This window comes from Bacteriovorax sp. BSW11_IV, from assembly GCF_000447755.1.
Classification (GTDB): Bacteria; Bdellovibrionota; Bacteriovoracia; order Bacteriovoracales; family Bacteriovoracaceae; genus BSW11-IV.
Genome location: NZ_AUNE01000050.1, coordinates 115,343 through 160,076, shown reverse-complemented (window position 1 = coordinate 160,076; position 44,734 = coordinate 115,343). Strand labels below are relative to the sequence as shown.

Here is a 44,734-nt window from a genome sequence, read left to right as displayed (position 1 = left end):
ACAATACGCCAAAAAAAGAACAAACAATATGGCCTAAAAAGTAAGGGTCCCAACAGGGACCCTTTTTTCTAATTAAGCTGAAGTTCATTTGTAAAATACGTGCCGCGAACAATTTCTAGCCACGGATTCATATTAGCATCTAACCTCCTTACATTTAGTGCCACAATCCCTGACGAACTTGTCTGAACTTCAATTCCCTTATATGTAAAAGTTAATCTTCCCTGATCAAGCCTTTCTACTTCACCAATTGCAATCGCTCTAAGCATTTCACTAATTGAAATATTATTGTCCCTCGCTTCACCTAAACACTTGCTTGAAAAAGTAACATCGAGATCAAAAATCATATTTTCCATTAGGTCCCCCTTGCCTTGTTAAAATCAGTTTGCCAGAAAAAAAGAATTGAGTGTGTATAAAAACTTAAAATATACACATACGTACACATTTCAATAAGTTGATACATATTATAGACACAACAAACAGGAATCCCTGCACCTATAGAATTGCCTACTTTATTCATCAACCTAAGTATTTTCAATAATTTAAAAAAGCTAAATTAACATCTACACACGACCGATAATAATATACACACTGGAGATCTTATGAGTCGTGATACCGAGATGAAGAGAGTCAATATTATTATTTCTAAAGAACAACATGAAAAAGTTCATGCCAAAGGCCTAAATCTAAGTGCCATAGTTCGAGAGGCATTAGAAGATGAACTCAATGCCCACACCATCACTCTATCTGTGACTGAGCAGACGAAGAAAATCTATATGCAACTTTTTGAAGAAACACAATTTTCAGATTCAGACTTTGAACCTTATTTAAAAGAAGCTCTGAATAAATTTGTAGAGGAATTGATTCAAAAAAAACAAAGTGCACTTAAAGACATACAAAAAAGACTAAAAAAGAAATAAAAAAGGCCAAGTAAAACTTGGCCTCTTTTTTATACGATATAGGAAGAAATTCTTATAGGCTTCTTAGCAATTCGTAAGCATCAACACGTCCTTCTGTAATAGAAGTTCTATCAAGAAGACCATTTTTAACAGTTGATCTCATAAGAACTTCTCTAGCTTCAGCTGGAGACATGTTTGGAGCTTCTGTCTTTAATAGACCCATTAGACCTGAAACATAAGGAGCTGCCATAGAAGTTCCACTCATTTTTTGGTATCTATTGTTAGTTACAGTTGAAAGAATATTTACACCTGGAGCAAATACGTGAACAGAAGATGCACCGTAGTTAGAGAAGCTTGCCTTCTTTCCATTACCGCCCATAGCTCCTACAGAAATTACATTTGGAACATCGTAGTTTGCTGGGAATGATGCTGTTCTGTCATTATTAGCAGAAGAGTTTCCAGCTGCAGCAACAAAGATAATTCCTGCTTCATTAGCTTTTTCAATGGCCTCTTTTAGAGCTTGAGATTCTTCTCCTCCACCCCATGAGTTACTCATAACATCAGCACCCATTTGGATTGCGTACTCAATTGAGCGAATAGCATCAATAGTTTCACCGCTCCCACTTTTTGAAAGAAACTTTAGACCCATGATTTTAACATTGGCCATTACACCCATGATCCCTTGACCATCGTGAGAAGCACCGATAACACCTGCACAGTGAGTTCCGTGAGCGTGATCATCCATTGGGTCGCCATCATTATTTACAAAGTCATATCCGTAGATATCATCAACAAATCCGTTTCCATCATCATCAACGCCTGGTTGACCATTTAATTCCGCGTCATTTGTCCACATTTGGTTTTTAAGATCATTGTGAGAGTGATCAACACCCGTATCAATTACAGCAACAACTACGTCGCGTGACCCTTTAGAGATTTCCCATGCTTTTTCTGCGTTAACATCTTCTCCGGCCTTACCTGAAGAGAACCAACCACCAGAGTTTTTCCCCGTATTTTTAAGGGCCCACTGGTCTCCATACTTTGCATCAGTTGCAAGACTTGCGACTTCGTCAGCAGAAACAGGACTAATTTTATAGATGTAATTTGGTTCGATATACTCTACATCTGGGTGATTTTTAAGTTCACCAAATGACTTATTGCTAAGATCAAGATCTGATTTAATGACTGCGAAATGACCAGTCTTTCCTGAAAATTCTTGAACTTTTTCAAAACCAAGTGAAGATTTTTCAGAAAGAAGTGAGCTGCCTTTTTTTAATTTAACAATATAACCGTTAAACTCTGCTGCAGATACTGAGCTTAGAACGCAAAGTGACATTAATAGACTTGTAATTTTCATTTTATCTTCCTTGATAACAATTTCCTAACAGATTCCTAATAGAATGACCGTCGGGACAGTCTCTGACAATTAATTGTAAGAATTTGTTATATGCTTTACTTTCAAAACCTAGAGGTTTATTTTTTTTAAATGGAAAAATCACAAGAAAAAAAGAAAGAAAATGGACTCGTTAATATTCTTATTAACGTTATTATCCCCTCAGTAATCCTCACAAAATTTAGTACAGACAAGTATCTTGGCCAACAGCTAGGACTAGTCGTTGCACTGGCCTTTCCCCTAATTTATGGCGCTGTCGACTTTTACAAGAGAAAAAAAGTCAACTTTTTCTCGGGCCTTGGACTTGTGAGTGTTCTGCTTACGGGCGGAATAGGCTTGTTTAATTTAAACCGAAATTGGATGGTGGCAAAAGAAACAGGTGTCCCACTACTAATGGGTCTGGCCGTTCTTATTTCTCAGTATACGAAGTACCCTCTTGTTCGTACTTTCATGGGTCAAATTCTAGACCTCGAAAAAATCGATAAAGCATTTGAAGAAAAGGGGCACAGAGACGAATTTGAACAAAGCCTTGGTAAATCATCTTTCTATCTTGCAGGTACATTCTTTCTTTCTGCAGTTTTAAACTATGTGCTTGCTGTAAAAATACTCGTCGGAGAACCTGGAAGCGTTGAATTCAATGAATCCTTAGGAAAAATGACGGCACTAAGCTTTCCAGTTATTTCGGTGCCAACAACTATAATGGTTGGTTTTATTCTTTTTAAACTTCTAGGCTCCATCAAATCAGTTGCTGGACTGGAGTTTGAAGAAGTTATTAAAAACCCATAGGAACTTTTTGCCGGTTCTATATTAAGAAAAAATTCATCGCTCCTTCTTTGGTAAAATGTCGATAGGCCCTTTGCAACAAGGAAGGAACGATGACTCAATTTAAAGCACAAATCAATCCCATCGCTAAAAGAGATGAAAAATCTTATAAAGAAACTATTTTGGCGAGATATTTTCACGATCTAGAAGGCGAACCAGATTTTCCATTCACTATGGCCCTTCAATCATTTGATAACTTAGAGAAAACATGTCCTACGACAGAGGATCTTTTCAATTATCTTATTGAAGATTGTATTTTCATTTCACTCTATGCAACTTTCTTTGAAGAGCTTTTAGTTGTCATTAGAGAAAATCCAGAATATGCCCTGCCTCTAATTGATAAATTCTCATCAGAGGCCAGCGAACGAGAGCAAATCATTGCTGAACAAGCACACAATCATATGAGCTTTATTGAAAACAAAGGAATCTGTAAAGGATGTTCTTGTTGCGAAAACCATGAAGATGTAGCAGATCTCATCCGTTATTATCAACGACAAGATATGGCCTTCTTCTTAAATCTCTATGTCGGTATGCAAACAATTCAATATACTATGGAGCATATCCTCTACGATATCATTCCAAGTAATCCCGTGATGACAGATGAGCTTTCACGCTCAAATATTTTGGCCCTTCGCCAATATGTCATCGACTACGTTGAAGCAAGAATTTAAAAAAAAGGCCTTCGTAAGAAGGCCTTTTTTATTAGTAACGATAAATTGAAGACGCCCAAGTAAAACCAGAACCAAAGGCGGCCGAGGCCACAAGCATTCCACGCTTAAGAGCTCCTGCTTGAATAGCATCTCTCATTCCAAGAGGGATTGTTGCGGCCGTTGTATTTCCATACTTTTGAATTGTATTGAAAATTTTCTCTTCAGGGATTCCGAGAATTTCTGCAACCTTTGAATTGATTCTTAGATTTGCTTGGTGAAATAAGAATAAATCAATATCTGATAGCTCTACTCCCGCTTGCTTACAAGAATTAAGTAGTGTTTCTGCCATTCTTTTTGTGGCGTGAACAAATACTGTTTTACCGTTCATTTGTGGATAATGAGCGCCCTCATCAATCATCTTTTGAGAGATTCGCTCCATTTCATTAAAGCCCGTTCCAGGAGCAGGTAACCACAACTCTTTTGCATATTCTCCATCTGCATGAAGATTTGAAACGAGAATATGCCCATCTGTTTTCTCATTATTTACTTCAGTTCTTTGAAATACCACAGCACCAGCACCGTCACCAAAAAGAACTGAAACAGCTCTACCGTTTGGTGTTCTATCTAATCCTTTTGAGTGAACTTCTGCACCAACTACAAGAATATTTTTATAAGTACCCGTCTTAATATATTGATCAGCAATACTCATGGCATAGAGAAATCCTGAACACTGTTGACGAATATCAAGGACAGCAATACCAGGAAGATCTAATTTTGCTTGCAAGAAACAACCTGAACCAGGGAAGTCATGATCAGGGCTCAACGTTGCAAAAATAATCATTTCAATATCGGACTTATCAAGTCCGGCATCATTCAATGCTTCTTCAGTTGCTTTAAGAGCAAGATCACTTGTTGATTGATCCTCACTTACCCATCTACGCTCTTCGATTCCTGTTCTTTGAACAATCCAATCGTTGGTTGTATCCATCATTTTTTCGATATCATAGTTTGTGAATACATTCTCAGGAACGTAACCACCAACACCAGCAATACGAGATTTAAAACTCATAAAAATTCCTCTTATATTTAATGAATTCTTACATTTTACATCATCTCTTCCAAATCGCAAAAACAGATCGGCAACTAGGAATTAATTATTGGCCAAACTATAAAAACATGTTAACATTTTTAATATATTCCAAGGAAGGAAGTGTTTCATGTCTAGGCCTAGACTTTTATTTATCTTATTGGCCATGGTGCCAGCTAGTTACTCTCTTGCAAATCTGCAAGAGCAATCTTACTACCCTCAAAATTTTTTAGAGGCCTATCAGCAAGATGAATTAAGAGATGATAAACTCAAAGAAAGTTTATATGACATCTTAAGTTCGTATCATATCGAGAAAGAAGGCGAACAAGATAAAATTCAACGCAAATGCGAAGAAACTGAAGTATGCTTTATTCAAAGAAGTGATCTATCGTACAAAGAGGCCAGAACTTATCTTTTCGGTGAACTTCATCTAGAAAAGAAAAATGGTAAAAACATTGTTCGTGACGTTTATTGTAACCACGAATATGGCAAAGAATCTGGCGTTGGGGAATATAGAATTCCAAACCCGCAAGTTATGAATTGTGAGCACACTTGGCCACAGAGCAAATTCAACAAATCACAAAATATAAATACGCAAAAAACTGACCTTCACCACCTGTACCCAGTATATTCTCCGGCCAATTCGACGAGAAGTAATCACAACTTTGGAATGGTAAATGGTCGTGTGGTATCAAGCTCATGTACAGACTCTTCTAAAGGGACGATTCAAGGAACATCTATTGTCGGTTTCCAACCTCCTCCTGAGCACAGAGGAAATGTTGCAAGAGCTCTTTTTTATTTTTCAGTAAGATTCAAAATCGATATTCCTGAATACGAAGAGAAATTTCTTAGACAATGGAATACCGAAGATCCTGTTGATGAATTTGAACGCGCTCGCAACGAGGCCATTTTCAAAATTCAAAAAAATCGTAATCCATTTATTGATGACCAATCACTTGTGAGCAAGATTAAAGATTTCTAATGAGAATATTTATTTGCCTCTCCCTCATTTTTCTTTACTCATGCTCACAACGCCAGATTATTAAAAGACAATCCACTGGCCCTACAAGTACGTTTTCAGATATTGAAAACTCAAATGACAACAATCTACTTTCCCCTGAAGAAAAAAGACGCATGGCCGTTTTAGAGTATTATAAGAAACTGCGTGAACAAGACAGTAAGAATGGTGGTAGACCAAAAAGTAGCTACAATGCACCTGTAAAAAAAGCCCCAGTCAAAAAGCAAGAAATAAAAACGGTAGATACTAAGGATCAATTTGTTGAAATTGAGCAACATTCAATTTTCTATTGTATGGACAAAAAGACATCCGGCCAATTTAACACTGATGATGAATGCAAAACATATACAGATAACTTGATTTTAAAATGTCAAAATGAGTTTGATCAAGGGGACTCCAGACTCACAAGCTGTGTGAAATCTGGACTCCGCTAAAAGATTTATTGAACTTTTATTTTTGATTCTTCTTCTGTGTGTGCAATCTCAGCACTTTCTTCTTTAACTGCACTTTCTTTAACCGGTAGTCTTGAACCAGATAATAATGCATTTGTTTCAATCTCTTCTAATCTGAGTCTTTCTTTTAAGCTCATCATACCCTCCTGAATATTCAATTGTCTGCGGCGATCATGCCCGAGTTCGAAAAGTCTTAGTTGTCAGCATCTTATTGTGCAACCCTCGCGACCAAATCAAACTTATTTACTTTACCATCTTATAGTCTACTCTGTCAAACTACGGCCAAATAATACCTATTTTAACATTCTGAAATTATTAAGATTGATTTCATTTTGATTTTTTTGTACAAGACGTCATGGAGAAAAAAAAGAGAGAGCTTTGCCCAAAGTGTGATCGTCCATTACCGACATGTTTATGCGAATCCATAAGGGCAATCCCTAACAAATTACACTTTCTCATTCTAAGACATAAGAGTGAGTCCAAGCATGCCCTTGGAACAGTAAAAATTTGTGAACTCTCATTAAGTAATATTACCGTACTCGATGGTGAAAATTTTGATCATTGCGAAATCCTTGATCACTTTTGTTCGCAGAATGCTTATCTTGTATTTCCCACTGAAAGAAGTGAAGAAATCTCTTCAATTACAAAAATAAATCCTGAGTCTATGTACTTCATCATTCTTGATGGAACATGGAACAAGGCCAAAAAAATATTCTTTGAAACTAAAAAGCTACATTCTTTAAATGCTATAAAGCTTACTCCAGAGCATGCTTCCAATTATCGAATTCGAAAGAGTAATGTCAAAGGTGGTATTTCCACATTAGAGTGTGTCAACGTTCTAGGTGAAAACTTTGATGACGTTTCTTACTCTCCTCTATTGAGTGCTTTTGAGTTTATGATTAATAAACAAATTGAGCTCATGGGTGAAGAGGTTTTTAAGAAAAACTATTGTTAGATTTCTGTGCTCGCTTGAAAGTTGTTCGGCGACAGAAGCCCTGCGGATGCCTGATTCTCGTTACGCTTCCAGCTCCACTCGAAGTTGTTCGGCGTCATCCGCTCCTGCGGATGCCGCCTCCAAAAAAAAAGGGAAACCAGGTTAGTGGTTTCCCTTCGGTGACGGAGTCAGTATAGATTTCTCTATACTTCGGAGAGATAAAAAGCTGCCATCTTTTTACCTACCTATAGAATAGTGAAAATTTCTTCACAATCAAGCCCTAAAACATAAAGATTTCCTAAGTTTATTTAGCAAAACTCAAGGGTCATTTTTAACCAATGGAATTCATTAGAATAAAGAAGGCCCCATGTAAGAAACGGGGCCCAGATGAAATAATTTTTTAGAAAAGAATTATGCTTTTTTTGCGTAAGATTTACACCATCCGCAGGCCGAAACATATTTGTTGGCCATCATCGGACATTTTCCATAACCCGGTGTTCCTGCATCGGCCTTATAGAACTTACAATTTGCACAGTTGTCACCTGCTTTATATTTAGCATTTCCCTTGGCATCATCAGCATTTACAACGTAATCCAATCTTTCTTTATTTTTTGCAACTTTTTTTCCAGCTGGCTCTGGCGATACAGCACAAGCAGCAGCAAAGGCCTTAGGAACTGCGATAAAAGTTGTTAGACCAAGCATTGCTGACTTAAAAAGTGATCTTCTATTTAATTTTGAATCCATATTAACTCCTCTACAATGTTTTACAAATCTCCCCCTCATGCTAACATTTCAAACAATTGTAAACCTTGATCTATATCAGGTAAGCTTAATTATTACAGACACTTACCCTACTTTTGTTTGACTATTCAAACATGTATAATTTCGATAATTTGCTATAATAAAAGTATGAAAATAATCCGCCCTCCAACAATCTCTGAAGAAGAAGAGTGTCCGTACATCAAAAACTTACAGGCAAGGCACCACTATTTCTTTGCAGTAGAACTAGAAGATGTTGAACTCGAGCACTTACTCTCTCACGGTTGGAGAAAGTTTGGTTGGTACTACTTCAGACCTGAATGTAACAATTGTCGCAAATGCATCCCGATTCGTGTTGTTGTCGATAAATTTACTCCTAATAAAAACCAGCGACGCATACTAAAAAAAAATCAAGATCTTACTATTGAAAAAAAACCTCTCCTCTATCGCAAAGAGCTTTATGATCTTTATGTAAAACACTCTAAAGGTAGGTTTGCCGGCAGTGAAATTTCATCAGAACAAATGTTCAAAGACATCCACTTTTCTCTCTCGACCAATACTTTCTTGCTGGAGTTTAAACTTGAGGGTCAACTTGTCGCTTGCGGTATTCTGGATGAATCGAGCGATGCTTTAAGTAGTGTTTATTTCACTTATGATCCTGCTTACTCAAAAAGATCACTAGGAATTTACGGCGCATTGAAAGAAATTGAACTCACTCAAAAAAAAGGCCTCTCCTACTACTACTTAGGTTATTGGGTAAAAGAGAATCACTTTATGAGCTATAAAGATGGGTTTAACAAAAGTGAAATCATGGACTGGCTGGATTTCTCTTGGAAAGAACTGGAAAAAAAGTGATGTAGCTCATTTTTTTTTAGCTGATATTTTTCCATACTGCGAGTATGGAAAATCTAATAAAAAAATACAATGTCGCTATCCCTCGCTACACTAGCTATCCAGCAACACCCGCATGGAATAAGGAACTCAACGAGTTTGATTGGTTCAGCTCTATTCGATCAGTATACAATACCAACAGTGGGCTCGATCTTTATATCCATATACCATTTTGCGAAAAGCTTTGTTACTACTGCGGTTGCCACCGCTTCATAACTAAAAATAAAGACAAAGGTCTTACATACGTTGAAGCATTGATTAAAGAGTGGAATCTTATAAAAAAAAGATTAGGTTTTCGACCAAAGATTCACACCATACACTTTGGCGGGGGAACACCTACATTTTTGCGACCAGAGGATCTTAACTTTCTACTAGAAAGTATTCTAGAAGGTGATCAGACTATTAGTATTAACTCCATTGAAATTGATCCTAGAACTTGCTTAAACGAACATCTAGATGTTCTAAGTAAATTCAATTTCAAAAGAGTTTCCATGGGGATTCAAGATTTTGATCCCAAAGTTCAAAAGGCCATAAATAGAGAACAACCATTTGAGCTTGTAAAAGACCTCGTTGATAAATTAAGAAAGAGAGGAATCCCTTCAATTAACTTTGATTTGATTTATGGACTTCCCTATCAAACAAAAGAAAGTATTGAAGATACTATCAGCAAGGTGATTGAACTTGGTGCTGATATGATCGCTTTTTACAGCTATGCTCACTTACCTTCGAAATTTTCAAACCAAAAACTTATTCCAAATGAGTCCCTCCCCTCTGGCCTTGAAAAGAGAGAGCTCTTTGAAGCTGGAAAAGAAATCTTTTTAAAAAATAGAATGATTGAAGTTGGGTTGGATCACTTTGCAAAAGAAGATAATTATCTTGCCAAGGCCAAGAATGAAAAAAGATTGGTTAGAAGCTTTATGGGCCACACTGATAAAAAGTCCGATGTTCTCTTGGGGCTTGGAGTTTCTAGTATTTCAGAATCTCCAGTGGGCTTTTATCAAAATACAAAAGATGTAAAAGATTATTATGAAATGATAGAGGCCAATAAAATACCTAATTCAGTCTCACATCTTCATACTAATGCTGATGTTAAAACAAAGGCGATTATAGAAAGTATCATGTGTAATGAGTTTTTTATGTCTCAGGATTTAAAAGAGCTACCTTACCAAAAAGATATTCTTACTCAATTGGAAGCGATGATAGAAGAAAAGTTAATTGAAAGAAATGAAGACTGTTGGAGTATAACAGCTTTAGGTAAAGTTTTTCTAAGGAATATAGCTCATATTTTCGATTATAGAATGCGTGAACAAGAGATAAAAACAACGTTTAGCCAATCATTGTAAGTCAAATAGACAAAAAAAAAGGAGCCTTATAGGCTCCCTTCTTCACACTCACCTTCATGGAGAAAAACTGCTCTTGCCGCGTACATTTCGCAATTATTGCCAAAAGTCACACTTCGCGGCATGCTTTTTTCGCACATAAAATCATCTTCACATTCTTGAACAACTGGAACACCACAAACAGGGCTGAAGATCTTTGGACAAGAATAAACATCCGCAGTCTCGTCTACCCATTTATTACAACGAACAACTTCGCGTAATTCAAAGTGACCTGCACCAATTTTTTTAATTTTAAATTCACCATCAACACAACTAGCAGTTTCAATATAGTCATTTGCTAATTTGATTGTTCTCTCTCTGTCTGTAACAATCATTTTTTTGATATTACCAACCATCTTTAAATCATCAATTAATCTACCGTTTACAGTTTGAAGCTCGCCAGCAAAAGAGCAGAAGATCATCATCATTGAAAAAATAGAAATCATAAGTGTTGCTTTAAACATGGAAATATCCTCATCAGATTCATTTAAAAAGTGAGGCATATCTATAATTCTTTTTTAATTAGTAAAAATTATATTATTTAATAGTGATTGATAAGTTTTACTTATGATGTGATATAATAACAAAATAAACCTTAACTGGTCGTAATTACAATGCTTATAGATCAAATATCCATCCCTTCACTAAGAGTTTTTGAAAGAGTCTACTCTGTAAAAAATATGTCCAAAGCAGCAACTGAGCTTTTCATGACTCAACCAGGGGTAAGCCAGCATATCCAAAACCTTGAAAGCGCACTTGGAGAGAAGCTCTTTGATCGCATCAATAAACAAATCATCCCAACTCCTTTTGCAAAAGAACTCTATGAAAATGTCACTCCTCTATTATTTGAATTAGAAGAAAAATTAAGACAATTAACGGATACAAAAACGACTCTTAAAGGAAAAATATCGATTGGCCTGCCCATAGAATTTGGAAATAACGTAATCCTACCTATCATTGCTTCTTGGTCAAAAGAATACAAGCATGTGAGTTTTGAAATTAAATATGGTCACGCGGCCCAATTCCAAGATGATTTAAATAATGGGACACTAGATTTTGCAATTGTAGATAGTTTCAACTTTGGCCCAAGAATTCTGACTGAAAATATTTCTCGCGAGCACCTTGTACTTTGTGCGAGTAGTGAATATTTAAAGACAAAAAATTTAAAAAAGAAATTAACGTACGCAACACTCTTAGAATTGGACTTTGTTGACTATATTGAAGGAGCACCAATTTTAAAGCAATGGTTCCAACACCATTACGACGGGAAAACTCCAAAGTTTAATCTTAAAGCGCACCTTATGGATGTTCAAGGAATGGCCCAAGTCATTCTCTCTGGTCTTGGCGCAGGTGTGCTACCAATGCACATGGTAAAAAAGCTTCTTGACCAAGGAAAGGACATAGAAGTCATAAAAGGACCAGGAGCACCCTTGTTTAACGAAATTAACATGGCCTACTTAGGTGGAAAAACTATGGGACTTGCCGCAAGCAATTTTACAAAGTTTCTGCTAGAATCATTACAAAAGCGCGTCATCTATTTGAGCTAAATAAAAAGGGAAACAATGGGATCACATCATCACGGACATAGTCATGGTCATAGTCACGGACACGGGCACAATCACCACCATGGCTCGAAAAATATTCTAATCGCTTTCTTTTTGAACTTTACCTTTGCAATCATCGAACTTATCGGAGGATTGTACACAGGTAGTATGGCGATCCTTTCAGATTCATTACACGATTTTGGCGATAGTATGGCCTTACTCATGAGTTTTTTCTTCGAAAAATATTCTAAAAAGGCCGCCGACAATAAATATACTTATGGCCATAGGAGATTTTCAGTTCTCTCTGCACTCATCAATGGGCTTATCCTCTTTCTAGGATCTGTCTTTGTAATCAAAGAGGCCATTGAAAGAGTTATGGCCCCTACACCTATTAAACACGAAGGAATGCTTATCTTGGCCATTCTCGGTATTGTGGTAAATGGTATTGCGGCGTATCGCCTTTCAAAAGATGATGGCCTTAACCAGCGAATGGTTATGTTCCATCTACTTGAAGACATTCTTGGGTGGTGTGCAGTTCTAATTGTAAGTATCGTTCTATTTTTTAAACCTTGGTTTATACTGGATTCCATTCTTTCAATTTTAATCTCTTTAATTATCTTAAGAGGTGTTTACAAAAATATGATTGGTATTGGTCAAATCCTCTTACAAAAATTTCCAGATGGTCTTGAAATGGAAGATATTATCAAAAGTATAAAGGCCATAGCCGAAGTGAAAGACGTCCATGCAGTAAAAGGATGGTCACTTGATGAGGCCCACCATGTACTAAACTTCCACGTAGCTGTTACGGACACGCTAACAGTCGTTAAACTGGATGAAATAAAACTAAAAATTAGAGAAATTCTAAAAGACCACCATGTTGGTGAGAGCACTGTAGAATTCGAATCAGAAAATTTTCATTGTGAAATGATCAAAGAATAATCTTTCTAAACGTTAGATTAATTCTAGGATCAACTTTCTTGGCCGTCTTATTTAATTGGTGTTTCCAATTGTGTTGAAGAGGGCCAAGCATAAGAATCAGACTTCGATCAGGAATATTGATTTCTATAGGCTCCACACCCTTATCAAATTTATGCTTTAATACAAACTTTCTTTGCTCTCCAAAACTCGCAGATGCGATCACAGGATTTCGACCAAGTTCAGGTTCATCATCAGAGTGCCAAGCGGCGTAATCTGCTCCATGGCGGTATAGATTGCAAAGGCAAGCATTAAAAAAGTATGTCGTCTTTTCTTCAATTTTTGATTTTATGGCCTCAAGTTCCGAAGTCCATGGATTCGCCTTGAGCCTAATGCCAGAATAAGAATATGAAATCCCCTCATCTCCATAGAACGACTGAAGTCTTGGAACATTATGGGTTTTACCATATAGAGTTATTTGATCTTGTTGCCACTTTAAAGATTCATGTAAAACTTTAAAAAAATCTTTATCAAAAAAATCGTGATAGATCCTTAATTCTCCGTCTCTATCACATAAAACTTGATAATCGTCATTTAAGAAGAAGTCGCGCATAGTTATTTTTTATTAATCACTTTATGGGCCGCTTCCTCTAACTTTAGCAGCTCTTCTTCAGTCATGGCCTCTAGTTTTTTATAGGCCTTCTGGGCACTTTCCTTATCTAAAATACCACTCTTTTCTAATTCAAGAATTTTGGCATGAATGGCCTTTTTCGATAGCTTTTGCGTAGCAAGTACTGGTGATATAAAAGAAAAAACTATTAAAAAAGTAAAAATCTTTTTCATAGAAACCTCAGTGTAAAATTTGTGATAAGAATTCTTTCGTTCTCTCGTGCTTTGGAGATGCAAAAAATTCTTCAGGACTATTTTCTTCAAGGATTTTTCCAGCATCCATAAAAATCACTCTATCCGCAACAAGTTTTGCAAACCCCATTTCGTGAGTTACGCAAATCATCGTCATTCCTTCCTTAGCAAGCTCTGTCATAACTTCTAATACTTCTTTAACCATCTCTGGATCTAGTGCAGAGGTTGGTTCATCAAAAAGCATAATTTTTGGTTCCATACAAAGACTGCGCGCAATAGCTACACGCTGTTTTTGACCACCTGAAAGTTGACCTGGATATTTGTGTGCCTGTGAGGCAATTTGAACGCGCTCAAGGTATTCCATCGCTTTTCTATTGGCCTCTTCTTTAGAATGATTTAAAACAAAACGAGGGGCCAGTGTTAAATTTTCAAGAATTGTAAGATGGGGAAATAAATTAAAATGTTGGAAAACCATTCCAACATCTTTTCTCACTTCCTCTATGTTTTTCAAGTTTTCAGTAAGTTTAGTACCTCCGACATAGATCTCACCTTTTTGGTGGGCCTCTAGACGGTTAATACATCTGATCATCGTCGACTTTCCAGAACCAGAAGGTCCACAAACAACGATCTTCTCACCTTTTTTCACTGTCAGATTTATATCTTTAAGCACATGGAAATCATCATACCATTTGTTGAGATTTTTGATTTCAATAATGTTCTCACTCATCTGTTGTATCCTGTGTTAAATTCTTTTTCTAAATTTTGTGAATATCGAGACATTGAATAGCAAAAAATAAAGTAAATTACGCCAGCAAAGAGATAGGCCTCAACACTGAAACCCAACCACTCTCCATCTTGAATAGAAGATTTGGCGCCACTCAATAGATCAAAAAGAGCTATTATCACAACAAGAGATGTATCTTTAAATAAACCAATCGAAGTGTTTACAGTCGGTGGGATTACGATTTTTAATGCCTGAGGTAAAATAATAAATCTCATTGTTTGAAAATAGTTTAATCCCAAAGAAGCTGCAGCTTCATATTGACCTTTATCTATGGCCTGTAAACCGGCCCTAATAACTTCTGCCATATAAGCTGAAACAAACATGATGATAGCGATCTGTGCACGAAGAAGCTTTTCAATTTGCAGCCCCTCAGGCAAAAACAAGGGGAACATCACCGAGCTCATAAAAAGAAGAGAAATCATTGGAACACCACGAATAAGCTCAATATAGCCTACGCACAGAGACTTAATAAGTGGCATATCAGATCTTCTTCCTAACGCCAAAATAATTCCCAGCGGATAGCTGGCAATTATCCCAACGACAGAGAGAATTAATGTTAGAGGCAGACCTCCCCATTTCGATGTATCAACGTGTTCAAGTCCAAAGAAACCACCACGAATTAGAACAAAGACGAATACAAAGTAGCAAGTCCATGTAATAAAAAGTTTTCGCGACCATCTTCTTGTTGGCATTGAATAGAAACTAAGTCCAATCAAAGAGAGAATCATGAGGATAGGACGCCATAGCTGATCATCTGGATAAAAACCAAAAAGAATAAAGCGTGCCTTATGGATTACAAAACTCATGCATGCCCCAGAGGCCTCTCGACAAGAATTGGCATCACCAAACCATACAGCATCAAAGAAAAGCCAATGTAATAGAGCTTCAAAAACTTTCCATATCAATGCGAGAACAAAAATTGATATAACGGAATTTACCGGGCCATTGAATAGGTTTTTCTTTGACCATTTTGTTAATTTTAGGATTGAGAAATTCTTCATCTATCTCTCCCTCAATGCTTTTGCCTTGTTATAAGAATTCATTACAAAGCTTGTTGATAAGCTAATAACTAAATAACAAAGCATAATAAGCGCCACGGCCTCAATGGCCTGACCAGTTTGATTCATTGTTGTATTGGCCACAGAAACAAAATCAGGAAAGCCAATGGCCACCGCCAATGAACTGTTCTTCGTTAAATTTAAAATCTGTGAAGTTAAAGGTGGTATAATGACTCGCATTGCCTGAGGTAAAATAACAAGCTTCATTGTTCTATACGGGCTTAAGGCCAAAGAAGCGGCCGCTTCCCATTGTCCGTGATCTACTGATTGAATTCCTGCACGAACAATTTCAGCATTAAAAGCACTTGTATAAAAGACTAGCCCTAAAAGTAGTGCTGAAAATTCAGGAGAAAAGCTCATTCCACCTCTGAAATTAAAACCGGCCAATTCAGGAAGATCAAATTGTAGACTCTCTCCAAAGAAAAAGTACAATAGCGTTGGAACAAGAATAAAAAGTGCGATGTTAATAGCAAGAACCGGATATTGCTGTCCTGTTCTTTCTTGCTTTTTCTTTGAAAAATAAGCACTCACAAATGAGCCCACTAGAGCAATAGCAAGTCCGATAAGAATCATAGTCAATCCACTGTTTCCAACAATTGAAGGAAAAAAGAAACCACGATTACAGATATAGATAAGATCAAAAAAATTATGGGCGGCCTTAACACTAGGAAAACTTTCTGTGATGATCGCATACCAAAGAAATAATTGTAATAGTAGAGGCGTATTTCTAATAATTTCAATATAAGATTTCGTAAACGACGAAATGAGGAAGTTTTTAGAAAGCCTAGCGATCCCGAGAATGATTCCAAGAAAAACCGCTAAGACATTTCCGATAACAGCAACTTTTAGTGTATTAATGAGCCCTACGATGAGGGCCTTTGCGTATGAATCACTGGGCAAATACTCAATTAAGGACTCTCCAATTTCAAAGCCAGCTTCTTTCTTTAGGAAATCAAAGCCACTCGCTATATTTTGTTTCTCCAAGTTCAATTGTGTTTCTTTAAAAAGTCCTACTCCCAGAATTAAAACTGTGAGGAAAATAACAACTTGAAAAAATAGCGATCTTACCTTTGGATCGTTGAGTACATTTTTCTTTTCCAATGAGACATCCTTATCTTAATGGTGGTGCGTACATTAATCCTTTATTTGTCCATAAATCGTTTAGACCACGGTCTAATTTCAATGAAGAATTTTGACCTAAGTTTCTTTCAAAAATTTCTCCGTAATTACCAACTTGCTTAATAATTGTCTCGGCCCAATTTTCATTTAAACCTAGTGCCTTACCGTTACCATCTTTAATTCCAAGAAAGCGTTGAACATTTAAGTCACTACTTTTTTTCATTTGGTCAACATTCGCCGTTTTGATCCCTAATTCTTCAGCTTCAATTAAAGCGTAAATACTCCAAGTCATAATATTATAGAGATCGTCATCACCAAGCTTAATGGCAGGAGCAAGAGGCTCTTTTGAAATTCTCTCAGGTAAGATAACGTGAGCTGAAATCCCTCCAGACTGAGCTCTTGCAGAAGCAAGGCCAGAGCTGTCGTTAGTATATCCATCACAACGACCCTTGAAGTAGGCCTGAATACTTTCATTATAGTTTTCAAAAACGATTGGCTTAAACTTCATCTTATGTGTTCTAAAAAAATCGGTCATATTAAGCTCTGAAGTTGTTCCTTGTTGGGTACAAATACTGGCCCCTTCAAGTTCTTTCGCACTTTTTAGATTTAGATTCTTTCTAACCATAAAAGTTTGACCATCATAAAAAACAACGGGTCCGAAACGTAGGCCAATTCCTGCATCACGAGTCAAAGTTTTACTAGTGACACGAGAGAGTATATCTACTGTTCCCGTTTGAACGGCAACAAATCTCTGTTGACCACTAAGGGGAACAAATTTAACTTTTCTAGCATCACCAAGAATTGCTGCGGCCACAGCACGACAAATATCAGCATCAAAACCGACCCAATTTCCTTTGCTATCTGGAGCAGAGAAACCTGCAAGACCAGTTGAAACCCCACAATTAAGATGATCGCGCTTTTTGATTTGATCTAGTTGAGATCCCGCAAAAGAGTTTGCACCCACAAAAGCACTCATAACTACTAAGGCCGACTTGGCCAACCATCTTCTGTTCATTTATTCTCCTTTCTGATAACCATTAAATTATAGGGCAAATAGCGGTAATTGTTTGAATATGGCAGGATATTCCGGCCCCATAAAATAAAAGTAATTGCCTACATAAATAGGCGGTCATTCACAACCCTTTTTTACTCCATCTATCTAAAATTACAATAGATTTAAGCTAAGTCTTTTCCCTAAGAGATCGATAAGTCACTATAGTACTTAAGACAAAAAGGAAATGGCCCCACAAATGAGACAATTTGTAAAAACACTCACCCATTTACTACTTATACAAGTATTGTTGATGAACCCAATATGGGCCCAATCAACAAGCACAATGAATTCAAATTTCTCTGAATTAAATTCTTGTCGTGAAGAAAAACGAGCACAAGTAGACAAATGTGAAGGGTCAAATGGTAGAAAGTGGAACTGTGTCATGGACACATGTACTACGAAAAAAGATAACGACCTTTTTAATCAGAAATATGAAAACTGTAACAATGCTCGCAATGTCGCAGACCAAACAAATTGTAAGGCCGAATTAAAATCAATTGGTCAAGAAATCAAATCTGATGAACATAAAATTAAAAGTGAAGAATTCAAAGTTACTGAAGGTGGCGAGGCCGTTAAAACTATTGCAGCTGGTTTAATAGGTGCCGTGGTTTTCTCAACGATCTGTCCTGCCCCATCTCCGAGTTCTCCAAGAGTTGCTTATATTGGCGCTGGTATTTCTGTTGTGGCCTCTATTTGGAACCACATGCAGGCAAAAAAGAAAATGGAGAAGCATCAAAAAGAATACAAAAAACTCGTTGCACAAATGGAAACGAATGGAATGAGCGTAGAGATTCAAATTCGAGTCTTTAGACTGATGATCCAAGCGCTGAAGGACATGGAAGAGATCGCTGATAATAAATATAAAAAACATATGATTGTCACAACTCTATACGCTACAGCAACGGCCATTGCAGCTGTTGAGGCCGCAACCTTTCCTTACACTTTCACAGCTTGTTCTATTCTAAATATTGGTGCACTTGCAGTGGGAACAGCGCTAGAAATGAATGAAATGATGAAAGCAAAAAAAATGAAAAGTGATTATGCCTCAAGAAGAAGTGCTGTCGAAAAAATACTTAAAAGATTTGAAGATGCTCTACTTAAAGGTGGCATGGCCATTCCTCCATCAGGTTCAGAACTTGCCAAAGGTAATGAAAATGAGGCCATCAAATATCAAAAATTAACACCTGAAAATAAGGCCCTAGAAGATAGAAAGGAACAAGTTGTTAATTCAGATGAAGACAAGAGTTCAGGGCGTGTTTGCTTATCTAAAAGTGGAAACGAAGACCTATCATGTACATGTAAAGAAACCAACTCATGTTTCAAAGTTGATCAAAGTGTCGTGAAGTCACTTGGACAAATGGGAACAGACTACTTAAAGTCATCAAATTTCTCAAGTGTTGTTAATAATGCTAATCAGCTGGCATCTGGTAACACAGACCTTTCAGAACTCAACACAGAGAAGCTAGAGGCCAATTTAGCTATGGCCATGGGGATGAAAAAATTTGTTTTGAAACAAGTTAATGAACAAAGAAAACTTAGAGGTGAAAGTGAAATTAGTGACGAGCCAGACTTCAAGCAATTTGAAAAGGCCGTCAATAGTATGTCACCACTTGAGCGCGCTATTGCTACTCGCTATGATGAGAGCAATATGGACGTAAATAATTTCTTACAAGATGGACTTGAAAAAACACTTGAATCAGCGAAGAAAACAGGTACTTCAGTGGCAAATAGTCAAAATCCCAAAGTACAAAATGCGATAGAGGCCATTGATATTGATGCTCTTAGAAAAAATCTACTGAGTACTACTGACCTAAAAACTGACAGTGATTCTCAATCCGATATGGCATCAAATACACTAAATGATTCGGAAAAATTAAACGAAGACGATATTGAGATTAAAAATGAAGATATTATCAGAAAGCCCGAGGCCTCAATCTTCAAAGTAATCTCTAATCGCTACAATTTAATCAGACTAGAAAAGAGAATTGGCTACTAACAGCAATTCTCTTTTTCATGATGCGCTCTTGGTGTAGACTCACCCACGATACGATCAAGTCTTCTTTTAAGTTCGGCCTTAAATTTAATCTCGTGATAATTAACGGCCACTGCACGTAGTTTTTTGCTATCAAAACGCTTCGGGTCTTTCAATAGATCTTTAATTAAAGAAAAGATTTTTGATTCATCTTTAGTTGTGAAGAAGACACCCTCTCCACTTAGGTACGAACGATTGCTCGCGCTATCTAGTGCAATAACAGGTCTTCCCGTTCCTAAACCCTTTAAAGAAGCTTCTGGAAAAAATCCATCGCTTAAATCTATAATAGCAGCACTTCCTGACAATAATGGCGCTAGCTCACCTGAACAGCGATCGCCAAAGAAATGAATATCTTCAGGTCCATTTTTAATCTGGGCCAAGTGTTCGTCATCACCAAAGAATTTAAACTTAATTGATTCAGACACAAGATAATCTTTCAGTTTTTTTGCCATGGCCACATCAAGGCCATTGGCATTGATACAGAAGTGGTCATAAGTAAAAACGGGAGACGGGATAATTTGCCAATCATTAATTTTAAATGGCGGTTCCAAGACTGTTGCATCTGCTCTAAAGCGCGAAACTTTCTCAAGAAGAGAGTCATTACTCACATAGAGAACATCTACGTTTTTCAGAGATTTTTTAAAATAAGATTTCAAATAACTTGAAAAGATTTTTTCTAACCAAGATTTTGGAGAATTTAAAAAAGCGTCGTTATAAAGATAAGTTACGACTTTCGTTTTTTCACAAGTCTTAATTCCCTGAGATAATCCACTTGAAATATTAATAACAAGATCCACAGAGCATGGAATAAAAAGATTCTTTGCTGCGGAAGGGATTAAGTATGAGAAGTTATGAAGGTCCGCACTACTTTTAACTTTATGTGATAAAAAAGTAGAGTGAATTTTTCTAAGTTCAATTGGTCCAAGAATCGCCTTTGGTCTATGAACTAGCGTATAGATTTCCGCTTCATCGTAGAGTTCGAGGACGGCCTCAACGACTTCTGTTAAATGATCACGTTTTAAAAGTTCATCACAACTAACTACTACTTTCACTAATAATCCATTCCGTGTTCTTGAAAATATTTTGCAGTTTTCTCAATACCATCTTTAAAAGAAACTTGAGGCTTATAATCTGAGATGGCCTGTAGCTTATCAAGTACAGGTCTTCTTCTTTTTGGGTCATCTTTTGGAAGTGGTAAATGAACAATCTTTGACTTACTTCCAAGAGCATCAATAATAAATCTGGCCGTATCAATCACAGTGTACTCATCAGGATTTCCAATATTAAATGGTGTTGGATCAAAACTGAATAGAACATTATGAATAGCGTTTACAAGGTCAGAAACAAAACAGAATGATCTAGTTTGAGTTCCATCGCCGTAAACAGTTAGGTCTTCATTTTTAAGGGCCTGATTAATGAAATTTGGAATAACCCTTCCATCATTTGGACGCATGCGTGGCCCATAAGTGTTAAAAATACGAATGATTCGCGTATCTACACCATATTTGCGGTGGTAGCTCATAGTCATGGCCTCTGCAAATCTCTTTGCTTCATCATAACAAGAGCGTGGGCCAATTGGATTTACGTGTCCAACATAATCTTCTTTTTGTGGGTGGATTTCTGGATCACCGTAGACTTCACTTGTTGAGGCTTCCAAAAAGCGTGCCCCTTTTTCTTTGGCCAATTCAAGAAGCTTCATTGTCCCCTCTGAATTTACTCTCATAATTTCAAGAGGAATCTTTGCAAAGTCAATTGGCGATGCTGGTGAAGCAAGAGAGAGAATATAATCAATTTTTGTATTAGAAAAATCTGGAAGCGATTCATAAACATTACACTCATGAAATTCAAACTTCTCGTACTTAGAAAGAAGAGTCACGTTAATGCGGCTTCCTGTAATGAAATTATCAAGACCAATAACTTTTGCTCCAAGCTTCAAATAAAACTCAGCAACGTTTGATGGTACAAAACCAGCAGCTCCAGCAATTAATACAGTCTTCCCTTCCATTGTTGCAGGTAGTTCAACTCTTCTTTTTGGATCAATAATTATTTCAGACATTTCATCCTCATTCTTTATTTTAGTAGTGTTTAATTTGTATCACAGTTGAGCCTAAAAGTAACAATGCACCACCGAGAAGTTGCATTAAAGTAAGCTCTTTACCTAAAAAAATCCAATTGATTGCGACAGCGCAAAAAGGAAAAAACATTTCCGCTAAAGCACAAAGCCTGGCAGGAATTTTTTTAAGCCCGTTATAATAAAAGTACATTCCAAGCAGACCTGAAATGACAACCATTGCCAAAATTTTACCCAAGACTTCCCCTTGCGGAATTTGACCACCTGTAACAGTTAGCCCAACGGGCAAAAGGCATAGGAACCCCATAAAGAAGCGACCGGCCATAATTTCAGTGGTATTGAAACCTTGAAGAGAGAGTTTTTTCCCAAATACAGTACTAGATCCCCAACTCACAACAGCGACTAATGTATAAAAATATCCTAAGACTGTTGAGCTTGTAACAAGTCCATGCCAGCTCCAATCCATACCAGAAAGTCCTGTAGCGATATCTTGGTATGAGATGAGTCCAGCACCGACTAAGCATAAAAAGGCCCAAGCAAAATATTCAGGCTTAAATTTTTCCTTCAAAAAGATGTAGGCAAAGACGATGGCGACGATAGGTTGGAATTTTTGTAAAAGTATGACGAGTGAAGGATTTAAAATACCAAAGGCCTTAGTAAAGGCCAACGTCCCCAAGGCAGACCCAAGTCCACCGATGACAAAGAAGTAAAAAACGCCCTTTAGTTTAAGTCCAAGAAATTTTCTACGAGAGTGGTAAAGAGCATAAGAGAAAATTAAAGTAAGAATTATATGTTCAGTGAATACGATACTCTCCGCACTTACTCCTCCCCAAAGAAGAGGATAGCGAATTAGGGTATCAATGGCCCATAAGATACAGGCCGTGAATATAAATATAACACCTTTCATATATTGAAGTTCTCGCTCTCGAATTGATCAAAAGATTCACGGGCCCTCGTTGCGGCCAGCTCTTTTTTGATCTTTTTCTTATCTTTTCTCATTTTTCTTTGCTCTTTTGTAAGAGCAACTGTGGGAAGTAGACCAAAGTTAATATTTGAAGGGCTTGGTCTATCTGCAGTCATTACATAATTTACAAGTGCACCCATTCCCGTTTCAACAGGAAATTCAACAGGGGCATGGCCAAGAATTTTTCTATAGACTTGGTAGGCCACATAAAGACCCATCGAAGCACTTTCAGTATAGCCTTCAACGCCACTGATCTGACCGGCAAAGTGAACACTTGGCAGCTCTTTTGAGCTCATATCAAAATTTAAAAGTTTCTTAGCGTGTAAGAAAGTATTTCTATGAACAGAACCCAAGTGAATGAAACTTGCATTTTCAAGTCCTGGAATCATTCTGAACACGCGAACTTGTTCTTTATAAGTTAGTCTCGTTTGGAAACCGACAAGATTAAAGGCCGACCCCATAAGGTTTTCACGACGAAGCTGAACACAGGCATATGGCATTTTACCATCGCGCATTTCTAAACCGATCGGCTTCATACAGCTAAAGCGAGCTGTCTCAATCCCTCTTTCGGCCATAATATCTACAGGTAAACAAGATTCAAAAAACTTATAATCTTCAAAATTTTTAGCTGGAACTTTTTCAGCTTCAACAAGCGCAGCAATAAAAGATTCATACTGTTCTTTATTCATTGGAGCATTGAGATAATCGGCCTCTATCCCCTCTTCTTCACTCACTTCTTTGTGGCGATCTTTAAAATAAAGTTTTGAATAATCCAAACTCTCAGCATCAACAACTGGTGCAATAGCATCATAGAAATAAAGATCATCTTTACTAAGATTGTTTAATATCCACTTTTCAAGAGTGTCGGTTGTTAAAGGTCCAGTGGCCACGATCGTATAATCACAACCATATTCGTTTTGAAGAGCAATAGGGTCGCTCCCCTCTTTTTCAATAAACTCAATATTTGGTTCATCTTTTAGGATTTGAGTTATACGTTCTGAAAATTTCTCTCTATCTACAGCAAGAGCATCCCCAGCAGGTACAGCAGTCTCTTCACCAACACCTAGAACAATTGATCCCATCTTTTTCATTTCATACTTCAAAAGACCGTGACCAGAATTAGGGTCCATAGACTTAAGTGAATTTGTACAAACAAGCTCCGCGCAAGTCTTCAGTTTTTGGGCCTCAGTTGGCTTAAAGCTTTTACACTCTAATAAAACGACTTGAACTCCTTTTTTCGCAAGGAATAATGCCGCTTCACTGCCCGCGAGTCCGGCGCCAATAACTAATACTTTTTTACTCATTTCACTGCCCTTATTTTGACAAATGCCAAATAGATTAATCTATGATAAATTACTCAAAAACTTATAGTGGAATCTACATTCTAGGACGCATTCATGCAAATATATATGCACCAAACCCACCATACAATGGCCGATTTTGAGGCGATTTATTCATACCTTGAAAACGCCGTTTCGATGGCCATTAAAGATCAAAAAGATCAACAAAATCAACAACTTCACACATTCCCAGAAACGTTCCTGACGGGTTACCCTTTGCAAGACCTCTGTCTGGAAAGAAGCTTTATTGAGCGCTACACAGAATTTATGGAAAAAGTAGCGGCCTTGGCCCAAGTTTTGGCCAATGATTCTGTCGTTTTTCTCATTGGTGGTCTTAAGTATAGTTTTGATGCACAAGGCCTCCCTTTGACCATTGAAAACGTCATTTATGAACTTAAAAAAGGAAGCTTCACAGATATCTATACTAAAAAGCTCCTCCCAAATTATGATATTTTTGATGAGAAAAAATACTATACGCCAGGTCAAAGAACTTCACTCTACAAGGCCTTTGATAAAAATATTGGTCTGCTTATTTGCGAGGATATGTGGTACTCAAGCCACCATAGTGTTAACCCACTAGATGAACTTGAAGAAGATTGTAACGATAATAAAATCGCACTCGATGTTATTATCAATCTAAGTTCTTCTCCGTTCAATCTTCAAAAAGAGGATTCTAGAGTCAAAAGAGCAAGCGATATTTCAAGTCGCTTTAAATGTCCTTTTGTCTATGTCAATAAAGTTGGGGCAGAGGATGAGATTCTCTTTGATGGCTCAAGCTTTGTTCTCATTGGTAACAATGTTCTTATTCGTGCAAAAATGTTTGAAAAAGACCTCTTATCTTTTGAGCTTGAAAATATCGCATGGAATGAAAAAAAGGCCGAAAGCAATAAAGAAATGAAAAACTCATGGGAAGAACTCTTTGCGCCTTCGCTGGACTTCTCAGGAGAATTACCAAAGTTAGTTTCTCTTAGTGATTTTGAATTAGAGAAAACTCTTCATGCTATTAAACTTGGAATTCAAGATTATGCAAGAAAATGTGGAATGAAGCATTTTCTTGTGGCCCTGTCTGGCGGAATTGATTCGGCCCTTGTTTTGGCCATTTTACGCCTTATCAAAGAAGAAGATCAAAATATCGAAGCTGTTTATATGCCAGGTTTTTTCTCTGCAACTCTCAGTTATGAACTCTCGAGAGATTTATGCAAAAACCTTGGGATAAAGCTTTATAATCTTCCAATAAAATTTCTCCATAGCAACACTCGAAATCTTTTTAAAGAAACATTTGGAACAGAAATGGTTGGTCTTGCTGATGAAAATATCCAGAGTCGTTTAAGAGGCAATCTGTTATATGCAAGATCTAATCAAACTGGGGCCATGGTTATAAATACGTCGAACAAATCTGAACTCTCAGTGGGTTACTCGACTTTATACGGAGACTCAGTTGGGGCGATTAGTATGCTCGGAGATCTGTATAAAACTGAAGTCTTTGCCCTTGCTCGTTTTATCAATAAGAAATTTGGAAATATCATTCCAGAGGGGATCATTGATAGGCCACCAAGTGCTGAGTTAAGAGAAAATCAAGAGGATGCTCATTCCCTACCTTCATATGAAAGATTGGATGCCATGCTTGAGGGACTACTTTCTTATCGTTTAGGTCCGAAAGATCTTATCCAAAAAGGTTTTTCAACCGATGAAGTGACAAAAGTCTATCGCCTTTACAACATTGCAGAATACAAGCGATATCAATTCTGCCCGATCATCAAGTTGAAAGCGAAGAGTTTTGGTTTTGGATACAGAAACCCAATTTGTAAAAAGTTCTAATAGGAGTACTTTATGAGTAAAGATTTAAAAGAGCTAATTAAAGGAATTCAAGGTCTAAAGAAACAAGCAGAAAAGGCCCTTAAAAACAATGACCTTAAAGACATTCAAAAAACTTTTAAGTCCTTTGTGGTTAAGACTGAAAAAGATATCAAACTCATGGTTGATAAAGATGTTGAACTCCTAAAACATAAAATCATCGATGAGAAAAAACACATTGAAGAACTTCTAGAAAAAACAATTCAAGAAGAAATTAAAAAGGCCAAAGAGTTTGTGAACAATCACCTTGAGGAGCTCACAAAACTTCAAGCAAAAGTAGAAGGAAGAATTTCAAAAGGTGCTCTTAAAAAAGGGGCCCAAAAGGCCAAGGCAACTGTTGAAAAATCTAGTGCGACTAAAACAGCTAAAAAGATCATTAAAAAAACGAATAAAGTGACTAAAAAAGTCACTAAAAAGATCTCGGCAAAAAAACCCCATAATACTATTCAAAAAGTTAATTCTAAGGGCGCTGCCAGAAAAAAATAGCACCTCTCCCCCTTCGCATTCATGTGAAGGGGAATAAAATCCTAGGTACTTCCTCAGTTAAATTAAATATTTCTTTAGAAATACGCAACATTTTCTCCCCTACAGTTAAAAAATATAGCTGGGAAATTAACTTGTGCTATTATTAATGGAAGTTAGTTTTTGCAGAAGGAAATTCAATGACAACAAAGAGGATTTTGATTGTAGATGATGAAGAGTCAATCAAACTTCTTTATGATAGGATGTTTCGCAGAGAAATATCATCAGAGCAATATGAGCTCTATTTTAGTTTATCTGGTGAAGATGCTCTCGAAAAAATAAAGAATGATGCCATCAAGGATATCACACTCGTTATTTCTGATATCAACATGCCTGGTCTTAGTGGATTTGAACTTTTAAAAGAATTAAAAGAGTTTAAACCAGATCTTCCTATATTTATGTCATCGGCCTATACAGATCAAGACAGACAAAACTTAGCAATGGAGCTAGGTGCTCTTGAGTATATTACAAAGCCAGTTGACTTTGCTTTGTTAAAAGAAAAAATCAAAAAGATCTATTCTATTTAATTTCAAGTAATTTCAAAATATCATTTGCAAGACTCTTTGGAGAAAACGGTTTACCTATCCAACCGAGTGCATCAGTTTTTGAAATTTCTTGCCCTTTAAAATCTTCTTCTCTAGCTGATATAAAAACAATTGGAACCTCTACTCCAAACTCTTTACGAATACCTTGATAAACATCTAGGCCACTTTCATTTCCAATCATCAAGTCTAGAACAACAAGCGATGGTTTACTCGCTCTCATTTTTTTGAAAAGTTCATCAGAACTATGGCATAAGGCTATTTTAAAATTATCCATTTTTGAAAAAGAAGTCTCGATTAAATTTAATGTATCCATATCATCATCGAGAAAGTAAATAGTGCAGTCTTTAAGTGGTTCAAACTTTGTTTCAAATAACACTTCAATATTTTCGACGATAGCATGGGAAAAGTTCTCATCTGTGAAGACAATTGAATCTGGTACACACGAAAGAGGTAGAGCTTGAAATTCTTCTGGACCAATAAGCATAGTCTTTGTGTATTTATCATGTTTACGCAGTGATTTAATGGCCCCAATAAGTGAGACTCCATCGAGATCTCCGACATTGATTCCTGTAATCACTAGGTCATAATATTTTTCTACGATTTTTTGGAAGGCATCTAATCCGTTATCACTTATTGTGACACTGATTTCACTTGAAGACAGTATCTTCTTCAAATGAAATGCTGTTATTTGATTTGACTCAACAATAAGAACTTGCAATTTGTGACCAATATCTAAAGATTTCAATGCCTCAACTAAATCCTTATGTTCATGGGGTAAATTTTTATAATAATCTTTTACCAAAGACAGAATTGGCATTATATGAGTCTTTTCATAGAAGCTATCTGTGATAATTTCCCTGACTCTTAAAGCGGCCTCATAAATAAATTGAAACCCCATACTACCTGACAAAGAAATAAGATCATCAAAGGCCGTTCTGAGTTCTCTTTTAGACTTCAAAGTATCTAAATCAAGAAGTTCCTCTATTCTCATCATTCTTTTAGGAAGGTTTTTTAAAAATTCTTCTTGAGTCTTAACCAGTTTATTGTTCACTTGATATTCCTTCAATGAGCTCTATGATCTGTTTTTTTAAAATCGGCTTTATAATATGACGGTCAAAACCAGCATTTAATATTTGTTCAACTTCCGAATCGACAGTTGTCCCAGTTAGTGCACAAGAGATCGCTCTTTTTTTATTGTGAGTTTCGCAAAAATCAAAATATTTCTTTATTAATTCTTTGCCATCCAATCCAGGCATTTGAATATCAACAAAGCATAAGTCTACTTCCAAATCTTTTAATGCCTGTAGACCTTCTTCTGGATTAGAAAAGAAATGGCATTCATGAGAAAGAGCTTTAGTATATATTTTAAAAAGTTTTAAATTATCAACAGCATCATCTATAAAAACTATCTGCATCTCATCCTCACTTCACATCATTAAAAATGACACTAAATACAGTTCCAACACCAACTTCACTTTTCACTTCGACTCTTGCACCGTGATTATCTGCAATTTCTTTGACGATACTCATCCCTATACCTGTACTCTTTTCACCTTCGGTCCCTTGTCTACCGATACCAGACATAGATTCAAAAATTTTGTCTAAAAATTCTTTGGGCATCCCAATTCCATTATCTTCAATATCAACTTGTACTTTTTCACCTTTCTTAAGAACTCTAATTACAATTTTCCCATCGCGACCAGTAAACTTATATGCATTACTGAGGAGATTTTGAAATAATCTCGTTAACAATGACTCATTTCCAAGGATAAAAATACTTTCTTCAATAGAATTCAATTTAATTTTAATATTTTTAGTATTCGTTACTTCATTCTTTTTTAGAATATCATTTAAAAGTAAACAAAGATTTACTTTAGTGACTCTCATCTTCTCTTTTTGCATTTGAACTTCACTCAAGTCGAGAAGATCATTTACCATATTTAATAATTGAGTGGATGATGTATAAATTTGGGAAGACATTTCTCTGACATCATCTGAATTATCTTCATCTTCACTCATAACGTTTGACAGACCAAGAACCACATTTAATGGTCCACGCAAGTCGTGAGAACAAACTGCAATGAGATGATCTTTTAACTTATCCATCTCTTCCAACTTTTTCACTTGTTCTTTAAGCATTAAGGCATACTTTCTCACGTTAACAATTTGACCAACTTTAACAAAGAACTCTTCTTTGATAATAGGCTTAGAAATATAGTCGTTTCCACCGGCCTTATAAAAACTTAAAATTTCCATTTCATCTTGAATTGAAGATATGAAAATAACTGAGACGTTTTTCATTCCTAATTCATTTCTAATTTTCTTAATGAAATCAATTCCTGTCATCGAAGGCATCATATGATCAGTTAAAATAAGATCAACATCCATATTTTCTTTTATATAAGAATAGGCCATGGCCCCATCAGAGAAAACTTCTACACTGGCCCCTTTGCTTTCGAGAAGATGGCGAATGAACTTCGAAGTCATCTTTTCATCCTCAACAACTAGGACTTTTAGTCCACGCCAAATCATACCAGGTCTTAGATGGGAATCTATTTTTAAGACAAGTTGTCCACTTAATGAAAGCTCAACAATCTCAGAAGCTCCGCTATTAAGCGCTCTAATGCGATTTTCTAACGATTCTTTTTTTGTGAGAAAAAAAATAGGTTTCTTATCAGCTTTCTTTCTACCCTTGCGGTAAAGTTCATTTATCTTAGCAATTAATTTAAAACACTGAGATGATGCTTCTTCATGAACTAGAATTAAGCTAATGTCATCGCTTGGATCTGAACTGAGAAAATCCGACTCTGTTTTTATAATCAGATTATAATCATGCGAACTCAGCTGCTCTCTGAGCATATTTGCTAAATTCAATTGATCACTGATTAAAAGTATATTCATCGTAATAGTTGGCCTTTATTTATTTTAAAAATATTCTCAATAAAAACTGTCAGAAATTAATAATATTTATTGTCTTTTCGGTTTTTCTCCAGAGAAATTGAGGAATTAAACTTAAATTAACCTCCAGATTTCAAATACTTAAAATATCTTTATCACTTGATAAAAAATTAAGATTAAAGCTTATAATCTTGAGGAAAAGTTGCCGATAAGCGTTTAAAGGATTTGTTAATTGGAAACTAAAAACCACAAAATTTTATTCATAGATGATGACATCTCAATTCTCGAATTGTTTGGAGTCATCATTGAAAATATGTATGGTCCAAACTCCATCGACAAGGCCCAGGGTCCAAAAGATGCGATCAATTTTTTAGAAGAAAATCAAAACAGTTATTCACTCATTATTTGCGATTACGATATGCCTCCTCAGGGTACAGGCCAAGAAGTCTACGAATATTTAATGAGTAAAAAAATTGATATACCTTTTGTTCTTTTCACTTCAAGAACACAAGAAGATATTCCATTTATTCAATATGTAAAATCTTCAAAATTCTACTATATGAATAAGATCACAAGGCCTAAGGATTGGCAGAAAAAAATACAAGAGATATGCCACTCCTATAATGATCTAGAAAATGAAAAGCAATCTCAATTTAAGGCCGTTCGTTTCTATCATTTTATGCGACACTCCCTTTCTCACTGCGATGTTCATATAAAATTAGCGGATGAAAAATTTGTCAAAATAATCAATGCCAATGAGCCTTATACAAAAAGTACAATAGAAAAGTATCACACAAAAGGTGTTTCCCATCTTTATATTAAAAACGAAGACTATGATAATTTTCTTGAAGAATTATCTGAAATATCTTTTTTGGCCATGCCTCATAAAGATGATGACTTTATAACTGCGGCCAAGAAAAACCATGAAATATTAGGCAGTATGATTAAGTCATTAGGCGTGACTAACTATACTTTAAATCTTGCTTCTCGAATGAGTGAACAGGTACTGAGTGAAGTCTCAAAAGATGAGGCCCTTAAACCTTTATTAGACAAGATTGTCCGCTCACATGACTATTCTTATGATCATACATTTTTGGCCACTTGTTTTACGACCGCTATTTGTAATGAACTCAATCTGGATAGTGGCATTATCAAAAAACTATCACTCATCTCACTACTTCATGATATTGCCATTACAGATCCAAAAATTTGTAAACTTCATGACCTGTATCCAGAAGAGCTTCAAACACTGAATAAAGATCAATTAAATGAATTAGAAAGTCATCATTATCTATTTGAAAAAATAAGTTTGAATAATGATGTCGTAAGTGATCTTGCCAATATTCAAAAGCATCATCACCTTGGTCAAGAAAAGTATCCCTTCCCTCCGGCCATTGGTTTAGAAAGAGCGAATATACTTCTTAGTATCTTCTGTGTTGCCCATACCTTTGTGGTTGAAATCTACAAGTCTGATTTTAACAATGAAGATATCCCTAAAATTTTGGCCAAAATTAAGGCAATCTACCATACCTCCAACTTTGAAAAGGCCACATGGGCCTTGGATCGCGTAACCCTAGTGAAGAAGAATACCTGATTGTAGCGGTTTGACTCTAAATAAATAAGAAATAATTAAATTAAGGTGAAAGCGTTTTTTGCACGATAATGGGTTATAATTATTTAGAATTAAAGAATTAAGGAGAAGCTCATATGGCCATTAAGATCGAAATAGATGTGGACCTACAAGATATCGTTCCTGGTTTTTTAGAAAATAGGTCTAAGGATTTAGTTGAACTTCATCGTGCAGTGGATGAATCTGATTTGAAAACAATCGAAAAAATTGGGCACAAAGTTGCTGGAAGTTCAGGTGGGTATGGTTTCGATGAGCTTGGTAAAATGGCAAAGGAATTAGAGCTAAAGGCCATGGATGGAAAATTTGAAGAATGTGTAGAGCTTATCAATAAGATTGAAACACATTTGAAAAACGTTGAGGTCGTATTCGTAGAAATGGAGTAACATGGCAACGAGTAAAAGTAAGTCTATTCTTATTGTAGATGACGATCCTGATTTAAGAGTCTTTTTTAGAAAGCTCCTAGAAAATATGGGCCACGAAGTTTTTGAGGCCACAAATACAACTGACGCTGCTAACCTTGTTGAAAAGGTTGTCCCTCACCTCATCCTTCTTGATATTAATCTAGACGAAGAAAAAGGTTTTGTTCTTCTCGAAAAATTAAAACAATTAGACCCCTATCAAAGAATAAAAGTTATCATGGTTAGTGCGAGTACTGCCAAAAAAGATATCGCTAATTCTAAAGCTTATGGCGTACATGGTTATCTTGTAAAACCTGTTACAAATAATCAGCTCGTAACTTTAATGAAGAAGTTACAAGCCCAACTTAATTTTCCAAATTATATCATCCCTGAAGGACAAGAAAATTTACATGTTAAGGCAAAATGCTTTGGTCAAATGTCTAAGGTGAATGAGCTTTCATTCAAATTTGTTTCAAAAATCAAATTCAATCTCCCTCACAAGTTAGAATGTAGTTCATCTTTCTTTGTAAAACATAACATTAAACACGCGCAGTTCACAATCTTTTTTCCTAGTGTTTCCATTACGCCAGGTTTGTATGAAACTAGAGTTCAGTTCATTGGTCTCAGTGATAAAGATATGGTGGCCATCAGAAAGGTCAAAACGAAAAAGGCATAAGGGCAATGTATCAAAAAAAGAAAGTACTTGTAATTGATGATGATGAAGATATCAATAAGTACCTTGAAACAAAGTTCAAGCTAAACAACTACGATATCCGTTGTACGGATAATACTGAGAGCTTTCTCAAAGAACTGGTGACCTTCAAACCGAATCTTATTCTAGTTGATCTTAACCTCAATGGTAAAAATGGTTTCGGTTATAAAATCATCGAAACAGTTCGCAAAAAGATGGGGCCAGAACTTATTATCATTATTATGTCCCGTAGAAATAACCATGAAGATATTATTAAAGGGCTTGAAGATGGTGCGAATGATTACATCACAAAACCTCTAGATGAAGTTATCCTCTTTTCTAAAATCAAACTCTTTCTTGGTCAGGAGATCAATCCAGAAGAGGAATTGGCCTTCTACTCTGTTCCTAAGGGCGATAATGACTTTGAATTTCATGTGCCTTTAAAAGTCAAAAGAATAAGTGAAACGGGTATGACTCTCTTTAGTAGCGCCCTAATGGCAAAAGAGACATTAATCATTCTAGAAGGCGCCCTCGCGAATATTATATCGCCTCAAGGAGCTGTTAAATTTGTCGTAAAAGACGTAACCATTGATAAAAGACAAAACGGCTTTCTTATAGAAATTGAATTTGATCCTGATGAGCACAGTGCTGTCATTAGAAATGTTAGAAAGCTACTTTTAAAAGTGGCCCCAATGACGGAAGAAGACCTCCATAAACTCTAGGCGGCCTTCGGGTCCATCATATTTTTCACAACACCTAAAAAAGTATTTTGATCAAAGGGCTTATTCATAAAATATGAATTGCGTTGATCTTGTTGATAAAACTCTTTCAAGCAATTATTGTGAGAAGATATATAGATAATGGGAACATTTACCTGTAGAAGATTTCTCAAGATTTTTCCAACCTGAAATCCAGTAATAGAATCTAAAAACACATCGATAATTACGAGATCAACCTTTTCTTTAACAAGATAATTGAGGGCATGATATTCGTTGCTAAAAAGCTGATATTCACCGATTTCGCCTTTTGTAAGGTAGTGGTTCATAAGATCAAGCATGTCTGAGGAATCATCTATAACGAGAATATTGGGCCTTTTATTTTCACTCATAATTCATCTCCCTTAATCTCAGTATAAAGCATTTAGAATTTGTATAAAGTTTTAAGATTGACCAAAAAGAGAGAATCTAATTGTCTGAAATATGGAATGTTAAAATGAACATTAGATAAGGCATTTGGCAACAAATGTTGCCGATAAGTACTATGAAGTCGCAATCTCTGATATATAGGGCTTCCACTTACCTTTCCAAACATTAATCGATGCCTCAATCAATGTTCCAGATTTCGGGTGAACTTCAATTGTACAATAACTTAATTGAACTGTATTCATATGCAGAGCTGCATCAATTGAAGGAATCGCATTCCATGTTCCTGTATTAAAGTAGAACTTTCCTTCGGGAAAGCGTCGCCATTCTTGAAGATGGGTATGCCCCATGATTACAGTATGAATAGAACTATTGCGCTTAAAAATCCTCTTCGCTTGTTTCTCATAACGAGGATATATAGTAATTTGCTTCAAGACTCGCAAAGTCGTTTTGAAGTTTCTGTTTTGCTTTGTATAGCTATCAAAACTAGTGGAGATTAAGTAGCGAAGAACAGTGATCACCAACTTCCAAAAAAAAGTAAAATCATGCAATAAGCACCACTTCACATAAGAGCTCATTGGACGAACCTTATCTATATAGGGGCGTTCTTTTTTCAACACTGGTAATACTGAAATACAAAATAAACTTCCCCACGGTAAATTTAAAATAGATTTACCATTTGGACCTTTCACAAAAAAGTCCTTAGGAGGAACTGTATTAATGGCCTCAAAGCGATGGCCATGTTCGATGTGAATTCCATCTTTGACAAATGTTTCAGTAAAATCTACATGATGTCCCACAAGATCACAAAAAACTTTCTGTGCCTCTGGAAACGCCATTCCTGCATCGTGGTTACCGATTACATATGTTACTTTCTTATTTGGAGTTGATAAGAATTCTTTTAATGCCGCAAAAAACTTTGGATGCCCCTTTCCTATACTCTTAAGGGAATCACTTGTGACTTCAGCATCGATGATATGTGTAAATATACCTTCATGATCAATTTGAATGAGATTTAGAATATCGCCATTTAATACCAAATGAATAGAAGATAAGTAATTGAGTCCGCTTGAATAATACTCGCAAAACTCATAAAAACGATCATCTTCAAAAAAGTCTTCTAGGATATTAAGCTGACCATTTCTGAGGTAGCGCCCTTTCCCTAAATGAAGATCTGAAACAACAAGATAGAGCATTACTCCTCACTTACAAGATCATTGGCCGCACAGACTTTGCCACGACCAGATTTCTTGGCCGCATACATCATACGGTCAGCAATACTTATAATTTGAGTGCGAGAGTTTGCATTTTCTGGAAAATTAGCGATCCCTACAGATACAGTGAGACGAAATGTTCCTTCACCCTTATGACCTTCTTCATTAACTTTAAATTCTTTATTGGCAATGGCCCCGAGGATACGCTCCCCTACAATGCGAGATATTGTCAGTGTCGAGTTTGGAATAATGAGAACGAACTCATCTCCACCATATCGATAGCAAAGGTCCTCATCTCGCGTACAATCCTTAATAATTTTGGCAACCTCTTGCAATAAAGAGGTTCCAACCAAGTGGCCGTGACCATCATTAACATCTTTGAAATGATCAATATCAATGAATACAACTGAGAAAGATTCATTCACATCTTCATATCGTTTGATACTCTCATCAATATCAAGTGAAAATTTCCTCTGATTATAAAGACCAGTCACATCATCAATATGAACAAGATTTTTTAATTCAGAAACTTCGCTATAGCGATTTAGTTTTACAAAAGTTGTTTCAAGATATTGTGATAAATAATCCAAAACAATGGGATTAATACTTTTACTCGATTTAAAAATTCCGAAATATTCTTGTTTTTCAGTATTTCCGCATTTAATCACATAGTACTGTAGATCGTTATTTTGATCTACGAACCACTTCTTATCATAAGAGTCCCACACCTTTTCAAGCAAGGGTTGAATTTCAGCTGAATCATAAAAGATGGCCTCTTTTTCTTTATTCCAAAAACTTCTGAAATGTTTTTTTAAATCTTTGGGTCTGACCTTCCTCTCGATACTCACAGAATAAACGAGCATAGGAGAACAGAAATATTCTGTTTGAAAAAAGCCATCGAAGAGCTCAAACAACTTCTTAACTGTGTCGACATCATCTGAAGTACAGACGAAATCTAAGAGCTTTTTATAGTCCTTACTTAGTTCTTCAATACTCAATTTAATACCTATTCTTTATGTTCTTTCTCTTCACCTGTGTATTCAACATCATCTTCAAGAAGTTTGATCGAACCGCGAAGAGTTTTCATAATTTTATCTAATCTTTCTTCAATCTTAACCTTGTCATCTTTAAGCTTCTGCTCTCTGATTGCGACATTTTCCATATTGAATTCGAGAGCATCAATCTTACGTTTTAGCTCTAAGATCTTCATGTCTCTACTCTTCACTTTAGATTCAGAATCCATTGTGACGAGTTCCAGTTGGCTTTCGAGTTCTTTTTCTCTTTGTTTTACTTTATTTATATCAATATGAATTTTGCTTGCGAGCCTATCAATCTCTTTTTGAGCATTCTTGGCCCTCTGCTCGTACATATCCTTCTTTTCTTCACTCAATCGCCACTGATAACGCAACTCTTCCATTTCGGAAAGATGGCGCTTTTTCAAAATTGAGAGTTCAATTTTCAATTCATCAAGTTCGGCATCAGTAGTCGTTTTATCTTGGTCTTTGAGTTTCAGTTCACTTTTTAAAGAGTCTATTTCTTTTAGAAATTCTTCTCTTTCTTCTCTCAACTGGCGAATCGTTCCCTGTAGTCTTAGGAGTTCATCCTCCGCATATTGAGAAACACTTACAATTTCTTCCCTCGCGACTTGAGGTGTCGCAAAAGCAGTTTGTGTTTGAGAATTAGCGACTGGTGGCGCAGCTATTTCTGTCTTTATCTCAGAAAACTCTAGAATTGTGTCTTCATCTCTTTCTTGTTCAATTTCACTTTCTAAGACAGCATCAGTAGATGTAATACTCTTAGTCGGCTCATTGATTTCTTCAACACTTGAAAAATCAAGTTCTTCAACCCCATCTAGATCTTTACCTAGATCAGAAACCATATCGGCCAATGATGAGTCGTTATCACCGTTATCCGCAAATAACATTGTATTTAAAGTCTTATCCAATTCATCTTCATCAATTTGATGTGATCCAGTCGAAACGACTTTTGTTTTGGCCAAATCTTCTTCGTCTTCATCTTGACCAGCAAAGAGTAAATCCACATCAGAAAACTCATCTGAGATGGATTCCTCAGCATTTATCTGCTCAGAGGCGCCAAATTCAATTTCCTCGATTTCTCCAAGGTTATCACCCAGATCATCATTGAAATCATCTGAACCATCAATTAAGTCATCGCTGGCCGATAATTCATCTAAATCATCAGAAAGGTCATCCCCTAGATCATCAGAAAATCCTCCATCAAGATCATTTGATAAATCATCATCCATACTGGCATCAAGGCCATCTAGCCCGTCTGCATCCATGGCCATTGCATCGTCTAGCTCTGATTCTTCTGAAAGAAAATCTTCTTCTATTTCCTTCATTTCCTCTAGTTCTTCAGACGCTTGTGCTTCTATTTCCTCTTCTACAGGAGAAGGTGTTGCTTCTTTTTTTCTATTGAAGTCAATGTCAGAGTTATCTTGTGGCATATCAGCATTATATTGAAAATTATCATCGGCCCCACCAAGTGCGATGCCAGGAGATGATCCTTCAGACATTTCAAAATTAAGGTCATTACTGCTGTCGGCCTCAACTGTGAAACTTTCATTTTCACTATTATCTTCACTCAGAGTAAGACCGCCGTCCGAGACATCCATTTCAAGATCATTGTCATTTTCCACAACACTACTGAGCTCTACACTGTGACCAGTTGCATCTCCATCAGGGATGTTAAATTCCAATCCTTGTTGTTCATCTTTGTCATTCTCAGACATATTACTTTCCTCTGCTTTATGAAAACTCTGGTAATCATCTTCAAAATCGTTTGAAGTGCTCTCATCACCAAACACTGCATTGATGATTTCATTCACTCTCTCAAGCGCCTGGCCTGTTTTAATATCAGGGGCATCGTTCACATTGATATTGAACGTTGATGACTCAAGTTCGTTAACCAAAGTGTTCACAATATCTTTTTTCAATGGGAGGTATAGAGTGTGGTCGAAATTTAGGGCAGGCTCTCCTGCACATAATACAACAACTTTTATAGCACTCTTGCCTTCTACAGCTTGCAAAGCAGCATCCAGAATTGGGAAATCTTGCTCCCCATCTAGAAATAAGACCCCATGTTCTGATATATTTGTTGGCAATGTGTCGGGAGTTAATAAGGAAACCTCGCTGTCACAACAGCTTTGAAGCTCTTTATAAATTTCCGTACTCCCTAAATAATACAATGCCATAGGCTTCAAGACTCCCTCAGACCTCATTCAAAGGCGTAACTCTATGATAACTCAAGACCTCGCCCAACTCAAAGAGATTAAACTCTCAAAAAATAAAGGGTTTTCATATTGATATATCGTCATTTTATGAACTAAAATTGAGGTAATTATTTTACTATTATAAAAGAACCAATACCCAATAAAAATCGTCAACTACGGAAGCAGCATGATGAAAAAGAACCTTGTTATTTTGATGGCCCTATTCTTTGGAACCAATGGATTGGCCCAAGATGGATTTATGCCAGAAAACATTTTACAGATGGATGACTATTTTACTCACCATCTTCTTGTTGCCGAGAAGTCAACACACTCACTCCACCTTTTCGCAAACGAAAATGGATTACCAAAACTTGTAAAAACATTTCAAATGGCCACAGGTAAAAAGGCCGGAGATAAAATTTTCCAAGGTGATCACAGAACACCTGAGGGAATTTATCACTTCACAGAATTCTTACCTCACGAAGAGCTATTAAAGCGCCACGGTAAGGCCGGTGAAATCTATGGAGTTGGTGCGTTTGTTATGAACTACCCTAATCCCATTGATGAAAGAGATGGCAAAACTGGTGGTGGAATTTGGCTCCACTCAACAAATGATGAGACAAGAATTGAAAAGGGCCTAGATTCTAGAGGCTGTATCGTTGCTCACAACGGTAATCTTATAAATATCTCTCAGTATATCGAACTTAACCGTACAAATGTAATCGTTGTTCACAATCTGAAATTTCTCCCAACAAAGACATGGGAAACGAATAAAGCAGATATGCTTGCAACAGTGAATGATTGGGTTGATGCTTGGACGACTGAAGACTTTGATCGCTATATCTCTCATTATTCAAAAGAAGAATTCAAGGATAAGTCAAAAGGTAGTTACCAGGCCTACCGCAATTACAAGAAGGCCGTTTTTCAAGCTCCGGGAACACCGAAGATTTCCCTAGAAAACGTTTCAGTAATGAGTGCAGAAGATTATGCGGTTGTAACATTTAAGCAAAACTATGAATCAGCAACAATTAAAGACATTGGTAAAAAAATTCTTTATATGAAAAAAGATCAGTACTACAAATGGAAAATTGTAGCTGAAATTTGGACAAAACAAGGAATCGAAGAAGAGGAAGAAACTCAAGTCGCCTTCCAACCAAAAATGAGATTTTTCACAACAACAAATCCTTCACAAATTTTAGGAGAAGGTTTCGTTGAGCACAAAACAACTGAGAATAATTAGAAATGGAACAAAAAGCACTCGCAAAAGATAAATTCTCCTTCATCGTCTATGAGGGAGAAAATACCCCAAGATATTTTGAGATTAAGAAAGCGGCCATCCGCTTTCTTTTTTTCGGTCTACCATTCATAACTGTCGCTTCATTAATTGTGACTGTTGCTATGGTTATCTACTTTAAGGAACTAAGAAACTCAGCTCTAAGAAAAGAGCCAGGAGTTATTAAGGAGCTCAAAGAGAGAAACTTAGAGCTTGAGCAAAAGCTCGAACAAGTGGCCCTATTAAATAAAGAATTTGAGTCAAAGCTAACGTCTTCAACATCTGCCTCTTCTGGAACAGGTCTTAGTAAGCTTTCATTATTTAAAACGACACTTGGACAGCTTGATAAAACAAATCCACCACAATTTTCAATTGATGATGCAGAAATTTTATCAGACAAGACAAATATCGTTTTCAAATTCAATCTTAGAAATGTAACTGAAAATGGTGGTCGTGTATCGGGTTACTTGCACGTACTTGCAAAGGTTAATGGTGCCTACCACCGTTACCCGCCGCTAGTAACAACAACTGATGATTTTGCAATTGACTTTAATAGTGGTGAATCTTTTGCGACTTCACGCTTTAGACCAGTTGAGGCCACATTTACAAATCTTGGAGCAAGAGGAAAGGTTGTATTTCAAGTTCTCATCTTCTCAAGAACTGGTGACCTTTTACACAGACAAACTATCTCAAAAGAAATTTAAAAGCTGAGACTAATATGGCCGAATATATTGAAATAAAACAACAGGAATTCTCTTTCTTTGGTAAAGGAAGCTCTATCACAGGTAAATTCAATTTGCGTGGTACGACAAGACTTTCTAGCTCTGTAGAAGGTGAATTAACTATGACTGACTCAAGTGATTTAACTATTGAAACTGAAGGTCAATTTCTTGGGACTATCAATTGCCATAATGTTGAAATTCACGGTCGATTCTCTGGAAAAATAAACGCAACAGGAAAGGTTACTATCTTTCCTTCCGCTTTTGTAAAAGGTGAACTCATCGCCCGCTCAATTAATATCGGGCCTGGCGCAAGCGTAAATATCAATGGACATACATTAGAAAAATAAAAAGGGCCTTACGGCCCTTTTTTTATAAGAAGTTTTTGAATGAAACGACTTTTACGTTTTTAAATTTCTTCTTCAGATCTTTTGCTAGTGACTTATCACCAACAATAACAATACTCTGCTCATTCCAATTAAAGATTTGTTCAGTTGTATTTGCAACTTCTTCTTTTGAAGTTTTAAGAATTTGAGATTGAAGATTATAAACATCGCTATACGGTCTTCCCAAGTGATCCATGAACATTAATTCATTTAAATATGAAGATGTTTTCTCAAATCTAAAAGGATCACTTCCCGCTAAACTATTTTGTACGAAATCAAAGCTTTCATTATCCATTGTTGTCTTTACATCTTTAAGTGTTGTTTCAACAACATTTAAAAGCTCCATCACATTTTCATTTTTTGTGAAAGTGGAAATCACTGAACGACCATAATCTTTCTGTCCACCAGAATAAGCGGCCACACTATAAACCAATCCTCTATTTGTTCTAAGCTCTCTCATTAAACGAGAAGTAAAACCTCCACCAAGGTAGTGGCCAGAAAGAGCAAGTGATGCTCTTTTTTCAAACTCTCCTTTATTTAGAAAGCGTCCCATACGTATTTGAGCTTGGTTAGCATTTGGAACTGTAACTAGAGTAACTTCAATCCCACTGCTTTGAACTGGCTTATAAGTAATTTCTCTAACTTTCTTAGCTTCACCTGTCCAACCGCAATCTTCATTGATGATTCGCTTGATTGAAAGAACATCTTTTGGACCTGAGAGATAAATCCTCTTCAGAACGTCTTTGTTGAAATAATTTAGTTTGTCCTTAAGGGCCTTCGAATTTAGCCTATCCCAATCCTTCAATTTACCATCTACAGGGTATGAGTATGGGCTACCATCTAGAGAGATTTCTCTAAATGCATTTGATGCAAGCGCCGAGTGATTTGAAGAAAGGTTTCTTGCTTCGTTTTTACTTTTCTTAACAAGATTATCTAACTCAACCTTAGGAAAAGTAGCATCTGCAAAGAGATGACAAATCTTTCTCATTGTTGGATCAATATCTTTAACGAGCCCAGAAATTTTAAATGTAGAGTATTCGTGATTGACATCACCACCATAACTCACACCGTAGAAATCGAGATTCTCAGCAATATCTTTCTGAGAAAAACGTCTTGTTCCTGCGTCAATTAATGAGAACATAAAACGAGTTTCACCTTTGTGAGACTGGTCACTCAATGCTCCATCAGCAAAATAGATATTGATATTATATGTTGGATAGCGGTTATCTTTTAACCAAACAACCTCAATACCATTCCAATTAAACTTCTCAACATCTGTGTCCATAGCATTTGCACTTGTAATGGCCGCTAGACATAAAAGAGAATTAACTATTTTTTTCATCACGATTCCTTACTTGTTAGGGTGCTTATTCCAAATTGATACAAAAATCTTTTCGTCATTGAAGACTTCTTTACAGACCTTCATCACTTGCGAAACAGTAATGGCATTAATGATATCAATTTCTTTTTTATAAAAATCATAACTACCTGCAAAGAACTCATTATTACCTAGGAATCTTGCAACTTCTGCATTTGTTTCAAGAGAGCCGTAGTATTGAACAAGAAATTGATTTTTTGTTTTCTGTAGAGTTCTTTCACTAATGGCCTCATCACAGATATTACGAGTCATTTTTTCATAAGAATTTTTAAATGAGCTAAGGCTAACTTTATGAAGAAGTTCTCCATAAATATAGAAAACACCATTATTTTTCATTGTATAATTGGCAACATAGGTAGCACCTAGCTTTGGATGCTTGCCTTTTGTCCACAATTGATTCAAATAACTACTCTCACTTTGTCCCAAGATAGAAGAAAGAATATCTAATTGGTATGACTTATCCGATCCAACAGGCTCGCCTTTGTAAGCAATCATAAAAATCGGGTTTTCACTCTGTCCATGAAGACGAATCTCATTTTCAAACTTCTTTTTAAATTGATAGTGCTTAGGAGCATCTTTTTCTCGTTTGTACTGAGCTAAATTCTCACTCTTTTTGATAGATCCAAAAGCACTTTTAATTTTGCTATAAACATCACTGGCATCAACATCTCCAGAAATAACGATTATGGCATTGTCTGGAGTATAGAATCTTTTGAAGAAGTCCATCATCTGATCGCGATTTAGATTTTCTACATCTTTTTTATCCCCAATTACAGAACCGCCATAAGGAGTTCCTTTGAAGACATCTTTCATCATCGCAAGATATAGTTTACCCTTGTCACTATTTTCATAACGCATCTTTCTTTCTTCTAGGACAACTTGTCTCTCTTTTTCAAAAGACTTCTCTTCTAGAAGAAGATGCTGAAGACGATCAGATTCCATATCAATGATTTTATCTAGTGATGCTTTTGGGAATGATTCATAGTAAACAGTGTTATCAAACGTTGTATAAGCATTTGTAGAGCCACCATTACGTTCGATATAGGTATCAAATTCACGCGGGCCATATTTTTTGGCGCCTTTAAACATCATGTGCTCTAAGAAATGTGTGGCACCAGTGGTACCATTTTCTTCATACCTTCCCCCAACATCAAAGAAAGTATAATAAGAGACAATAGGTAGACGATTGTTTTCATACACAAGCAGCCTAAGGCCATTGTCTAAGGTAAACTTTTTAACATCCAGGTCTAGATCAACTTCACTTGTATGAGATTGCTGCTGATTATGCGAGCAACTTGCAGTAAATACTAAAGCAACAAGCAAAGAAAAGATTTGAAATTTTCTTTGTAACATTCTCTACTTCTCCATTAAAATATAAGAAAGTATAAATAGAATAAAAACATGCACAAGTTTTGACAAGTTTATGAGCACTTATAATGATAAATCAAATACAGTTACAATACTAGGATCAGGAACAAGTACTGGTATCCCAATTATTGGCTGTAAATGTTCCGTTTGTTTGTCTGAAAATCCTAAAGACAAAAGGCTTAGAACAAGCATTCTCATTGAGACAAAGTCGAATAAAACAATTCTTGTCGACACAACACCCGACTTCAGAACTCAAGCATTGCGTGCAAAAATTGACCACGTTGACGGTGCTATCATCACACATGACCATGCAGATCATGTTCATGGCATCGATGATCTTCGCCCTCTTTGTTTTGGGCCGCCTCCAAGAAATATTCCTGTATTTGTAGAAAAGAATATTAAAGAACATTTAGAAGAGAAGTTTCCCTATATATTTAAAAGAGAATCTTATTTTTCAAAAGGTAGACCTATCCTTGGTGGAGGAATACCAAAACTTGACCTCCATGAAGTGAAAATAAATCAAGAAGAAAAAATTCTCGAAGAAGACTTTATCTTCTTCTCTCTCCCCCACGGTCATACAAATTCACTAGGCTTCTACCATCAAGGTTTTGCCTACATCATTGACTGCGAGAGTATTCCGGAAGAAGTTTTAGCAAAATTAGAAGGATTGAAGGTTGATCTTCTTATTATAGATTGTGTTAAATCAGGAACACATAACACTCATCTTACATTTGAAAAGGCACGAGACTATATCGAAAGAACAAAACCAAAAAGAGCAGGTCTTATTCATATGGGTCATGGACTTGGACATGAGCAACTAGAGAAGATGTGTAATGAAATTAAATGTTCTGACGTCTTTCCAACATACGATGAACAAAAACTAAAATATTAATTGGGAAGCTTCAACTTTTTTAAACTGACCAATTGCGAGATCCCCTAATCTCATTTTACCAATACCTGCCCTAACAAGACGTAGTGTCGGGTGACCAATCGCCGCAGTCATACTGCGAACCTGGCGGTTTTTCCCCTCGACAATAGTTATCTCTAACCAACTCGTAGGTACATTTTTTCTCTCTCTAATAGGAGGATTTCGATCCCAAATATTAGGCATATCAATGATACGGGCCTTACAAGGAAGAGTTTTATAACCACCTTTAATAGTCACGCCTTTTTGTAACTCCTTCATACTTTCTTCACTAGGAATCCTTTCAACTTGGACCCAATAGGTTTTTTCTTTTTTAAACTTGGGCGAAGCGATCTTATTTATCAGATCCCCATCATCAGTGAGAAGTAAAAGACCTTCACTATCTTTATCCAAACGTCCAGCAGCATAGACATCCTTTGGAAGATCAAAATCACATAGTGCCATTTCATCTTCACTGGACTTCGTAAACTGACAAAGAACGTTAAAAGGCTTATTGAAGAGAATATAGGTCTTTGACTGTGATTTTTTTACGCTGA

At 36.3% G+C, this 44,734-nt stretch carries 48 protein-coding genes (1 of these 48 only partly in view); 22 read left to right on the top strand and 26 right to left on the bottom strand.

All coding sequences use genetic code 11. From position 1 onward, the window contains the following. Positions 1-68: 68 nt before the first annotated feature. Positions 69-353: a hypothetical protein gene (locus tag M899_RS14590; protein WP_021272219.1), complete on the bottom strand. Its 285-nt coding sequence runs from the start codon at positions 351-353 to the stop codon at positions 69-71. 246 nt (positions 354-599) lie between these two features. On the opposite strand from M899_RS14590, the gene M899_RS14585 reads away from it, so the two are divergent. Continuing rightward, entirely contained in the window at positions 600-917 is a 318-nt protein-coding gene (locus M899_RS14585) for a type II toxin-antitoxin system CcdA family antitoxin (protein ID WP_021272236.1), read from the top strand. A gap of 52 nt (positions 918-969) precedes the next feature. On the opposite strand, the gene M899_RS14580 is transcribed toward M899_RS14585, so the two are convergent. Further along, positions 970-2,253, bottom strand: a complete 1,284-nt coding sequence (locus M899_RS14580) for a S8 family peptidase (protein ID WP_021272146.1) — start codon at positions 2,251-2,253, stop codon at positions 970-972. A 129-nt stretch (positions 2,254-2,382) separates the two neighbouring features. Between M899_RS14580 and M899_RS14575 the strand changes: the two genes are divergently transcribed. Beyond that, entirely contained in the window at positions 2,383-3,075 is a 693-nt protein-coding gene (locus tag M899_RS14575; RefSeq protein WP_021272191.1) for a VC0807 family protein, read from the top strand. A gap of 89 nt (positions 3,076-3,164) precedes the next feature. Beyond that, the gene (locus tag M899_RS14570) at positions 3,165-3,782 is read left to right on the top strand and encodes a hypothetical protein (protein WP_021272149.1); all 618 of its coding nucleotides are present in this window, start codon (positions 3,165-3,167) and stop codon (positions 3,780-3,782) included. Between the two features lie 31 nt (positions 3,783-3,813). Here M899_RS14570 and M899_RS14565 read toward each other — a convergent pair whose 3' ends face one another. Then, positions 3,814-4,830, bottom strand: coding sequence for a 3-oxoacyl-ACP synthase III family protein (locus tag M899_RS14565; protein WP_021272172.1), 1,017 nt, complete (start codon positions 4,828-4,830; stop codon positions 3,814-3,816). A gap of 148 nt (positions 4,831-4,978) precedes the next feature. On the opposite strand from M899_RS14565, the gene M899_RS14560 reads away from it, so the two are divergent. Then, complete coding sequence (locus M899_RS14560) at positions 4,979-5,830, top strand: endonuclease I family protein (RefSeq protein WP_021272099.1); 852 nt, start codon at positions 4,979-4,981, stop codon at positions 5,828-5,830. Beyond that, complete coding sequence (locus tag M899_RS14555) at positions 5,830-6,300, top strand: hypothetical protein (protein WP_021272177.1); 471 nt, start codon at positions 5,830-5,832, stop codon at positions 6,298-6,300. Before M899_RS14560 ends, M899_RS14555 begins: the two co-directional genes overlap by 1 nt. Before the next feature lie 5 nt (positions 6,301-6,305). Here M899_RS14555 and M899_RS18450 read toward each other — a convergent pair whose 3' ends face one another. Continuing rightward, positions 6,306-6,455, bottom strand: a complete 150-nt coding sequence (locus tag M899_RS18450) for a hypothetical protein (RefSeq protein ID WP_021272097.1) — start codon at positions 6,453-6,455, stop codon at positions 6,306-6,308. A gap of 218 nt (positions 6,456-6,673) precedes the next feature. On the opposite strand from M899_RS18450, the gene M899_RS14550 reads away from it, so the two are divergent. Next, positions 6,674-7,273, top strand: coding sequence for a tRNA-uridine aminocarboxypropyltransferase (locus M899_RS14550; protein WP_021272181.1), 600 nt, complete (start codon positions 6,674-6,676; stop codon positions 7,271-7,273). Positions 7,274-7,663: 390 nt separating this feature from the next. Here M899_RS14550 and M899_RS14545 read toward each other — a convergent pair whose 3' ends face one another. Further along, complete coding sequence (locus M899_RS14545) at positions 7,664-7,996, bottom strand: high-potential iron-sulfur protein (RefSeq protein WP_021272170.1); 333 nt, start codon at positions 7,994-7,996, stop codon at positions 7,664-7,666. A gap of 165 nt (positions 7,997-8,161) precedes the next feature. On the opposite strand from M899_RS14545, the gene M899_RS14540 reads away from it, so the two are divergent. Both M899_RS14540 and hemN read left to right on the top strand, forming a co-directional pair. Beyond that, positions 8,162-8,866: an arginyltransferase gene (locus M899_RS14540; RefSeq protein WP_021272111.1), complete on the top strand. Its 705-nt coding sequence runs from the start codon at positions 8,162-8,164 to the stop codon at positions 8,864-8,866. Positions 8,867-8,910: 44 nt separating this feature from the next. Next, a complete protein-coding gene (gene hemN / locus M899_RS14535; RefSeq protein ID WP_021272240.1) occupies positions 8,911-10,245 on the top strand; it encodes an oxygen-independent coproporphyrinogen III oxidase in 1,335 nt (444 codons plus the stop codon). Positions 10,246-10,271: 26 nt separating this feature from the next. Here hemN and M899_RS14530 read toward each other — a convergent pair whose 3' ends face one another. Beyond that, positions 10,272-10,745 carry a hypothetical protein gene (locus tag M899_RS14530; protein ID WP_155897229.1) on the bottom strand — a complete coding sequence of 158 codons (474 nt, stop codon included), beginning with the start codon at positions 10,743-10,745 and terminating at the stop codon, positions 10,272-10,274. Positions 10,746-10,895: 150 nt separating this feature from the next. On the opposite strand from M899_RS14530, the gene M899_RS14525 reads away from it, so the two are divergent. Beyond that, positions 10,896-11,828 (top strand): LysR family transcriptional regulator, encoded by a 933-nt coding sequence (locus M899_RS14525; protein WP_021272139.1) that lies wholly within the window; start codon positions 10,896-10,898, stop codon positions 11,826-11,828. 15 nt (positions 11,829-11,843) lie between these two features. After that, positions 11,844-12,764 (top strand): cation diffusion facilitator family transporter, encoded by a 921-nt coding sequence (locus tag M899_RS14520; RefSeq protein ID WP_021272127.1) that lies wholly within the window; start codon positions 11,844-11,846, stop codon positions 12,762-12,764. On the opposite strand, the gene M899_RS14515 is transcribed toward M899_RS14520, so the two are convergent. From M899_RS14515 to M899_RS14490, 6 genes are read right to left on the bottom strand one after another with little or no spacing between them, the layout of a single operon-like run. Continuing rightward, a complete protein-coding gene (locus tag M899_RS14515; protein ID WP_021272229.1) occupies positions 12,754-13,353 on the bottom strand; it encodes an alpha-ketoglutarate-dependent dioxygenase AlkB family protein in 600 nt (199 codons plus the stop codon). The two genes, M899_RS14520 and M899_RS14515, sit on opposite strands and share 11 nt — an antisense overlap. Before the next feature lie 2 nt (positions 13,354-13,355). Further along, positions 13,356-13,583 (bottom strand): hypothetical protein, encoded by a 228-nt coding sequence (locus tag M899_RS14510; protein ID WP_021272109.1) that lies wholly within the window; start codon positions 13,581-13,583, stop codon positions 13,356-13,358. 7 nt (positions 13,584-13,590) lie between these two features. Then, on the bottom strand, positions 13,591-14,328 hold the full coding sequence (locus M899_RS14505; RefSeq protein WP_021272237.1) for an amino acid ABC transporter ATP-binding protein: 738 nt from the start codon (positions 14,326-14,328) through the stop codon (positions 13,591-13,593). Then, complete coding sequence (locus tag M899_RS14500) at positions 14,325-15,386, bottom strand: amino acid ABC transporter permease (RefSeq protein ID WP_021272159.1); 1,062 nt, start codon at positions 15,384-15,386, stop codon at positions 14,325-14,327. The genes M899_RS14505 and M899_RS14500 overlap by 4 nt, the downstream gene beginning before the upstream one ends. Further along, the gene (locus M899_RS14495) at positions 15,387-16,544 is read right to left on the bottom strand and encodes an amino acid ABC transporter permease (protein ID WP_021272218.1); all 1,158 of its coding nucleotides are present in this window, start codon (positions 16,542-16,544) and stop codon (positions 15,387-15,389) included. Positions 16,545-16,554: 10 nt separating this feature from the next. Further along, positions 16,555-17,577, bottom strand: a complete 1,023-nt coding sequence (locus M899_RS14490; RefSeq protein WP_021272096.1) for an amino acid ABC transporter substrate-binding protein — start codon at positions 17,575-17,577, stop codon at positions 16,555-16,557. Between the two features lie 223 nt (positions 17,578-17,800). Between M899_RS14490 and M899_RS14485 the strand changes: the two genes are divergently transcribed. Then, the gene (locus tag M899_RS14485) at positions 17,801-19,612 is read left to right on the top strand and encodes a hypothetical protein (protein WP_034729632.1); all 1,812 of its coding nucleotides are present in this window, start codon (positions 17,801-17,803) and stop codon (positions 19,610-19,612) included. On the opposite strand, the gene M899_RS14480 is transcribed toward M899_RS14485, so the two are convergent. Genes M899_RS14480 through trmFO form a run of 4 tightly spaced genes read right to left on the bottom strand, consistent with a single transcriptional unit; the run spans position 19,609 to position 23,987 of the window. After that, positions 19,609-20,700: a hypothetical protein gene (locus M899_RS14480; RefSeq protein WP_021272235.1), complete on the bottom strand. Its 1,092-nt coding sequence runs from the start codon at positions 20,698-20,700 to the stop codon at positions 19,609-19,611. The two genes, M899_RS14485 and M899_RS14480, sit on opposite strands and share 4 nt — an antisense overlap. Next, positions 20,700-21,704 carry an NAD-dependent epimerase/dehydratase family protein gene (locus tag M899_RS14475; RefSeq protein ID WP_021272194.1) on the bottom strand — a complete coding sequence of 335 codons (1,005 nt, stop codon included), beginning with the start codon at positions 21,702-21,704 and terminating at the stop codon, positions 20,700-20,702. Before M899_RS14475 ends, M899_RS14480 begins: the two co-directional genes overlap by 1 nt. A 19-nt stretch (positions 21,705-21,723) precedes the next feature. Next, the gene (locus M899_RS14470) at positions 21,724-22,626 is read right to left on the bottom strand and encodes a DMT family transporter (RefSeq protein WP_021272205.1); all 903 of its coding nucleotides are present in this window, start codon (positions 22,624-22,626) and stop codon (positions 21,724-21,726) included. Continuing rightward, complete coding sequence (gene trmFO / locus M899_RS14465) at positions 22,623-23,987, bottom strand: methylenetetrahydrofolate--tRNA-(uracil(54)-C(5))-methyltransferase (FADH(2)-oxidizing) TrmFO (RefSeq protein WP_021272105.1); 1,365 nt, start codon at positions 23,985-23,987, stop codon at positions 22,623-22,625. Before trmFO ends, M899_RS14470 begins: the two co-directional genes overlap by 4 nt. A gap of 93 nt (positions 23,988-24,080) precedes the next feature. Between trmFO and nadE the strand changes: the two genes are divergently transcribed. The 3 genes from nadE to M899_RS14450 all read left to right on the top strand — a co-directional run bounded on the left by nadE (position 24,081) and on the right by M899_RS14450 (position 26,926). Continuing rightward, complete coding sequence (gene nadE / locus M899_RS14460; protein WP_021272213.1) at positions 24,081-25,841, top strand: NAD(+) synthase; 1,761 nt, start codon at positions 24,081-24,083, stop codon at positions 25,839-25,841. 12 nt (positions 25,842-25,853) lie between these two features. Beyond that, positions 25,854-26,363, top strand: a complete 510-nt coding sequence (locus M899_RS14455) for a hypothetical protein (RefSeq protein WP_021272161.1) — start codon at positions 25,854-25,856, stop codon at positions 26,361-26,363. A gap of 176 nt (positions 26,364-26,539) precedes the next feature. Beyond that, entirely contained in the window at positions 26,540-26,926 is a 387-nt protein-coding gene (locus tag M899_RS14450; protein WP_021272157.1) for a response regulator, read from the top strand. On the opposite strand, the gene M899_RS14445 is transcribed toward M899_RS14450, so the two are convergent. The 3 genes from M899_RS14445 to M899_RS14435 are packed head-to-tail and all read right to left on the bottom strand — an operon-like array spanning position 26,919 to position 29,845. Next, positions 26,919-27,995 (bottom strand): response regulator, encoded by a 1,077-nt coding sequence (locus M899_RS14445; protein ID WP_021272239.1) that lies wholly within the window; start codon positions 27,993-27,995, stop codon positions 26,919-26,921. The genes M899_RS14450 and M899_RS14445 overlap by 8 nt on opposite strands. Then, a complete protein-coding gene (locus M899_RS14440) occupies positions 27,985-28,359 on the bottom strand; it encodes a response regulator (protein WP_021272199.1) in 375 nt (124 codons plus the stop codon). The genes M899_RS14445 and M899_RS14440 overlap by 11 nt, the downstream gene beginning before the upstream one ends. Positions 28,360-28,366: 7 nt before the next feature. Further along, positions 28,367-29,845, bottom strand: coding sequence for an ATP-binding response regulator (locus M899_RS14435; RefSeq protein ID WP_021272104.1), 1,479 nt, complete (start codon positions 29,843-29,845; stop codon positions 28,367-28,369). 229 nt (positions 29,846-30,074) lie between these two features. On the opposite strand from M899_RS14435, the gene M899_RS14430 reads away from it, so the two are divergent. The 4 genes from M899_RS14430 (at position 30,075) to M899_RS14415 (ending at position 33,283) form a co-directional block, all read left to right on the top strand. Next, complete coding sequence (locus tag M899_RS14430) at positions 30,075-31,436, top strand: response regulator (RefSeq protein ID WP_021272152.1); 1,362 nt, start codon at positions 30,075-30,077, stop codon at positions 31,434-31,436. 113 nt (positions 31,437-31,549) lie between these two features. Next, a complete protein-coding gene (locus tag M899_RS14425; RefSeq protein ID WP_021272242.1) occupies positions 31,550-31,855 on the top strand; it encodes an Hpt domain-containing protein in 306 nt (101 codons plus the stop codon). A gap of 1 nt (position 31,856) precedes the next feature. Further along, positions 31,857-32,546 (top strand): response regulator, encoded by a 690-nt coding sequence (locus tag M899_RS14420; protein WP_021272163.1) that lies wholly within the window; start codon positions 31,857-31,859, stop codon positions 32,544-32,546. Positions 32,547-32,551: 5 nt separating this feature from the next. Beyond that, positions 32,552-33,283 carry a response regulator transcription factor gene (locus M899_RS14415; protein ID WP_021272201.1) on the top strand — a complete coding sequence of 244 codons (732 nt, stop codon included), beginning with the start codon at positions 32,552-32,554 and terminating at the stop codon, positions 33,281-33,283. Here the strand turns inward: M899_RS14415 and M899_RS14410 are convergent. From M899_RS14410 to M899_RS14395, 4 genes are all read right to left on the bottom strand, one after another. Further along, on the bottom strand, positions 33,280-33,669 hold the full coding sequence (locus M899_RS14410) for a response regulator (RefSeq protein ID WP_021272187.1): 390 nt from the start codon (positions 33,667-33,669) through the stop codon (positions 33,280-33,282). The two genes, M899_RS14415 and M899_RS14410, sit on opposite strands and share 4 nt — an antisense overlap. Positions 33,670-33,819: 150 nt before the next feature. Then, the gene (locus M899_RS14405; RefSeq protein WP_021272118.1) at positions 33,820-34,899 is read right to left on the bottom strand and encodes a metallophosphoesterase; all 1,080 of its coding nucleotides are present in this window, start codon (positions 34,897-34,899) and stop codon (positions 33,820-33,822) included. Further along, positions 34,899-35,915, bottom strand: coding sequence for a GGDEF domain-containing protein (locus M899_RS17985; protein ID WP_021272190.1), 1,017 nt, complete (start codon positions 35,913-35,915; stop codon positions 34,899-34,901). Before M899_RS17985 ends, M899_RS14405 begins: the two co-directional genes overlap by 1 nt. A gap of 8 nt (positions 35,916-35,923) precedes the next feature. Further along, entirely contained in the window at positions 35,924-38,131 is a 2,208-nt protein-coding gene (locus tag M899_RS14395; RefSeq protein ID WP_021272192.1) for a hypothetical protein, read from the bottom strand. Between the two features lie 205 nt (positions 38,132-38,336). Here M899_RS14395 and M899_RS14390 point away from each other — a divergent pair, with 205 nt between their 5' ends. From M899_RS14390 to M899_RS14380, 3 genes are read left to right on the top strand one after another with little or no spacing between them, the layout of a single operon-like run. After that, complete coding sequence (locus M899_RS14390) at positions 38,337-39,389, top strand: L,D-transpeptidase family protein (protein ID WP_034729627.1); 1,053 nt, start codon at positions 38,337-38,339, stop codon at positions 39,387-39,389. 2 nt (positions 39,390-39,391) lie between these two features. Beyond that, positions 39,392-40,126 (top strand): hypothetical protein, encoded by a 735-nt coding sequence (locus M899_RS14385; RefSeq protein ID WP_021272110.1) that lies wholly within the window; start codon positions 39,392-39,394, stop codon positions 40,124-40,126. A 14-nt stretch (positions 40,127-40,140) separates the two neighbouring features. Then, positions 40,141-40,491: a bactofilin family protein gene (locus M899_RS14380; RefSeq protein WP_021272195.1), complete on the top strand. Its 351-nt coding sequence runs from the start codon at positions 40,141-40,143 to the stop codon at positions 40,489-40,491. A gap of 22 nt (positions 40,492-40,513) precedes the next feature. On the opposite strand, the gene M899_RS14375 is transcribed toward M899_RS14380, so the two are convergent. Then, positions 40,514-41,869: a M16 family metallopeptidase gene (locus M899_RS14375; protein ID WP_021272248.1), complete on the bottom strand. Its 1,356-nt coding sequence runs from the start codon at positions 41,867-41,869 to the stop codon at positions 40,514-40,516. A gap of 9 nt (positions 41,870-41,878) precedes the next feature. Further along, positions 41,879-43,258 carry a M16 family metallopeptidase gene (locus M899_RS14370; protein ID WP_021272128.1) on the bottom strand — a complete coding sequence of 460 codons (1,380 nt, stop codon included), beginning with the start codon at positions 43,256-43,258 and terminating at the stop codon, positions 41,879-41,881. 70 nt (positions 43,259-43,328) lie between these two features. Between M899_RS14370 and M899_RS14365 the strand changes: the two genes are divergently transcribed. Further along, the gene (locus M899_RS14365) at positions 43,329-44,165 is read left to right on the top strand and encodes an MBL fold metallo-hydrolase (protein ID WP_021272145.1); all 837 of its coding nucleotides are present in this window, start codon (positions 43,329-43,331) and stop codon (positions 44,163-44,165) included. Here the strand turns inward: M899_RS14365 and M899_RS18255 are convergent. Next, positions 44,154-44,734, bottom strand: partial view of a pseudouridine synthase gene (locus M899_RS18255; RefSeq protein ID WP_021272166.1) — the 3' end only. 682 nt of this gene lie beyond the right edge of the window; 581 of the gene's 1,263 nt are visible here — the last part of the coding sequence; its start codon lies beyond the right edge, outside the window; it ends in the stop codon at positions 44,154-44,156. The genes M899_RS14365 and M899_RS18255 overlap by 12 nt on opposite strands.

Excerpts from the sequence above, each read along its gene's own strand:
- M899_RS14475 (WP_021272194.1), bottom strand. The coding sequence starts at position 21,704 with ATGTCTGAAATAATTATTGATCCAAAAAGAAGAGTTGAACTACCTGCA.
- M899_RS14520 (WP_021272127.1), top strand. The coding sequence starts at position 11,844 with ATGGGATCACATCATCACGGACATAGTCATGGTCATAGTCACGGACAC.
- M899_RS14455 (WP_021272161.1), top strand. The coding sequence starts at position 25,854 with ATGAGTAAAGATTTAAAAGAGCTAATTAAAGGAATTCAAGGTCTAAAG.
- trmFO (WP_021272105.1), bottom strand. The coding sequence starts at position 23,987 with ATGAGTAAAAAAGTATTAGTTATTGGCGCCGGACTCGCGGGCAGTGAA.
- M899_RS14525 (WP_021272139.1), top strand. The coding sequence starts at position 10,896 with ATGCTTATAGATCAAATATCCATCCCTTCACTAAGAGTTTTTGAAAGA.
- M899_RS14370 (WP_021272128.1), bottom strand. The coding sequence starts at position 43,258 with ATGTTACAAAGAAAATTTCAAATCTTTTCTTTGCTTGTTGCTTTAGTA.
- M899_RS14550 (WP_021272181.1), top strand. The coding sequence starts at position 6,674 with ATGGAGAAAAAAAAGAGAGAGCTTTGCCCAAAGTGTGATCGTCCATTA.
- M899_RS18450 (WP_021272097.1), bottom strand. The coding sequence starts at position 6,455 with ATGAGCTTAAAAGAAAGACTCAGATTAGAAGAGATTGAAACAAATGCA.
- M899_RS14530 (WP_155897229.1), bottom strand. The coding sequence starts at position 10,745 with ATGTTTAAAGCAACACTTATGATTTCTATTTTTTCAATGATGATGATC.
- M899_RS14585 (WP_021272236.1), top strand. The coding sequence starts at position 600 with ATGAGTCGTGATACCGAGATGAAGAGAGTCAATATTATTATTTCTAAA.
- M899_RS14410 (WP_021272187.1), bottom strand. The coding sequence starts at position 33,669 with ATGAGTGAAAATAAAAGGCCCAATATTCTCGTTATAGATGATTCCTCA.
- hemN (WP_021272240.1), top strand. The coding sequence starts at position 8,911 with ATGGAAAATCTAATAAAAAAATACAATGTCGCTATCCCTCGCTACACT.
- M899_RS14590 (WP_021272219.1), bottom strand. The coding sequence starts at position 353 with ATGGAAAATATGATTTTTGATCTCGATGTTACTTTTTCAAGCAAGTGT.
- M899_RS14560 (WP_021272099.1), top strand. The coding sequence starts at position 4,979 with ATGTCTAGGCCTAGACTTTTATTTATCTTATTGGCCATGGTGCCAGCT.
- M899_RS14580 (WP_021272146.1), bottom strand. The coding sequence starts at position 2,253 with ATGAAAATTACAAGTCTATTAATGTCACTTTGCGTTCTAAGCTCAGTA.
- M899_RS14405 (WP_021272118.1), bottom strand. The coding sequence starts at position 34,899 with ATGCTCTATCTTGTTGTTTCAGATCTTCATTTAGGGAAAGGGCGCTAC.
- M899_RS14565 (WP_021272172.1), bottom strand. The coding sequence starts at position 4,830 with ATGAGTTTTAAATCTCGTATTGCTGGTGTTGGTGGTTACGTTCCTGAG.
- M899_RS14575 (WP_021272191.1), top strand. The coding sequence starts at position 2,383 with ATGGAAAAATCACAAGAAAAAAAGAAAGAAAATGGACTCGTTAATATT.
- M899_RS14545 (WP_021272170.1), bottom strand. The coding sequence starts at position 7,996 with ATGGATTCAAAATTAAATAGAAGATCACTTTTTAAGTCAGCAATGCTT.
- M899_RS14425 (WP_021272242.1), top strand. The coding sequence starts at position 31,550 with ATGGCCATTAAGATCGAAATAGATGTGGACCTACAAGATATCGTTCCT.
- M899_RS14555 (WP_021272177.1), top strand. The coding sequence starts at position 5,830 with ATGAGAATATTTATTTGCCTCTCCCTCATTTTTCTTTACTCATGCTCA.
- M899_RS14570 (WP_021272149.1), top strand. The coding sequence starts at position 3,165 with ATGACTCAATTTAAAGCACAAATCAATCCCATCGCTAAAAGAGATGAA.
- M899_RS14510 (WP_021272109.1), bottom strand. The coding sequence starts at position 13,583 with ATGAAAAAGATTTTTACTTTTTTAATAGTTTTTTCTTTTATATCACCA.
- M899_RS14500 (WP_021272159.1), bottom strand. The coding sequence starts at position 15,386 with ATGAAGAATTTCTCAATCCTAAAATTAACAAAATGGTCAAAGAAAAAC.
- M899_RS14385 (WP_021272110.1), top strand. The coding sequence starts at position 39,392 with ATGGAACAAAAAGCACTCGCAAAAGATAAATTCTCCTTCATCGTCTAT.
- M899_RS14420 (WP_021272163.1), top strand. The coding sequence starts at position 31,857 with ATGGCAACGAGTAAAAGTAAGTCTATTCTTATTGTAGATGACGATCCT.
- M899_RS14395 (WP_021272192.1), bottom strand. The coding sequence starts at position 38,131 with ATGGCATTGTATTATTTAGGGAGTACGGAAATTTATAAAGAGCTTCAA.
- M899_RS14440 (WP_021272199.1), bottom strand. The coding sequence starts at position 28,359 with ATGCAGATAGTTTTTATAGATGATGCTGTTGATAATTTAAAACTTTTT.
- M899_RS14470 (WP_021272205.1), bottom strand. The coding sequence starts at position 22,626 with ATGAAAGGTGTTATATTTATATTCACGGCCTGTATCTTATGGGCCATT.
- M899_RS14435 (WP_021272104.1), bottom strand. The coding sequence starts at position 29,845 with ATGAATATACTTTTAATCAGTGATCAATTGAATTTAGCAAATATGCTC.
- M899_RS14375 (WP_021272248.1), bottom strand. The coding sequence starts at position 41,869 with ATGAAAAAAATAGTTAATTCTCTTTTATGTCTAGCGGCCATTACAAGT.
- nadE (WP_021272213.1), top strand. The coding sequence starts at position 24,081 with ATGCAAATATATATGCACCAAACCCACCATACAATGGCCGATTTTGAG.
- M899_RS14515 (WP_021272229.1), bottom strand. The coding sequence starts at position 13,353 with ATGCGCGACTTCTTCTTAAATGACGATTATCAAGTTTTATGTGATAGA.
- M899_RS14450 (WP_021272157.1), top strand. The coding sequence starts at position 26,540 with ATGACAACAAAGAGGATTTTGATTGTAGATGATGAAGAGTCAATCAAA.
- M899_RS14415 (WP_021272201.1), top strand. The coding sequence starts at position 32,552 with ATGTATCAAAAAAAGAAAGTACTTGTAATTGATGATGATGAAGATATC.
- M899_RS14380 (WP_021272195.1), top strand. The coding sequence starts at position 40,141 with ATGGCCGAATATATTGAAATAAAACAACAGGAATTCTCTTTCTTTGGT.
- M899_RS14485 (WP_034729632.1), top strand. The coding sequence starts at position 17,801 with ATGGCCCCACAAATGAGACAATTTGTAAAAACACTCACCCATTTACTA.
- M899_RS14390 (WP_034729627.1), top strand. The coding sequence starts at position 38,337 with ATGATGAAAAAGAACCTTGTTATTTTGATGGCCCTATTCTTTGGAACC.
- M899_RS14490 (WP_021272096.1), bottom strand. The coding sequence starts at position 17,577 with ATGAACAGAAGATGGTTGGCCAAGTCGGCCTTAGTAGTTATGAGTGCT.
- M899_RS14505 (WP_021272237.1), bottom strand. The coding sequence starts at position 14,328 with ATGAGTGAGAACATTATTGAAATCAAAAATCTCAACAAATGGTATGAT.
- M899_RS14540 (WP_021272111.1), top strand. The coding sequence starts at position 8,162 with ATGAAAATAATCCGCCCTCCAACAATCTCTGAAGAAGAAGAGTGTCCG.
- M899_RS14365 (WP_021272145.1), top strand. The coding sequence starts at position 43,329 with ATGAGCACTTATAATGATAAATCAAATACAGTTACAATACTAGGATCA.